This window comes from Trueperella sp. HMSC08H06 (assembly GCF_001808465.1).
In the GTDB taxonomy this organism is placed as follows: domain Bacteria; phylum Actinomycetota; class Actinomycetes; order Actinomycetales; family Actinomycetaceae; genus Trueperella; species Trueperella bernardiae.
In genome coordinates, this window is the sequence record NZ_KV793369.1 from 57,672 (window position 1) to 114,383 (window position 56,712).

At 62.8% G+C, this 56,712-nt stretch carries 50 protein-coding genes, 2 tRNA genes and 1 pseudogene; 34 read left to right on the forward strand and 19 right to left on the reverse strand.

Annotation, left to right across the window (positions count from 1 at the left end):
• Positions 1-161: 161 nt before the first annotated feature.
• From metG to HMPREF3174_RS08070, 7 genes are all read left to right on the forward strand, one after another.
• A complete protein-coding gene (gene metG, locus HMPREF3174_RS08040) occupies positions 162-1,967 on the forward strand; it encodes a methionine--tRNA ligase (protein WP_070445695.1) in 1,806 nt (601 codons plus the stop codon).
• Positions 1,967-2,926: a TatD family hydrolase gene (locus tag HMPREF3174_RS08045; protein ID WP_070448355.1), complete on the forward strand. Its 960-nt coding sequence runs from the start codon at positions 1,967-1,969 to the stop codon at positions 2,924-2,926. Before metG ends, HMPREF3174_RS08045 begins: the two co-directional genes overlap by 1 nt.
• A gap of 233 nt (positions 2,927-3,159) precedes the next feature.
• A complete protein-coding gene (locus tag HMPREF3174_RS08050) occupies positions 3,160-4,275 on the forward strand; it encodes an aggregation-promoting factor C-terminal-like domain-containing protein (RefSeq protein ID WP_062613994.1) in 1,116 nt (371 codons plus the stop codon).
• A complete protein-coding gene (rsmA, locus tag HMPREF3174_RS08055; protein WP_062613995.1) occupies positions 4,276-5,154 on the forward strand; it encodes a 16S rRNA (adenine(1518)-N(6)/adenine(1519)-N(6))-dimethyltransferase RsmA in 879 nt (292 codons plus the stop codon). It begins immediately after the preceding gene.
• A gap of 35 nt (positions 5,155-5,189) precedes the next feature.
• Positions 5,190-6,092 (forward strand): 4-(cytidine 5'-diphospho)-2-C-methyl-D-erythritol kinase, encoded by a 903-nt coding sequence (locus tag HMPREF3174_RS08060; protein ID WP_070445694.1) that lies wholly within the window; start codon positions 5,190-5,192, stop codon positions 6,090-6,092.
• The gene (locus HMPREF3174_RS08065) at positions 6,092-7,966 is read left to right on the forward strand and encodes an ABC-F family ATP-binding cassette domain-containing protein (RefSeq protein ID WP_180947737.1); all 1,875 of its coding nucleotides are present in this window, start codon (positions 6,092-6,094) and stop codon (positions 7,964-7,966) included. The genes HMPREF3174_RS08060 and HMPREF3174_RS08065 overlap by 1 nt, the downstream gene beginning before the upstream one ends.
• A 36-nt stretch (positions 7,967-8,002) precedes the next feature.
• On the forward strand, positions 8,003-8,527 hold the full coding sequence (locus HMPREF3174_RS08070; RefSeq protein WP_062613997.1) for a MarR family winged helix-turn-helix transcriptional regulator: 525 nt from the start codon (positions 8,003-8,005) through the stop codon (positions 8,525-8,527).
• Positions 8,528-8,689: 162 nt separating this feature from the next.
• On the opposite strand, the gene HMPREF3174_RS08075 is transcribed toward HMPREF3174_RS08070, so the two are convergent.
• The 3 genes from HMPREF3174_RS08075 to HMPREF3174_RS08085 all read right to left on the reverse strand — a co-directional run bounded on the left by HMPREF3174_RS08075 (position 8,690) and on the right by HMPREF3174_RS08085 (position 11,553).
• Positions 8,690-9,901: an ABC transporter permease gene (locus HMPREF3174_RS08075; protein ID WP_070448356.1), complete on the reverse strand. Its 1,212-nt coding sequence runs from the start codon at positions 9,899-9,901 to the stop codon at positions 8,690-8,692.
• Positions 9,901-10,860, reverse strand: coding sequence for an ABC transporter ATP-binding protein (locus tag HMPREF3174_RS08080; RefSeq protein ID WP_068538756.1), 960 nt, complete (start codon positions 10,858-10,860; stop codon positions 9,901-9,903). Before HMPREF3174_RS08080 ends, HMPREF3174_RS08075 begins: the two co-directional genes overlap by 1 nt.
• A gap of 87 nt (positions 10,861-10,947) precedes the next feature.
• Positions 10,948-11,553: a TetR/AcrR family transcriptional regulator gene (locus HMPREF3174_RS08085; RefSeq protein WP_068538757.1), complete on the reverse strand. Its 606-nt coding sequence runs from the start codon at positions 11,551-11,553 to the stop codon at positions 10,948-10,950.
• Positions 11,554-11,690: 137 nt separating this feature from the next.
• Here HMPREF3174_RS08085 and HMPREF3174_RS08090 point away from each other — a divergent pair.
• The 6 genes from HMPREF3174_RS08090 (at position 11,691) to mfd (ending at position 19,027) form a co-directional block, all read left to right on the forward strand.
• Positions 11,691-11,761, forward strand: a tRNA-Gln gene (locus tag HMPREF3174_RS08090).
• Between the two features lie 20 nt (positions 11,762-11,781).
• Complete coding sequence (locus tag HMPREF3174_RS08095; protein WP_070448357.1) at positions 11,782-12,807, forward strand: NTP transferase domain-containing protein; 1,026 nt, start codon at positions 11,782-11,784, stop codon at positions 12,805-12,807.
• Between the two features lie 88 nt (positions 12,808-12,895).
• Positions 12,896-13,879, forward strand: a complete 984-nt coding sequence (locus HMPREF3174_RS08100; RefSeq protein WP_062614002.1) for a ribose-phosphate diphosphokinase — start codon at positions 12,896-12,898, stop codon at positions 13,877-13,879.
• A gap of 244 nt (positions 13,880-14,123) precedes the next feature.
• Entirely contained in the window at positions 14,124-14,741 is a 618-nt protein-coding gene (locus HMPREF3174_RS08105) for a 50S ribosomal protein L25/general stress protein Ctc (protein WP_062614003.1), read from the forward strand.
• A gap of 164 nt (positions 14,742-14,905) precedes the next feature.
• A complete protein-coding gene (gene pth, locus HMPREF3174_RS08110; RefSeq protein WP_062614004.1) occupies positions 14,906-15,490 on the forward strand; it encodes an aminoacyl-tRNA hydrolase in 585 nt (194 codons plus the stop codon).
• Positions 15,491-15,511: 21 nt separating this feature from the next.
• A complete protein-coding gene (gene mfd, locus HMPREF3174_RS08115; protein ID WP_070448358.1) occupies positions 15,512-19,027 on the forward strand; it encodes a transcription-repair coupling factor in 3,516 nt (1,171 codons plus the stop codon).
• A gap of 233 nt (positions 19,028-19,260) precedes the next feature.
• Here the strand turns inward: mfd and HMPREF3174_RS08120 are convergent, their stop codons facing one another.
• Positions 19,261-19,542, reverse strand: coding sequence for a type II toxin-antitoxin system Phd/YefM family antitoxin (locus HMPREF3174_RS08120; RefSeq protein WP_062614006.1), 282 nt, complete (start codon positions 19,540-19,542; stop codon positions 19,261-19,263).
• 338 nt (positions 19,543-19,880) lie between these two features.
• Between HMPREF3174_RS08120 and eno the strand changes: the two genes are divergently transcribed.
• Positions 19,881-21,161 (forward strand): phosphopyruvate hydratase, encoded by a 1,281-nt coding sequence (eno, locus tag HMPREF3174_RS08125; RefSeq protein ID WP_062614007.1) that lies wholly within the window; start codon positions 19,881-19,883, stop codon positions 21,159-21,161.
• Between the two features lie 262 nt (positions 21,162-21,423).
• Here the strand turns inward: eno and HMPREF3174_RS09300 are convergent, their stop codons facing one another.
• Positions 21,424-21,708 carry a hypothetical protein gene (locus tag HMPREF3174_RS09300; protein WP_143602027.1) on the reverse strand — a complete coding sequence of 95 codons (285 nt, stop codon included), beginning with the start codon at positions 21,706-21,708 and terminating at the stop codon, positions 21,424-21,426.
• Between HMPREF3174_RS09300 and HMPREF3174_RS09305 the strand changes: the two genes are divergently transcribed.
• The 3 genes from HMPREF3174_RS09305 to HMPREF3174_RS08140 are packed head-to-tail and all read left to right on the forward strand — an operon-like array spanning position 21,707 to position 23,741.
• Positions 21,707-22,207 (forward strand): FtsB family cell division protein, encoded by a 501-nt coding sequence (locus HMPREF3174_RS09305; RefSeq protein WP_143602029.1) that lies wholly within the window; start codon positions 21,707-21,709, stop codon positions 22,205-22,207. The genes HMPREF3174_RS09300 and HMPREF3174_RS09305 overlap by 2 nt on opposite strands.
• Before the next feature lie 17 nt (positions 22,208-22,224).
• On the forward strand, positions 22,225-22,788 hold the full coding sequence (locus HMPREF3174_RS08135) for a DUF501 domain-containing protein (RefSeq protein ID WP_082661218.1): 564 nt from the start codon (positions 22,225-22,227) through the stop codon (positions 22,786-22,788).
• Positions 22,785-23,741, forward strand: a complete 957-nt coding sequence (locus HMPREF3174_RS08140) for a Ppx/GppA phosphatase family protein (RefSeq protein ID WP_068538760.1) — start codon at positions 22,785-22,787, stop codon at positions 23,739-23,741. The genes HMPREF3174_RS08135 and HMPREF3174_RS08140 overlap by 4 nt, the downstream gene beginning before the upstream one ends.
• 78 nt (positions 23,742-23,819) lie before the next feature.
• Here HMPREF3174_RS08140 and nhaA read toward each other — a convergent pair whose 3' ends face one another.
• Positions 23,820-25,148, reverse strand: coding sequence for a Na+/H+ antiporter NhaA (gene nhaA, locus HMPREF3174_RS08145; RefSeq protein WP_068538761.1), 1,329 nt, complete (start codon positions 25,146-25,148; stop codon positions 23,820-23,822).
• Between the two features lie 91 nt (positions 25,149-25,239).
• Here nhaA and HMPREF3174_RS08150 point away from each other — a divergent pair.
• A tRNA-Leu gene (locus HMPREF3174_RS08150) sits at positions 25,240-25,312 on the forward strand.
• Between the two features lie 9 nt (positions 25,313-25,321).
• On the opposite strand, the gene HMPREF3174_RS08155 is transcribed toward HMPREF3174_RS08150, so the two are convergent.
• Positions 25,322-26,083, reverse strand: a complete 762-nt coding sequence (locus HMPREF3174_RS08155; RefSeq protein ID WP_070448359.1) for a hypothetical protein — start codon at positions 26,081-26,083, stop codon at positions 25,322-25,324.
• 1 nt (position 26,084) lies between these two features.
• Positions 26,085-27,104, reverse strand: coding sequence for an ABC transporter ATP-binding protein (locus HMPREF3174_RS08160; protein WP_062614011.1), 1,020 nt, complete (start codon positions 27,102-27,104; stop codon positions 26,085-26,087).
• 288 nt (positions 27,105-27,392) lie between these two features.
• Here HMPREF3174_RS08160 and HMPREF3174_RS08165 point away from each other — a divergent pair, with 288 nt between their 5' ends.
• Entirely contained in the window at positions 27,393-28,247 is an 855-nt protein-coding gene (locus HMPREF3174_RS08165) for a Bax inhibitor-1/YccA family protein (RefSeq protein ID WP_070448360.1), read from the forward strand.
• A gap of 209 nt (positions 28,248-28,456) precedes the next feature.
• On the opposite strand, the gene HMPREF3174_RS08170 is transcribed toward HMPREF3174_RS08165, so the two are convergent.
• Positions 28,457-31,933 (reverse strand): proline dehydrogenase family protein, encoded by a 3,477-nt coding sequence (locus HMPREF3174_RS08170; protein WP_070448361.1) that lies wholly within the window; start codon positions 31,931-31,933, stop codon positions 28,457-28,459.
• Between the two features lie 207 nt (positions 31,934-32,140).
• Between HMPREF3174_RS08170 and putP the strand changes: the two genes are divergently transcribed.
• Entirely contained in the window at positions 32,141-33,739 is a 1,599-nt protein-coding gene (gene putP, locus HMPREF3174_RS08175) for a sodium/proline symporter PutP (RefSeq protein ID WP_070448362.1), read from the forward strand.
• A gap of 110 nt (positions 33,740-33,849) precedes the next feature.
• Here the strand turns inward: putP and HMPREF3174_RS08180 are convergent, their stop codons facing one another.
• The 3 genes from HMPREF3174_RS08180 to greA form a co-directional block, all read right to left on the reverse strand.
• Positions 33,850-34,293, reverse strand: coding sequence for an FKBP-type peptidyl-prolyl cis-trans isomerase (locus HMPREF3174_RS08180; RefSeq protein ID WP_068538766.1), 444 nt, complete (start codon positions 34,291-34,293; stop codon positions 33,850-33,852).
• Between the two features lie 88 nt (positions 34,294-34,381).
• Positions 34,382-35,026: a peptide-methionine (S)-S-oxide reductase MsrA gene (gene msrA, locus HMPREF3174_RS08185; protein WP_068538848.1), complete on the reverse strand. Its 645-nt coding sequence runs from the start codon at positions 35,024-35,026 to the stop codon at positions 34,382-34,384.
• A gap of 26 nt (positions 35,027-35,052) precedes the next feature.
• Positions 35,053-35,526, reverse strand: coding sequence for a transcription elongation factor GreA (gene greA, locus HMPREF3174_RS08190; RefSeq protein WP_062614016.1), 474 nt, complete (start codon positions 35,524-35,526; stop codon positions 35,053-35,055).
• 242 nt (positions 35,527-35,768) lie between these two features.
• Between greA and mca the strand changes: the two genes are divergently transcribed.
• Positions 35,769-36,638, forward strand: a complete 870-nt coding sequence (gene mca, locus HMPREF3174_RS08195) for a mycothiol conjugate amidase Mca (RefSeq protein WP_068538767.1) — start codon at positions 35,769-35,771, stop codon at positions 36,636-36,638.
• A gap of 98 nt (positions 36,639-36,736) precedes the next feature.
• On the opposite strand, the gene HMPREF3174_RS08200 is transcribed toward mca, so the two are convergent.
• Positions 36,737-37,477 carry a PAQR family membrane homeostasis protein TrhA gene (locus tag HMPREF3174_RS08200; RefSeq protein ID WP_082661219.1) on the reverse strand — a complete coding sequence of 247 codons (741 nt, stop codon included), beginning with the start codon at positions 37,475-37,477 and terminating at the stop codon, positions 36,737-36,739.
• A 121-nt stretch (positions 37,478-37,598) separates the two neighbouring features.
• Between HMPREF3174_RS08200 and HMPREF3174_RS08205 the strand changes: the two genes are divergently transcribed.
• A complete protein-coding gene (locus tag HMPREF3174_RS08205; protein ID WP_062614018.1) occupies positions 37,599-38,354 on the forward strand; it encodes an isoprenyl transferase in 756 nt (251 codons plus the stop codon).
• Here the strand turns inward: HMPREF3174_RS08205 and HMPREF3174_RS08210 are convergent, their stop codons facing one another.
• The 3 genes from HMPREF3174_RS08210 to xseA are packed head-to-tail and all read right to left on the reverse strand — an operon-like array spanning position 38,355 to position 40,818.
• On the reverse strand, positions 38,355-39,308 hold the full coding sequence (locus HMPREF3174_RS08210; protein WP_068538768.1) for a carbohydrate kinase family protein: 954 nt from the start codon (positions 39,306-39,308) through the stop codon (positions 38,355-38,357).
• On the reverse strand, positions 39,308-39,574 hold the full coding sequence (locus HMPREF3174_RS08215) for an exodeoxyribonuclease VII small subunit (RefSeq protein ID WP_070445755.1): 267 nt from the start codon (positions 39,572-39,574) through the stop codon (positions 39,308-39,310). Before HMPREF3174_RS08215 ends, HMPREF3174_RS08210 begins: the two co-directional genes overlap by 1 nt.
• Positions 39,575-39,576: 2 nt before the next feature.
• A complete protein-coding gene (xseA, locus tag HMPREF3174_RS08220; RefSeq protein ID WP_070448363.1) occupies positions 39,577-40,818 on the reverse strand; it encodes an exodeoxyribonuclease VII large subunit in 1,242 nt (413 codons plus the stop codon).
• A gap of 215 nt (positions 40,819-41,033) precedes the next feature.
• Between xseA and HMPREF3174_RS08225 the strand changes: the two genes are divergently transcribed.
• Entirely contained in the window at positions 41,034-42,095 is a 1,062-nt protein-coding gene (locus HMPREF3174_RS08225) for a 4-hydroxy-3-methylbut-2-enyl diphosphate reductase (protein ID WP_236698692.1), read from the forward strand.
• Positions 42,096-42,118: 23 nt separating this feature from the next.
• Here the strand turns inward: HMPREF3174_RS08225 and HMPREF3174_RS08230 are convergent, their stop codons facing one another.
• Positions 42,119-43,330 carry a DNA recombination protein RmuC gene (locus HMPREF3174_RS08230; RefSeq protein ID WP_070445662.1) on the reverse strand — a complete coding sequence of 404 codons (1,212 nt, stop codon included), beginning with the start codon at positions 43,328-43,330 and terminating at the stop codon, positions 42,119-42,121.
• Between the two features lie 161 nt (positions 43,331-43,491).
• Here HMPREF3174_RS08230 and ychF point away from each other — a divergent pair, with 161 nt between their 5' ends.
• The 3 genes from ychF (at position 43,492) to HMPREF3174_RS09105 (ending at position 46,911) form a co-directional block, all read left to right on the forward strand.
• Positions 43,492-44,589 (forward strand): redox-regulated ATPase YchF, encoded by a 1,098-nt coding sequence (gene ychF, locus HMPREF3174_RS08235; protein ID WP_062614022.1) that lies wholly within the window; start codon positions 43,492-43,494, stop codon positions 44,587-44,589.
• A gap of 98 nt (positions 44,590-44,687) precedes the next feature.
• Positions 44,688-45,866 (forward strand): DNA methyltransferase, encoded by a 1,179-nt coding sequence (locus tag HMPREF3174_RS09100; RefSeq protein WP_148132208.1) that lies wholly within the window; start codon positions 44,688-44,690, stop codon positions 45,864-45,866.
• Between the two features lie 4 nt (positions 45,867-45,870).
• Positions 45,871-46,911, forward strand: coding sequence for a hypothetical protein (locus tag HMPREF3174_RS09105; RefSeq protein WP_201783172.1), 1,041 nt, complete (start codon positions 45,871-45,873; stop codon positions 46,909-46,911).
• Between the two features lie 274 nt (positions 46,912-47,185).
• Here HMPREF3174_RS09105 and HMPREF3174_RS09680 read toward each other — a convergent pair whose 3' ends face one another.
• Both HMPREF3174_RS09680 and HMPREF3174_RS09685 read right to left on the reverse strand, forming a co-directional pair.
• Positions 47,186-47,434: a DNA methyltransferase gene (locus HMPREF3174_RS09680; RefSeq protein ID WP_371440862.1), complete on the reverse strand. Its 249-nt coding sequence runs from the start codon at positions 47,432-47,434 to the stop codon at positions 47,186-47,188.
• A pseudogene (locus tag HMPREF3174_RS09685) lies at positions 47,413-47,729 on the reverse strand (DNA methyltransferase). Before HMPREF3174_RS09685 ends, HMPREF3174_RS09680 begins: the two are co-directional and overlap by 22 nt.
• Positions 47,730-47,925: 196 nt before the next feature.
• Here HMPREF3174_RS09685 and HMPREF3174_RS08245 point away from each other — a divergent pair.
• The 8 genes from HMPREF3174_RS08245 (at position 47,926) to HMPREF3174_RS09110 (ending at position 56,332) form a co-directional block, all read left to right on the forward strand.
• Positions 47,926-49,560, forward strand: coding sequence for an FTR1 family iron permease (locus HMPREF3174_RS08245; RefSeq protein ID WP_062614283.1), 1,635 nt, complete (start codon positions 47,926-47,928; stop codon positions 49,558-49,560).
• Between the two features lie 72 nt (positions 49,561-49,632).
• The gene (locus HMPREF3174_RS08250) at positions 49,633-50,286 is read left to right on the forward strand and encodes an iron transporter (protein WP_180947739.1); all 654 of its coding nucleotides are present in this window, start codon (positions 49,633-49,635) and stop codon (positions 50,284-50,286) included.
• 122 nt (positions 50,287-50,408) lie between these two features.
• Entirely contained in the window at positions 50,409-51,671 is a 1,263-nt protein-coding gene (locus tag HMPREF3174_RS08255) for a DUF2318 domain-containing protein (protein ID WP_070448364.1), read from the forward strand.
• 1 nt (position 51,672) lies between these two features.
• Positions 51,673-52,947 carry an ABC transporter permease gene (locus HMPREF3174_RS08260; RefSeq protein WP_016444850.1) on the forward strand — a complete coding sequence of 425 codons (1,275 nt, stop codon included), beginning with the start codon at positions 51,673-51,675 and terminating at the stop codon, positions 52,945-52,947.
• Positions 52,948-52,949: 2 nt separating this feature from the next.
• The gene (locus HMPREF3174_RS08265; protein ID WP_016444851.1) at positions 52,950-54,080 is read left to right on the forward strand and encodes an ABC transporter permease; all 1,131 of its coding nucleotides are present in this window, start codon (positions 52,950-52,952) and stop codon (positions 54,078-54,080) included.
• Positions 54,080-54,793, forward strand: coding sequence for an ABC transporter ATP-binding protein (locus HMPREF3174_RS08270; RefSeq protein ID WP_016444852.1), 714 nt, complete (start codon positions 54,080-54,082; stop codon positions 54,791-54,793). The genes HMPREF3174_RS08265 and HMPREF3174_RS08270 overlap by 1 nt, the downstream gene beginning before the upstream one ends.
• Before the next feature lie 60 nt (positions 54,794-54,853).
• The gene (locus tag HMPREF3174_RS08275; RefSeq protein ID WP_062614285.1) at positions 54,854-55,297 is read left to right on the forward strand and encodes an FMN-binding protein; all 444 of its coding nucleotides are present in this window, start codon (positions 54,854-54,856) and stop codon (positions 55,295-55,297) included.
• A 48-nt stretch (positions 55,298-55,345) separates the two neighbouring features.
• Positions 55,346-56,332: an FAD:protein FMN transferase gene (locus HMPREF3174_RS09110; RefSeq protein WP_083297722.1), complete on the forward strand. Its 987-nt coding sequence runs from the start codon at positions 55,346-55,348 to the stop codon at positions 56,330-56,332.
• The last annotated feature ends 380 nt before the right edge of the window (positions 56,333-56,712 follow it).

A 56,712-nucleotide genomic window follows, 5' to 3' on the forward strand; every position in this document is an offset into this window, starting at 1 on the left:
TGCCCGTCGCCCGGCCCTCACCGTGAACGACGACGCCGTCCGCGCCTGTCACGCCCGCGGCTCGGCGTGCGGCCGCACCGAGGCGACGCACGCGGGTCGCTCGCGCCACATCGGCTCGGGGCCGGTTTCGCTGATCCGCGCGCAAAGGTTACCCTTGAAGCATGTCTAGGATCCTTTCAGCTGTTGCTTGGCCGTATGCAAACGGGCCACGCCACATCGGCCATGTTGCCGGGTTTGGTGTGCCCTCGGATGTATTCTCGCGTTACATGCGAATGCGTGGCCATGACGTGCTGATGGTGTCGGGCACGGACGAGCACGGCACCCCGATTCTGGTGGCTGCCGACAAGGAGGGCGTGACCCCGCAGGAGCTGGCGGACAAGAACAACCGCATCATTGTGGAGGACCTGGTCAAGCTGGGCCTGTCCTACGACCTGTTCACGCGCACCACCACCGGCAATCACGAGCACGTGGTGCAGGACCTGTTCCGTGGCTGCCGCGACAACGGTTACATGCTGGTGGAGACAACGCCGGTGGCGATCGACCCGAAGACGGGCAACACCCTGCCGGACCGCTACATTGAGGGTACGTGCCCAATCTGCGGCGCCGCGGGCGCGCGCGGCGACCAGTGCGACAACTGCGGCAACCAGCTCGACCCGCAGGACCTCATCGACCCGATCTCGAAGGTGTCCGGCCTGGCGCCCGAGTTTAAGGAGACCGAGCACTACTTCCTTGACCTGCCCGCGCTGGCCGACTCGCTACGCACGTGGCTCGACGGCGTGGAGGAGGACGGCAAGTGGCGCCCGAACGTCATTGCGTTCTCCAAGCATTTGCTCGACGACGTCCGCCCGCGCGCGATGTCGCGCGACATTTCGTGGGGCATCCCGGTTCCGGGGTGGGAGGATAAGCCGAACAAGCGGTTGTACGTGTGGTTTGACGCCGTCGTCGGCTACCTGTCCGCGTCGATTGAGTGGGCGAGGCGCCGTGAGGCGGCTGGCACGGGCTCGGCGGAGGACTGGAAGCTGTGGTGGACGGACCCGGAGGCTCTGTCCTATTACTTCATGGGTAAGGACAACATTGTTTTCCACTCGCAGATTTGGCCGGCGGAGCTGCTGGCCTACAACGGCGAGGGTGCGAAGGGCGGGGAGCCGGGCGGCATGGGCCGTCTCAACCTGCCCACCCAGGTGGTGGCCTCGGAGTTCCTCACGATGGAGGGTAAGAAGTTCTCCTCGTCGAAGAATGTGGTGATCTACGTGCGTGACGTGCTCGAGCGCTACCAGCCCGACGCTCTGCGCTACTTCATCTCGATCGCCGGGCCGGAGAATCAGGACGCGGACTTCACGTGGTCGGAGTTCCTGCGCCGGAATAATTCGGAGCTGGTGGCCGGCTGGGGCAACCTGGTCAACCGCACGGCGGCGATGATCGCGAAGAACTTCGGCGAGATCCCGGCCCCGGGCGAACTGGAGGACATCGATCGTGAGTTGCTGGACGCCGTCGGCGCCGGCTTTGACACGGTGGGCGATCTGATCGCGAACCATTCGCAGCGCGCGGCCCTGGCCGAGATCATGCGCCTGGTGGGGGAGGCGAACGCCTACGTGGCGCGCACCGAGCCGTTCAAGCTCAAGGCTCCCGAGCAGCGTGAGCGTCTGGCCACCGTGCTCAACACGCTCATCCAGGCCGTTTCGGACCTCAACACGATGATGTGCGTCTTCCTGCCGCACTCGTCGAACACAATCGACGCCGTGCTCGGCGGGGCTGGCGACATCGCGCCGATGCCGCAGATTGTGGAGGCCACGGACCTCGACACCGGCCACCCGTACCCGATCATCACTGGCGACTACGCGGGTGTTCGCGCATGGGAGCACCGCGCCGTGGTGCCGGGCACCCCGATCGCGAAGCCGAAGCCGGCGTTCGTCAAACTCGACGAGTCGATCGTGGCTGAGGAGCTCGAGCGCCTGGGGATCGAGTAGTGGGCGATTCGGCGTCGAAGAAGGACCGGCGGCGGGCGTTCCCGGACATCCCGGCCCCGCTCGCGGTCCCGATTGTCGACAACCACACCCACATCTACCCCGACCCCGCGCCCGACCCCGGCCAGGTTACCCCTCTCCAGCGCCTCAATAACGCCGGGGTATGGAAGCCGCCGATCCTGCTGGAGAACCTGCGGGAGGGCATGGCGCGTGCGGGCGTGCGGGCCGCGATCACGTCGGGGTGCGAGTACCCCGCGCTCGAGTGGACGGTCGAGCTCTCCCGCACCTGCCCCGAGATCTGGGCGGCGCTCGCGATCCACCCCAACGAGGCCGCGATGCACGCGGGCGTGCGCGAGGTGGCACCCGACGGGCTCGAACCGCGCGTCGAGGAACACCATGCGATCTCGCTTGAGGACGCGATCGGGCGGGTCGCCGCACTGTGCGCCGACGACGCCGTGGTGGCAGTCGGCGAGACCGGCCTGGACTACTTCCGCACCGGCGAAGAGGGCAAGACCGCACAGAAGCGCTCGTTCAGGGAGCACATCGCGCTCGCGAAGGAGCTGGGCAAGCCGCTCCAGATCCACGATCGCGACGCGCATGCCGACGTTGTCGACATCTTGAAGCGCGACGGCGCGCCCGAGCGCACGGTGTTCCATTGTTTTTCCGGCGATGCCGACCTCGCGGCCGTGTGCCGCGAGTACGGTTGGTATGCCTCGTTTGCCGGGCCGGTGACGTACCCTGCTAACGCGTACTTGCGCGAGGCCTTCGAGGCGCTGCCGGACGAGCTGGTGCTCGTGGAAACGGACGCTCCCTACTTGACGCCGGCGCCGTACCGCGGGCAGCCGAACGCGGCGTGGGCAGTGGCTTACACCGCCGCCCACCTGGCTGAACTTCGGCTCATGCCGCTGACGGACTTTTGCGCGAAGCTGGATGCGACGACGCGCGAGGTTTACGGGATCTGACACCCAGCCTTCGCCCGCACAGGACTGGTGGTCGAGTAAGATCTCGCACTTTCTGCTTGCGGTTGATAACAATTTGATTACAATCGATTTCGTTGATGTAACTTTCGCTGGGCGCACACCCGTGCGCGTGGACTGGAGACGTTTTGACAGATCACTCGACCAATCGTGGCGTGGCCTTTGATGCCTCACTTCTGGCTACTCCTCCGAAGCCGGGTTCGCGCCGCGCCCGCCGCATGGCCGAACGTGTAGCCGGCCAGGCCGCCCAGCATGGTTCCGCTTTCGCCCAGACACCTGACACGGCGGAGATCCCGGCCGTCACCCGAGTGGTGACCTCCGGCGCGATGCCGTACGCCGAGCACATGAACTTCCACCTGGTCACCTCCCGTGCGGCTCACGCCCCCGCGCGTAAGCCGCGCCGTTACACGAAGGCGATGCACGTGGCCGGTGCTGCCTCCCTGGCCGTTTTCGCGGCCGGGGGCACGGTTGGTTTCCCGGCGCTGACCGCCCCGCAGGTGGAGCAGGCCGTGGCGGCCGTCGTTGACGCTCCGGAGGAGGCCCCGAGTGCGACGGCCGGCACCGTCTCCTTCGATGTCACCGTGGATGGGCAGACCACCCGCGTCGTCGCCTCCGAGGGCGACACGTACGCCGCGGCGCTGGCGAACGCCGACATCTCGATCGCGGCGCGCGACGAGGTCTCCGTCTCCCTGTCCGACACCGTGACCACCGCCCCGATCACGATCGCCCGCGTCACGAACACCACGGTTTCTGAGGAGTACACCATCGCGTTCGAGACCGAGCGCGTGGAGACCGCCGAGCTTCCCAAGGGCGAGGAAGAGGTTGCCACGGCTGGCGTGGAGGGCAAGGGCACGCGCACATACCAGGTCACCTCGCGCGACGGCGCGGAGAGCGCCCGCATGCTCCTCGTCGAGACCGTCACCGCTGAGCCCGTCAACGAAGTCATCAAGGTCGGCACCCGCGAAGAGATCCAGCCGGAGCAGGCCGCGACGTCGGCCGCCGCCTCCGCGCCCGCGTCCGCCCCGGTCCCGGCCGGCTCCTCACGCGAGATCGCTCAGGGCATGCTCGCCTCCTACGGTTGGGGCATGGACCAGTGGGCGTGCCTTGACGCGCTGTGGCAGCGCGAGTCGGGCTGGAACTCCCAGGCAGCGAACCCGTCCTCGGGCGCGTACGGCATCCCGCAGGCGCTGCCCGGTTCGAAGATGGCCTCCGCCGGCGCCGACTGGCAGACCAACCCCGCCACCCAGATCTCCTGGGGCCTGGGCTACATCGCTGGCCGCTACGGCAGCCCGTGCGGGGCGTGGGGCCACTCCCAGGCGCGCGGCTGGTACTAAATGCTGCTCGGGCCCGTTCAGATTCACGAGCTCGTTGACCGCCTCGGCATCCGGCCAACCAAGACCCTCGGGCAGAACTTCGTTCACGACGCCGGCACCGTGCGTCGCATCGTTCGCGACGCCGGCGTGGCGGCTGGCGACCAAGTGCTCGAGGTCGGCCCCGGGCTCGGCTCGCTGACATTGGCAATCCTCGAGGCGGGCGCCTACCTGTCCGCCGTGGAGATCGACCCGCCGCTGGCCGCCGTGCTCCCCGAGACGGTCGCGTCCTTCATGTCCGACGCCGCCGGCCGCTTCGCCGTGCTCCGCGAGGACGCGCTCAAGGTTCGTCGCGGGGATCTGGCTGTGCCGCCCGAATACGCCGAGGCCCACCCGGGCGCTTTCGAGCCCACGCACCTGGTGGCCAACCTGCCTTACAACGTGGCCGTGCCCGTCATCCTCACCCTGCTTGAGGAGCTGCCCTCGCTGCGGTCCGTGACTGTCATGGTCCAGCTCGAGGTGGCCGATCGCCTGGCCGCCGCTCCGGGCTCGCGCGTCTACGGCGTGCCCTCGGCAAAGGCTAGCTGGTATGGGGACGTGCGGCGCGGGGCGAAGATCTCCCGCAACGTCTTCTGGCCGGTCCCGAACGTCGACTCTGCCCTCGTCCACCTCGAACGCCCCGCCGTGCCGCGCTTCCCCGAGGAACTCCGGGCCGGAGCGTTCGCCGTCGTCGACGCCGCCTTCGCCCAGCGCCGCAAGACCCTGCGCTCGGCCCTCGGCACGTGGGCTGGTAGCCCGGCGCAGGCCGAGTCGATCTTGCGCATCGCCGGCGTGGATCCCGCGTTGCGCGGGGAGCGCCTCGCGATCGAGGACTTCGTCAAGATCGCTCGCGCCGCCCGCTAGGCCCGCCGCCGGCGAGAACCGCTAGAATACGACACGTGCAACGAGTCTTAGTTTCCGCCCCCGCAAAAGTGAACCTGGCCCTGCGCGTCGGCGGCCCGCGTCCCGACGGCTTTCACCCCCTCGACACGGTCTTCGAAGCGATCGACATCTTCGACGACGTCGAGGTACGGCCCGCGCCCGAGCTCACCGTGTCCATCTCTGGGCTGGGGGAGGACCTACCGACCGATGAGTCGAACCTGGCTATCCGCGCCGGCCGTGCTCTGCAGTCCCGCGCGCGCGAGGTGGGCTTGGACTGCCCGGCCGGCGCCAACATCCGCATCACCAAGCGCATCCCCGTGGCCGGGGGGATGGCCGGGGGTTCCGCCGACGCCGCCGCCACCCTCGTGGCCCTCAACGAGCTGTGGGGGCTCGGGCTGAGCGCCGAGGAGCTGCGGGCGATTGGCGGGGAACTGGGCTCGGACGTGCCGTTCGCGCTCATGGGTGGCCTGGCCCACGGCGTCGGGCGCGGGGAAGAACTTGCGCCGCTGCGGGCCGGGGCGATGCATGCGTGGGTGCTGCTCACGCGCGAGCACGGCCTGTCCACGCCCGCCGTTTTCCGCCAGTTCGACGCGATGTACCCAGGTGCGGGCGAGCCCGCCGACACCGCCGAATTGCGTGCCGCTCTCGCCGGCCCCGCGATCGACACCGTGGCCGCCCTCCTCGCCAACGACCTCCAGGCCCCCGCCTGCGCGCTTCGCCCCGAGATCGGCGCGGAGATTGAGCTTATCGAAGCCGCCGGCCGCGCTGTCGTCCTCTCCGGGTCCGGACCCACGATCGCCGTGCTTACCTCGCCCGAGCAGGCCGAGGAGCTCGCTGCGCAGATGCGCGCCGACTTCCCCTACGACGTCCACATCGCCTACGGCCCCACCGCCGGCGCACACGTCAGGATGGCCGAGTAGTGGCGCACATCCTGGGCATGGAGGAGGTCGGAGTCTCGCTCGGGTCCCGGCCGATCGTCGGCGGCCTCAACCTCTCCCTCGAAGACGGCAACCGCATCGGCATCGTGGGCCCGAATGGTGGCGGCAAGACTACCGTGCTGCGCCTCCTCACCCGTGCCCTCGAGCCCGACACCGGCCGCGTCACCGTCCGCGGCGGCACCCGCTTCGCCGTGCTTTCTCAGCGTGACGGCCTCGACCCCGACCTCACTGTCCGCGATGCCATTCACGGGGATGCCGCGACCTTCGAGTGGGCCTCGGACGCGCGCGTTCGCGAGCTCCATGCGGGCCTCATTCCGGAGGTCGACCTCGACCGGCCACTCGGCCAACTCTCCGGCGGGCAGCGCCGGCGCGTGGCCCTGGCGGCGACGCTGGTGCGGGATGCCGACGTCGTCGTGCTCGACGAGCCCACCAACCACCTGGACATCGAGGGCGTGACCTACCTGGCCGCCTACCTGAACGAGCGTTTCGCGCGCGGGGAGGGTGCGCTAGTCGTCGTCACGCATGACCGCTGGTTCCTTGACGCCGTCTGCACGCGGCTGTGGGAGGTGGTGCCCGGCAACGACGGCGCCGGCGGGCGCGCGCCCGTGCCCGGACACGTGGAAACCTATGAGGGCGGGTATGGCGCCTACATCCTCCAGCGTGCCGAGCGGCAGCGTCTTGCGGCCCAGGCGGCCGAAAAGCGGGCGAACCTGCTGCGCAAGGAGCTGGCTTGGCTGCGCCGGGGCGCGCCCGCTCGCACGTCCAAGCCCAAGTTCCGCATCGAGGCGGCCAACGAGCTCATCGCGAACGAGCCGCCGCCGCGTGACACCGTGGAGCTGACCAAGATGGCCACCACGCGCCTGGGCAAGAAGGTGGTGGACCTTGAGGACGTGACCTTCGCCTGGCCCGGGCGGGTTGAGCCCGTCTTGCGGGACGTCACGCTGCGGCTCGCGCCCGGCGAGCGCGTGGGGATCCTCGGACGCAACGGCGCCGGAAAGTCCTCTCTGCTCGGACTGATCGCGGGCGCGCTCGAGCCGACCGAGGGCGCGGTCAAGCGCGGCAAGACGGTGGAGCTGGCGGTGCTCAGCCAGGACACGAAAGAGCTCGACGAGGTCGCTCACCGCCGGGTGGTCGAGTCCGTGGCGGACGTGGCCACCCACATGATGGTGGGCGGCAAGGAGGTCTCCGCCTCGCAGCTGGTGGAGCGGCTCGGCTTCACCCGCGAGCGTGCGTGGACTCCCGTGGCCGACCTGTCGGGTGGTGAACGACGCCGCCTGCAGTTCCTCCGCCTGCTCATGCGCGAGCCCAACGTGCTCCTGCTCGACGAACCCACCAACGACCTGGACACCGACACCCTTGCCGCAATTGAGGACCTGCTCGACACGTGGCCAGGCACCCTGGTGGTTGTCTCGCACGACCGCTATCTGCTCGAACGGACCACCGACCACCAGGTCGCCGTGATGGGTGGGCAGGTGCGCGACCTGCCCGGTGGCGTGGATCAGTACCTCCAGCTCTCCGAGGCGGCCGAGGCGGGCGCGGCTAGTGGCTTGGGCGCGGGTGGGGCGACGGCGTCGTCGGACATGGCACCGGCGGGCGCAGCTCCGCTAAAGAACGCGGCCAAGGAGCGCGAGGCGCGCAAGGACATGGAGCGCGCCGAGCGGAAGATGGGGCGCGTGCGGGACAAGATCGAGAAGCTGGGTGTGGCGCAGGGCGAGGTCGCGGCGACCGTGGGGGAGACGGGCGACTACGAGCGCCTGGCCGCCCTCGGCAAGGAAATCGTGGCGCTGAAGGACGAGCTCGAGGGCCTGGAGTTGGAGTGGCTCGAGGCGGGGGAGCGCGCCGAATACTACGGGTGACTTCACGTTTATCTCGATGTGAAGTAAACTCTCGGCATGGACAAGCACGATGAGGTGGACCGCGTTGTAGCGGCCTGGCGCGCCCAACGCCCCGACTTTGATGTCGAGCCCCTGGAGATTTTTTCCCGGCTCTTGCGGGTGAACCGGCACTTTACGAAGGTGCGCAAAGCGGTCTACGCGCGCCACGGGCTCGAGACCTGGGAGTTTGAGATGCTCGCCGCCCTGCGCCGCGACCCCGCCCACGTACTCACGGCCGGTCAGCTCATGAAAGACACGTTCGTCTCCTCCGGCACGATCACCAACCGGATCGACCGCATGCAAGCCCGCGGGCTGGTCAAGCGCAAGTCAGCTCCCGACGACGGGCGCGTGGTCAAGGTGGCCGCCACGAAGAAGGGACTCACGGCTGTCGACGAGGCGATGGCCGACCTGCTTGAGATCGAGCACGATATCCTGGCCCAGTTCGCCGACGAACAAAACGAGCGGGCAGCCGGCTACCTGCGCGACATGCTGCTCACCCTCGTAGACCTGAAGATCAAGCCCGCGGAGCCGGCCGGCAAGTAGGCGCGGCCCCGCGCGGCCTGCCGCCGGGCCACGGCGTGCATCTGCTGCACTAAACCGCAAGATGCTGCACTAAATTACCGTAAATTAGTGCAGCATCTTGCGGTTTTGTATAGCATCTGCGGAAATCCGGGGCTTCCGCCACGGCGGGGCAGGGCCGCCGCCTTACTGGCCGCGGAAGCCCTGGGCCAGGGAGAGTCGCTTGCCCGTGTGCAGGATCGAGTTGGAGTAGATCTTGCCGGCCACCATCGCCACCAGCGGGATCGCCACCAGGCCCAACCCGGCCGCGAGCACCATCTCACCCACCGGCACCGCGCCGTAGGCCTGGCGCACCGGGATCATGAACGGGCTGATGCCGGGAATCATGGACATTACCTTCGTCCACACCGAATCCGGCGCGGAGGGCACCATGAACAGGGCGAGGTAGAACGGGATGAGCATGCCGAGCGTCAGCGGCGTGGTGACCGCGCCCAGGTCCTCCTGGCGCGAGGCCAGTGAGGCGAAGGCGCCCATGAGCATCGCGTAGAAGAAGAAGCCTAGGATCAGCCACACGAGCATCCAGCCCAGGTAACTGCCGATGTTGATCGAGAAGTTGACGCCGGCAATCTGGAGGCCGATGTAGATCGACGCGCCAAGGATAGCGAATTGTACGAGCAAGAACGCGCCAATGCCGAGGATCTTGCCGAGCAGGAGCGTGCGCGGGCGTACCGAGGTCAGCAGGATCTCCACCACGCGCGAGGACTTTTCCTGCACCACGCCGTTGGCGATCGTGGTCATGCCCATCATGATCATCATGAACAGGATCAAGATGCCCGCGAGCGAGGTGAAGTAGCCGACCGGGTCGGTCGCCATGAGGAAGCCCGAGTCGAAGGAGACGAACGTGGGCATCACGGCCACGGAGGCGGCCAGCTCGCCGTAGTCGGCGTCGGTCAGCGTTACGCCCTTCGATTCGACCAGGTAGGCGGTGGCGGCCAGGTTCGTCACGTTCGTGACCACCGGATCCACGCCCTCAGCCGCGTTGCCGGGCACCATCAGGCTGGGATCGCCCGGTGTGCCCGTGAGCACGGCCGCGTTGGGTTCGTCCGCCTCGTGCCGGGCTTCGAGGTAGGACTTGGCGCCACCCGAGTCGATCGGCTCGGTCGCGATCGAGCCCGCCCCTACCTTCTCCAGGTAGGGCGCGTAGTCGCTCATTTGCTCCTCCACGGCGATGGTCACCGTGTCGGGGTCGGCCGGATCGGAGCCGGAGTCGTCGTTCAAAAAGTAGCGGGCGGCAAAGCTACCAAGAAGGATGAGAGCCGCCATGACCGCGATCGAGATAACCATGGCCTTCGAGCGTGCCATCGTGGTGAATTCGCGCTTCATGATGTGAACGAGCATTACTTCTTACCTCCAAACAGGCCAAGGAGGCCCTTCTTCGGTTTCGTCTCTTCGGGCTGCGGTTCGGGCACCTGGACGATGTTGCCAAACAGGTCGGTGAGCGTGGGTCGCACGTGCGTAAACCCGTGGACCGCGCCGGCGCCCATCGCCGCCTGCAGCACCTGCTGGTCGGTGACCGCTCCCGTCAGCCGCACGCGCACGTGGTTCCGCTCCACCTCGGGAGTAAGACCAAGCCCGCGAATGGCGCCAGCCGTGGCGGTGGCGTCGGGAACCTCGAGCTCAAGGAGCGTGTCGGAGCCGGAAGAGCGCAACTCGTCGATCGTGCCCTCGGCGGCGATCTTGCCGAGCGAGGCGATGCCCACGCGGTCGCACAGGCGCTCCACCAGATCGAGCTGGTGGGAGGAGAAGACCACCGTGGCTCCGGCCTCCGCCTTTTCGCGCAACACGGTGCTCATGTCGGCCACGGCGAGCGGGTCGAGGCCGGAGAAGGGCTCGTCGAGCACCAGCACCTCAGGGTTGTGAACGAGGGCCGCCGCGAGCTGCACGCGCTGCTGGTTGCCGAGCGACAGGGCCTGGACCTCATCGCCGCGGCGCATGTGAACGCCGAGCCGCTCCGTCCAGTACTCCATCGCCGTCCTCGCCTCGGATTCTGACAGGCCGTGCAGGCGCGCGAAGTAGATCAGTTGCTCGCCCACCTTCATCTTCGGGTACAGGCCGCGCTCCTCGGGCATGTACCCAAAGCGCTGGCGGTCCTCGAAGGTGAGCGGCTTGCCATCGCGCGAGACCTCGCCCGAATCGGTGCTGAGCACGCCCAGGGCGATGCGCATCGTGGTGGTCTTGCCGGCGCCGTTGGAGCCGACGAAACCATAAAGCTCGCCTGGATGAACGGTGAAGTTCATCCCGTCAAGCGCCTGGGTCTTCCCAAAGCGCTTGTAGAGTTGGTGAATGTCAAGACTCATGATCCTCCTTAGGGTTCGTGCGAGCCTATAGGTCAAGGGTAGCGCGGCGGGGTGCGGGCGGCGGGAACGCGGCTCTGATCGCGCTACTTACTCGCGCCCCGAAAGCTCTAGGGTCGGTTCGTGCTCCAGCCCGCGCAGCCCGTTCCACATGAGGTTGACCAGGTGGGCGGCGAGGACCTCCTTCTCCGGCGCCTTGTCATTGGCCCAGATCTGGCCCATCGTGCCCACCGCGCCAGCCAGCATCTGGGCGTACAGCGGCGCCGTTTCCACGTCGAAGCCCAGGTGGTCGAAGTAGGCGGCCAGCAGCTCCGTGAGGTATTCGCCCATGTCGGACATGATCGTGGAGAACTGCGCGCCCGCAATCGCCTGCGGCGACTGGTGGACCAGCAGCCCGAAGCCATCCGGGTTGACCTCGATGTAGTCGAGCATCGCCAGGATCGAGCCTTCGAGCGCCTCGCGCGGGGCGAGTGCCGGGCGGACCTTTTCTTGTAGCAGCTCGTACAGTGCCGTGGTCTCCCGGTCCACGATCACTTGGTACAGGCCTTCCTTGCCGCCGAAGTGCTCGTAGATGACCGGCTTGGATACGCCGGCCGCGGTGGCAATCTCCTCCACTGACACGGCGTCAAAGCCGTGGGCGGCAAACAGGTGGCGGCCGATGCCGATCAGCTGTTCGCGCCGTTGAATACGCGACATCCGTGAACGCTTTGGCCGAGGATCTGCGGTGGGCTCAGTTGTCATGTTCCCATTATCTCAAATGCCACCGACATTGCTAAGACCACCCCGGCTTGATTGGAAAACACGGGGCGGAAACTGGCACAATGGTAGGGAATTCCGCCATGGTGTAATGGCAGCACACGGGTCTTTGGAACCCTTTGTCTAGGTTCGAATCCTAGTGGCGGAGCGCTGACCCCAGGAGGAATCATGGCCGAACTCACCGCAGCGATCGTCCTTGCAGCTGGCAAGGGCACCCGCATCAAGTCCTCGATCCCCAAGGTGCTTCTACCGATGAACGGCCGCTCTTTGGTGGGGCATGCCAACGACGCCGTCGTCGGGGCTGGTGCCCAGCACATCGTTTTCGTGGTGCGCCACGAGCGCGAGCAGGTTGCCGCCCACATCTCCCAGATCAACCCGGGCGCCACGATTGTCGATCAGGACGACATCAAGGGCACCGGACGCGCCGCGTGGTGTGGACTCCAGGGCCTGCCGGCCAACCTCGAGGGTTCGGTGCTCATCATGGCGGGCGACTCGCCGATGTTCACCGCGGACACGCTCGCCGAGCTCGCCCGTGTTCACCGCGCAGGCTCCAACGCCGTCACCGTGCTTTCCACGGTGGTCGAGGACGCCACCGGCTACGGCCGCATCATGCGCGATGAAGCTGGGGGAGTGATCGGGATCGTCGAGCATAAGGACGCCACGCCCGAACAGCTCAAGATTCGCGAGATCGGCACCTCCACCTACGTCTTCGACATCGCCTTCCTGCGCGAATCCCTCGACACGCTCGACACGAACAACTCCCAGGGGGAGATGTACCTGACCGACGTCGTCGCCCGGGCTCACGAGCTCGGCGCGGGCGTCGGTTCCTTCGTCCTGGAGGATTCCGTCCAGGCCGAGGGCGTCAACGACCTGGTCCAGCTCGCCTCCCTGCGCGCGGAGAAGAACCGCCGCATTCAGGAAGCCTGGATGCGCACCGGCGTCCACATCGTCGACCCGGCCACCACCCACGTCGACGTCGATGTCCGCCTCGAACCCGACTCGATCGTCCAGCCCGGCGCCGTCCTGCGCGGGACCACGCGAGTGGCCGCATTCGCCGTCGTCGGTCCGAACACCGAACTTGACTCGGTGGACGTGGGGGAGAGGGCGGTTGTGGCCCACGCGGTCGTCGTCGGCACAAAGATCGCACCCGGCGAGGTAGTCTCGCCATTCAGCACGCGTAACACCAACAAGTAAGAAGGGCCCACCGGGCCTCACTGACGCGGGGTAGGGTGGGAAGTATCACTCAGGCACCGCGGACGCGGCCGAAGAAAAGGGAAGTGGAATGACGGGAATTCACGCCAGCGGCGCGAAGCATCTGGTTCTGGCGAGCGGGCGCGCTCACCCCGAGCTGGCGAAGGCGGTGGCTGACGAACTCGGAATCGACCTCCTGCCCGTCACCGCCTACGATTTCGCAAACTCCGAAATCTACGTGCGATTCGACGAATCGCTGCGCGGCTCGGACGTGTTCGTCCTCCAGTCCATCACGGTCCCGGTCAACAAGTGGATCATGGAGACCCTCATTATGGTCGACGCCGCAAAGCGAGCCTCGGCCAAGCGCATCACGGTGGTCGTGCCCTCTTACCCCTACGCCCGCCAGGACAAGAAGCACAAGGGCCGCGAGCCGATCTCGGCCCGTCTCATGGCGGACCTGTTCAAGACGGCCGGCGCGGACCGCATCATGTCGGTGGACCTACACGCCGCCCAGTCCCAGGGCTTCTTCGACGGGCCGGTGGACCACCTGTGGGCCATGCCCACGCTGGTGAACTACGTGCGCACCCGCATCGAGCCGCACGAGTCCGTCATCGTCTCTCCTGACGCCGGGCGCATCAAGGTTGCCGAGCAGTGGGGCGAGCGCCTCGGCGGCGTCCCGCTCGCCTTCGTGCACAAGACCCGCGACATCACCCGCCCCAACCAGGCCACCGCGAACCGCGTGGTGGGTGACGTGGTGGGCCGCACCGCCGTCATCGTGGACGACCTCATTGACACCGCCGGCACCATCGCGGGGGCCGTGCGCGTGGTACTCGAGGCCGGCGCTAAGGACGTCATCATCGCCGCCACCCACGGCGTGCTCTCCGACCCGGCCGCCCAGCGCCTGGCGGACTGCGGCGTGCGCGAGGTGATCCTCACCGACACGCTACCCATCCCCGTGGAGAAGCGCTTCCCACAGCTGACCATCCTGCCGATCGCGCCGGTCCTGGCCCGCGCCATCCAGGAGGTCTTCAACGACGGTTCGGTCACCAGTCTGTTTGACGGCGCTCACGCCTAGCGTGGGACGCGGGCGGGTGCTCGGCGCAAGTCTGGTGTTGGGCGCGGGCCCGCGGGCGGCGTCGTGCGCTGTGAAATTCCCCCACCTGTTTCCGGAATCGGCAAGGCGGACGGTAGGATAATGGGGTTGCCTCGGCGAGGGAAGCGCGTGCTTCCGTTATCGACGCGGTGTCTATGCCTGGCGTAGCCTCCGTATCGGGGCCATCCGCTCACAGCGCGTGAGCCTAGTAGAACAGGAGATAGACATGGAAAAGCAGATTCTTCAGATCGCCGAGCGTACTGAGTTCGGTAAGGGCGCGTCGCGCCGCATCCGCCGGGAGGGCGGCCTGCCCGTCGTCGTCTACGGCCACGGCGCTGAGCCCAAGCACTACGTTGTCGACTACCACGACGCGTTCCTCATGGTCCGCGGCAACCCCAACGCGCTGCTCACCCTCAAGTCAGACGACGTCGAGCAACTGGTCATGGTCAAGGACGTGCAGCGCAACCCGCTCACCCGCAACATCGAGCACCTCGATCTGCTGCGCGTGAAGGCCGGCGAGAAGGTGGCCGTTGAAGTTCCGGTCGTCGTTGAGGGCGAGCCCATGGGCGACGCGATCGCAACCATCGAGCTTATGGTCCTGCCGGTCGAGGTCCCGGTCCAGGAGATCCCCGAGGCGATTGTCATTGACGTCGAGGGCGTGGAAGATGGCACCAACATCACCATCGCCGACGTGAAGTTCCCGACCGACGTCACCACCGACCTGCCGGAGGACGAGGTCGTGGTGGTTGTGGCCGTTCCGCAGGTTGAGGCGCTGCCCGAGGCCGAGGAAGGCGACGCCGCCGAGGCTCCGGCTGAGGAGGCTCCGGCCGAGGACGCCGAGTAAGCAAGGCGCACATCAGCCAATCTTGCGCAGGGCTCGCCCGTGGGGCGAGCCCTGCCCCATTTTCTGGCTGCTTTCTGGCAGTGCACAAGCGGCTTTCTGGCAGTGCGCCGGCCGTCCGATAGATCGGGGGCGGGCATCGTTGGTAAAGTTTCGGTGGAGGGAAAATGTTTGCAGTCATTGGCCTAGGCAACCCGGGGCCCAAGTATGAAGCCACGCGCCACAACATCGGCCAGCACGTGATCCACGAGCTGGCTCGCAGGGCGGGTTCGTCGCTGTCGATGCACAAGCAGTCGAACACGCGGGCGGCGTCGGTACGGATCGGCATCGGCCCTGGTCAGCCGGGGGAGCCGGTGGTGCTCGGCGTGTCTAACGGCTACATGAACACCTCGGGCGGGCCGGTCAGCTCGCTGCTCAAGTACTACAAGGTGGCCCCGGAGGACCTGATCGTTGTTCACGACGAGCTTGACCTGCCCTTCGGCCAGCTCAAACTCAAGCGCGGCGGTGGGTCTGGCGGCCACAATGGCCTCAAGTCGATCACGCAGTCGCTCGGCACGCAGGACTACATCCGCCTCCGTTTCGGCGTGGGCCGCCCGCCGGGCCGCCAGGATCCGGCCGACTTCGTGCTCTCCCCCTTCTCCTCGAAGGAGGACAAGGAGGTCGACCTGCTCATTGCGCTCGCGGCCGACGCTGTCGAAGACGTCCTCCTCCTTGGCCTGGACAAGGCCACCATGCGCCTTCACACCAAGTAACCCGGTAGCTTTAAGGACCTCATGGATCTGCGCCCCGTTCTTTCAATCCTCGCCGACCAGGACACGCTGTCCTCGCGCGCGAACTCCCGCTTCGCCGACTTCGGTATGCCGCGTGGCGCCTTCGCCCCAGCGATCGCTGAGCTCCTGGCCTCGGGGGACGGTCGGCTACAGGTGGCGGTGACGGCGTCGGGACGCGAAGCCGAGGACCTGCGCGACGCCCTGCGCGCCTACGTCCCGGCCGAGAAGATGGCGATTTTCCCCGCGTGGGAAACCCTCCCGCACGAGCGCCTTTCGCCCCGCTCGGACACGGTGGCCGAGCGCCTGACCACCCTGCGCCGCCTTGCTCACCCCGAAGACTTCCCCGAGCTGCGCGTGCTACTCGTGCCGATCCGTGCCTTCCTCCAGCCGATCGCGGCTGGGCTGGGCGAACTGGCGCCGGTGCGGCTGGCCGTGGGCGACGTCGTCGACTTCGATGACCTGCAAGAACGCCTGGTCGCTGCCGCCTACGAGCGGGTGGACATGATCGAGGCGCGCGGGCAGTTCGCCGTGCGCGGCGGGATCATCGACGTCTTTCCGCCCACCTCCGACTCCCCGTTGCGAGTCGAATTCTTCGGCGATGAGGTGGAAGAGATCCGCTCCTTCGCCGTAGCCGACCAGCGTTCACTGGACGACGTCGGGCACCTGTACGCCCCGCCGTGCCGGGAATTGCTGCTCAACGACGACGTTCGCTCGCGTGCCGCCCAGGCCCTCACGGAGCTGCCGGGCGCGGTGGACATGCTCGACAGGATCGCGAACGGGATCGCGGTGGAGGGCATGGAGTCGCTACAGCCGGTGCTGGTGGAGCAGATGCACCCGTTCGTCGACGAGCTGCCCGCCACCGCGCGGATCATCATGATTGAGCCGGAGCGGATCGAGGCCCGCGCGCAGTCCCTTCAGGAGACCACGGAGGAGTTCCTGGCGGCGGCGTGGTCCTCGGCGGCGGCCGGCGGCGAGATCCCGATCTCGGTATCGAAGGCATCCTTCCTTGAGATCCCGGACGTGCGCGCCCATGCGCGCGAGCTCGGCCTGGGCTGGTGGAGGCTCGGCGGGTTCGCAGGTGAGGACACCGTTCAGCTGCCCCTGCGCGAGCCACGCAACTTCGCCGGCGACGTCGACGCCGCCCTTCGCGAGCTCGGCCACAAGGCCCGCCAGCAGTGGCGGATCGTTGTGGCGGTCGAGGGCGCGGGTTTGGGGCGCCGCCTGGTCGAACAGCTTTCCGACGCCGACGTGCCCGCCCGCTTCTCCGAGGACCTGGGCGAGGTGCGGCCCGGGGTCGTCGAGATCGTTACCGCGCCCGTCCAGTCCGGGTTCATCGCCGACGCCGAAAAGTTCGCCCTGCTGGGTGCGAGTGAGCTCATCGGGCGCAAGCGCTCGAGGTCGGCCCAACAGCGGCAGATGCCGAAGCGGCGCAAGAACGCTGTCGACCCTCTGCAGCTCAAGCCGGGCGACTACGTGGTGCACGCGCGCCACGGCGTCGCGCAATTCGTCCAGCTCGCCAAGCGCAAACTGGGCGGGCCGAACGGGACACAGCGCGAATACGTGGTGCTTGAATACGCTCCGTCCAAGCGCGGGCAGGCACGCGACCAGCTGTGGGTGCCTACCGACCAGCTCGACCAGATCTCGAAGTACGCCGGCGGCGACGCGCCCACCCTCAACAAGATGGGCGGGGCTGACTGGGAAAAGACGAAGTCAAAGGCGCGGGCCGCGGTCAAGCAGATCGCGAAGGAGCTCGTGCGGCTCTACGCCCAGCGACGGGCCACCAAAGGCCACGCCTTCGCCCCCGACACCCCGTGGCAACACGAGCTGGAGGACGCCTTCGAATTTGTGGAGACGCCGGACCAGCTCTCCACCATCGAAGAGGTCAAGCGCGACATGGAGGCACCCGAGCCGATGGACCGCCTCATCTCCGGCGACGTCGGCTACGGCAAGACCGAGATCGCCGTCCGGGCCGCGTTCAAGGCCGTGCAGGACGGTAAGCAGGTGGCGGTCCTCGCGCCCACCACCCTGCTTGTGCAGCAGCACCTCGAGACCTTCCAGGAGCGCTACGCCGGATTTCCCGTCAAAGTGGCGGGCCTGTCACGTTTCCAGACGGACAAGGAGTCGGAGGACGTCAAGGACGGGGTGCGACGCGGGGAGATCGACGTCGTGATCGGAACCCACCGCCTCATCACCGGCGACGTGCGGTTCAAAGACCTGGGGCTCGTGATCATCGACGAGGAGCAGCGCTTCGGTGTCGAGCACAAGGAGACCCTCAAGCAGATGTACCCCACGGTGGACGTGCTGTCGATGTCGGCCACCCCGATCCCGCGTACGCTCGAAATGGCGGTGACGGGGCTGAGGCAGATGTCCACGCTTGCCACCCCGCCCGAGGAGCGCCACCCCATTCTCACGTATGTGGGCGCGCACGAGGACCAGCAGATCGCGGCGGCCATCAAACGCGAGCTCCTGCGCGACGGGCAGGTCTTCTACGTCCACAACCGTACCGAATCCATCAACCGGGTGGCGACCCACCTGTCCGAACTGGTGCCCGACGCGCGGATCGGCGTCGCGCACGGAAAAATGAGCGAGAACCAACTCGAGGCCGTGATCCAAGAGTTTTGGGACAAGGACATCGACGTGCTCGTGTGTACCACGATCGTGGAAACCGGGCTCGACATCTCGAACGCCAACACGCTGATCGTGGAAAATGCCCACAAGCTCGGGCTTTCGCAGCTCCACCAGTTGCGCGGGCGTGTGGGGCGCGGGCGCGAGCGCGCATACGCCTACTTCCTCTACCCGCGAGACGGGTCCATGACCGAGACCGCGATCGAGCGGCTGCGCACCATCGCCGCTCACACCGAGCTCGGCGCCGGCTTCCAGGTGGCGCTCAAGGACCTGGAGATCCGCGGCGCCGGCAACCTGCTGGGCGGGGAGCAGTCCGGACACATCGCCGGGGTTGGCTTTGACCTGTACATCCGCATGGTTTCCGAGGCCGTGGCGGGGATGACCGGGCGCGACACCCGCACCGAGGCAGAGAAGGCCGCCGAAACCCGCATCGAGTTGCCGGTGGACGCCTACGTGCCCGAATCGTGGGTGACGTCCGAGCGGCTGCGGCTGGAGATCTACACGAAGATCGCCGCGTCGACGACCGAGGCGCAACGGGCCGACATCCACCAGGAACTCGTGGACCGGTACGGCTCCGTGCCCGTGGAGGTGGAGCGGCTCTTCACGCTGGCCCAGCTGAGGGAGAAGGTGCGGTCCGTGGGGATCGAGGAGATCGTCATGCAGGGCAATAACGTGCGCTTCGCGCCCGTGGTGCTACCCGATTCGCGCCACGCGCGGCTGCGCCGTCTCTACCCGAAGGCGATCGCCAAGCCCGCCATCCGGACGCTACTTGTGCCCCTGCCCGTGGAGAACGAGCGGCGGCTTGGCGCGGCAAAGGTCATCGAGGGCGACGCCGTGGTGCAATTCGTGGAGCAGGTGGTCGACTCGGTGATGCTGGCGAGCATCGGCAGTTAGGCCGGGCGCGGGGCGGCAGTGGGGCCGGCTGGCGTGGGGTGCGGGGCCTGGCTGCATGGGGCCGGGTTGTCAGGCGCCGCCACCGGAAACCCTGCGAGGGTTCTTGTCTGGCTGTCAGCTTGTAGGGTGCTCTTCCTCAATGGTGTGGTCGAGCAACCACCGGGTGATGTATTGGAGGTCGGCTCACTTCGCGACCGTCAGGCCGAACTCGATGAGCTCGTCATTTGTTGCCGTCAGGGTGATGCCCTCCAGAGTTCTGTCAGAGCACGGTTGTACCGGTCGGCAAACTGCTTTGCCATGTGCATGACGAGCTCATCCGGGACATCCTCGGCAACCTCAGGTTGAGCCTGGTCTGCCTGGTAGGCCTCGGCGTCGTCGAACTTCATCAAGATGAAATGGGGTTTGTTGTTCTTGAGGATCACCACTTGCCCCTTGATGTCGGTCAGTCTGGCGACCTTGGAAAAGTTCTGGTTCGCGTCGCGCATGGAGACTAGAGCGTCGCTATCGATCAGCATCGTGCACCACCTCGGTCCTATTGTTTGTAGCTATAGTATGTCCTACTTGCCTGATCTGGGACAAGGGCCTGAGTGGTGGCGGGTCCGTAGGCGGGAGCGGGTGTGAGAAGGGTGCCGGGAGAGCGTGGGTGATCTCGGGGCGGGGCGAGTCCGCGCGGAGTCGGGACGAAAGACGCCCGCGCGTGCGTCGCGTCACAGCAAGGGATTGCCCCAGGAGATGAAAAGTTGGGAGATCTGGGCGGGGCGGTGTCTTTTGTCGGTGATTCGTAGGACAATAGTGGGTGGAGGTAGTGCAGTCCCGCTGCGGTACCGAAAGTAACCCTATAGAAGGAGTTCTTGTGGCAAACATTGAAGCCGTTCACGCTCGTGAGATTCTTGATTCGCGCGGCAACCCCACCGTTGAGGTTGAGGTCCTGCTGGATGACGGCCACTACGGCCGCGCTGGCGTTCCGTCCGGCGCATCGACCGGCGCCTTCGAGGCGGTTGAGCTTCGTGATGGCGACAAGGCCCGCTACGGCGGCAAGGGCACCTTGAAGGCTGTTGCCAACGTGATCGAGGAGATGGAAGAGGAGCTCATCGGCCTCGACGCCTCCGAGCAGCGCTACATTGACCAGATCCTGCGTGACCTCGATGGCACCCCGAACAAGGGCAAGCTGGGTGCCAACGGCATCCTCGGCGTTTCGCTCGCTGTGGCGAAGGCTTCCGCTGAGTCCGCTGGCCTCTCGCTCTTCTCCTACCTTGGTGGCCCGAACGCCCACGTTCTGCCCGTCCCGATGATGAACATCCTCAACGGTGGCTCGCACGCCGATTCCAACGTTGACATCCAGGAGTTCATGATCGCCCCGATCGGTGCTCCGACCTTCAAGGAAGCCCTGCGCATGGGCGCCGAGGTCTACCACGAGCTGAAGGCGGTGCTCAAGGAGCGCGGCCTGTCCACCGGCCTGGGTGACGAGGGCGGCTTCGCCCCGAACCTTGAGACCAACGCTGCGGCCCTCGATCTGATCGTTGAGGCCATCGAGCGCGCTGGCTACAAGCCGGGCGCCGACGTCGCTCTCGCACTTGACGTTGCCTCCACCGAGTTCTTCAAGGATGGCAAGTACATGTTCGAGGGTGGCGAGAAGGATACCGCTTACATGGTGGACTACTACGAGAAGCTCATCACCGACTACCCGATCGTCTCCATTGAGGATCCGCTCTCGGAGGACGAGTGGGAGGATTGGAAGGCCCTCACCGAGCGTATCGGTGACCGCGTCCAGCTCGTCGGCGATGACCTCTTCGTCACCAACCCGGAGCGCCTCGCCAAGGGCATCGAGATGGATGTGGCGAACGCCCTGCTCGTGAAGGTGAACCAGATTGGTACCCTCACCGAGACCCTCGAGGCCGTGGAGATGGCCCACCGCGCCGGCTACAAGTCGATGACCTCGCACCGCTCCGGTGAGACCGAGGACACCACGATTGCCGACCTCGCCGTTGCCACCAACTCCGGCCAGATCAAGACCGGTGCTCCGGCTCGTGGCGAGCGCGTCAACAAGTACAACCAGCTCCTGCGCATCGAGGAGGAGCTCGACGACGCGGCCGTCTACGCCGGCCGTTCCGCGTTCCCGCGCTTCAAGGCTTAAGTTCATAGCCTGAAAAAGGGGTCCGGGGTTGGGAAACCGACCCCGGACCCCTTTTGTTGCGCCGGCGTGCTGAGACGCGCCTGACTGTGGCGCGCCCATCGGCCTTTCCCGGTTGACGACGGACGGGCCTTAGACTGGGAGCCATGAGTTCGCGGCGTCCACCATCGTCCGCCCGGGGCCAGGGCGGCCGCCGGCCTACCCGGAATTCCGCGGCATCTGCGGCTCGCCGCCGCCATAGCGAGGACCTGCGAAACCAGGACCCTCAGCGCCGCCAGAGTGCGTCGTCGGGGCCGGAGACGCGCAAGCCGACGTCGTCGGGAAAGGGTGCCCGGCGGGCGGGGAAGAACGAGGCAGGCACTTCGACTCGGGCCGACGGTACTCGCGCCAACAGCACGCGAACCGGCACCCGAACCACGAACACGCGAACCAGCTCCCGGTCCGGCAGCAACCGCCCCGGCGGCTCCCGCGGATCCCAGGATCGTTTCGCGAAGAAGTTCAACGTGCGGTTTTCGTCGGGGGAACGCACCCGCCAGTTTTCGGTACGCATGCTCGCGGTGGCACTGTTCGCGCTGGTGGGGATCATTATTGTGGCGAGTCCGCTCAACCAGTACCTGAATCAGCAGCAGGAGAAGCGCGAGCTGCTGAGCCAGCTGCAGGAGACCACGGCCCGCGTAGAGGTGCTCGAGCAGGAGCTGGCGCGGTGGCAGGATGACGACTTCGTGCGCTCCCAGGCCCGCGAGCGGCTCGGCTACGTGATGCCAGGGGAGACTCTCTACCTCGTCTCGGACCCGGAGAAGGGCACCCCGGAGGAGATCCGGGCGGAGCGGACGAAGGAAGTCAACGATCGGCGCCGGCAGGCCACGCCGTTCTACCAGACGATGTGGGATTCGATCCAGATCGCGGGCGCGGCGGGCGAGGTGGTCAACCCGTCGAACATTCCGCTCATTGGAACGACGCCGGAGCAGGACACCACCCCCACCGACACGGCTCCGGTCGAGGATGAGACATCCACGACCCCGCCCGCCGATGAGGAGGGCGAAGGCTAGCAGGTAGGCTTAGGGCTATGAATGAAACGCCCCAGGTTACCCCTGAGATTCTGCGCCAGATTGCCGCGAATGCGAGCCCGATCCGTGATACCGACGTCGAGGTGTTGACCGAGCAGCTCGGCCGGCACCCGCGTGGGCTGGTGGGGATCGGGGCGCGGTGCGCATGCGGTAATCCCGCGGTGACGATCACGTATCCGCGCCTGCCCGACGGGACCCCGTTCCCCACGCTCTTCTACCTCTCGCTGCCGGCGTTGGTGAAGCGTATTTCGCGCGCCGAGTCGTCGGGGCAGATGGAGGCGTTCAACGAGCGCCTCGCGAACGACCCCGATTACCGCGCCGCCCACGAGCGCGCCCACGTCTCCTACATTGAGCGGCGCAACCTGCTGGAGGACGTGGAACACCTGGCGGACCGTTCGGCTGGCGGCATGCCGGACCGCGTCAAGTGCCTGCACGCGCTGGCGGGCTACGCGCTCGCGGTGGGCCCCGGGGTGTGCCCTGCTGGCGACGACGCCCTGGCCCTCGTCGGTTGGGACACCGCCGTGTGCCACTGCCAGGATCCGGCTGAGGAGGGCGCGGAATGAGGGTTGCCGGAATTGATTGCGGCACGAACTCGATCCGGCTGTTGATCGCCGACGTCGATGCCGCGGCTGGCGAGCTGATCGACGTCGTGCGCCGGATGGAGGTCTCGCGTCTGGGGCAGGGCGTGGATCGGACCGGGCGCTTTGACCCGGAGGCCCTGGCCCGCACGCTCACGTTCGTGGATGACTACGCGGCACAGTGCCGCGAGCACGGGGTGGAGTCGATCCGGTTCGCGGCCACGTCCGCCACGCGCGATGCTGCCAACCGGCAGTTGTTCGTCGACGGCGTCCGGGAGCGTCTCGGCATTGACCTCCAGGTGCTGACGGGCGAGGAGGAGGCGCGGGCGTCCTTTACGGGGGCGATCTCGGCGCTGGCCTCGGCCGATGACCCGCTCCTCACCGTTGACCTGGGCGGCGGGTCCACCGAGTTCGTGCTCGGCCGGAGCGACGGCATCGTGCTGGGCGCAGCCTCGATGGACGTGGGGTGCGTGCGGATTTACGAGCGCCACCTCAAGGATTCGGGGGAGGCGGGCATCGAGGCTGCGCGGGCCGACGTGCGCGCGGCAATGGACGCCACTGGCATCGACTTCTCTGCGGCCCGCACGCTCATCGGGCTGGCTGGCACGATTACGACCGTGACGGCGAAGGCGCTCGACCTCGACGTCTACGACCCCGAGCGCATCCACGCCACCCGCCTGCCCTTTGCGGAGATCGACGAGGCGTGCGAGTGGTTCATCCACGCCAGCGTCGAGGAGCGCGCGGCCCGCGGATTCATGCACCCGGGGCGCGTGGATGTGATCGGCGCCGGATCGCTCGTGTGGCAGGAGATCATCCGCCGCCTCGAGCGCGAAACGGAGAACACGACGGCGCTGACGAGTGCGGTGACCTCCGAGCACGACATCCTTGACGGGATGGCGCTCTGGGCCGCACGCGAACCCAACCCTCCACACTTGTAACGCGAGCGGCCCGGGCACCGTAGCACCCGGGCCGCTGGATGAGCGGTCGTAGCCGGCCCAGCGGCCGGACTGGCCGGACTAGCGGTCGTAGTGGCCGGGCCCGACCTCGGGTTCGCCGCCGGGGACCTCGCCCCAGGACTCTTCGATCGTGTCGTCGGCGAGCACCTCGTGGCGCTCCAGGGTGGCGCGGTTTTCGGTCATGTGCTCGTAGTCGTAGACCGGGGCGTGGTGGCGGTGCCACTTGGCACGCCCGCGCAGGAAGAACGCGCCGACCACGAGCGAGATGAGGGTGCCGAGCAGCACGGCCACGCGGGCGTGCGGGCCGGCCGGGTCGTGATCGGGGAAGGACAGGGTGGCGATCAGCAGCGACACGGTGAAGCCGATGCCGGCGATGAACGCCATCGCGTTCACGTCGCCCATGTAGAGGTTCTTGCCCAGCTGGAGTTTGAATACGTACACCATGAGTGCCACGCCGCCGGTGATGCCGATCATCTTGCCCAGCGGCAGGCCGAGGTAGATGCCCATGGCCGCCGGGTCGGTCAGCATCGCCATGACGCCACCGGAATCCACCACGTTCACGCCCGCCGCGAAGAACGCGAACACGGGCAGGATGATGCCGGCGGAGTAGAACTCGAGCTTCTCGGTGAGCTCCTCGGTGAGCGGCAGCTTCTCTGTGGCGAGCTTCTTGGCGGGGATGGTCATGCCCATGAGCACGCCGGCGATCGTGGCGTGGATGCCGGAGGAGAACATGAAGTACCAGGCCACCAGCCCGATCGGCCACAGCAGGTACCACTTGATGATGCGCTTCTGGGCGAGCGTGCCGAAGGCGGCCACCACCAGGATCGACAGCCCGAGGTAAATGAAGTTGAGGTTGTCGGAGAAGAAGACCGCGATGATGAGGATGCCGAGCAGGTCGTCCACCACCGCGAGGGTCATGAGGAAGGTGCGTAGCGCGATGGGCAGGCCCTTGCCAAACAGGCCGAGCACGCCGAGCGCGAAGGCGATGTCGGTGGCAACCGGCACGGCCCAGCCGTTCCAGTTCGGATCGGCGGAGAGCAGCTGGATGGTCACGTACACGAGCACCGGCCCGATCATGCCGAACACCGCGGCGAGGATCGGCACCAGCGCCTTACGGATGTCGCGCAGCGAGCCGACCACAAACTCCTGCTTGAGCTCCATGCCCACGATGAAGAAGAACAGGGCGAGCAGGAAGTCGGCCGAGATGAGCGAGAGGCTCATCCCGTGCCCGTGCAACTCAAACAGGGAGGTGTTCGCGAGGGAATCGTACGCGTTCCGCGCACCCTGGACCGGGAAATTCGCCCAGATCAGGGCGAGCACCGCCCCGATAATGAGGACGACTCCGGCGGTCGTTTCGTTTTTCAGGGCCTGGTGGTAACGCGCGATCATATAAGTCCAATCCTCGTGTCGTTGACCTCCCCAGTCTAAAACGTTCCGCCTATTTTGGCGGCATCGATCGCACAGGTAGTGTTACTTGCAGGCCCCCATAGCCCAACGGCAGAGGCAGTCGACTTAAAATCGATTCAGTGTCGGTTCGAATCCGACTGGGGGTACTGCCGCGTCTAGATGTCCCGTTTCTTGAAGGCGGTGAGCGCGCCGACGACACCGACCACCGCGTATCCCACAAAAATGGCGAGCGCCACCCAGCGGCCCGTGATGAGGTCCCCAAGCGGCTGGTCGCTGATGGCCACCGAGCCGAGCGCGCTCGGGATCAGCTGGGAGACGGTCTTGCGGAAGAACTCCTGCGGGATGATCTGGACCAGGTCAATGAGGTACATGAAGCCGATCATGATGGAGATCGCGCCGGCCGTGGAGCGCACGAGGTAGCCCATCGCGGTAGAGAGCACGCCGATCGAGACCATGATGATGCAGAAGATCGAGTAGGCCGCGATGGCCTCCCCGCCCGGATTGAACCCGTCCTTGAGGATCCTGGTGAGCGTGTACCCGATGGCGATGAGGGTGGCGCTCAGCAGGAGAGAGACGATCGTGACCGCCGTCAGCTTGGCCGTGAACGAGCGCCCCCGGCGCGGGTCCGCAAGCACGGTGGTCCGCATCGTGTTGTGCGAGTACTCGCTGGTGACGGCAACGGTGCCAATGACGATGAAAAAGATGGTCATCGACGGCCAGCCGGCCGTTACAACCAGCGGATCGGCCTCCACGTACTCGGAGCTGGCCAGCATCCACATGATGAGCCCATAGAGGATGATGCCGATCGCGGTGGTCACCTGAATCGAGCGAGTGTTGAGCTTCATCAGCTCCGAGTGCAGGGAGCGCCCAAACGTGGGACGGTAGGAATCGGCGAAACGGCCAAAAAACATGGTCATCTTAGGCCTCCCAGGTGGTGTGCGCGGGCGGGGCGGGCGGCGTCGGCGGAACTGGGCCAGGCGGCGTCGGGGACATCGGCGCGAAACCGGAGGAGGGACCGCGCGCGGAGCTGAACTGCACCTGGTCGGAGGTCAGCTCCATGAAGACGTCTTCGAGGGTGGAGTGGATCTCGGTCAGCTCGTGGATCTCCACGTTGTGCTGATAGAGGTAGTGGCCCACCTGCTCGCGCCGGAGCCCGGGGAGTTCGAAGGAGCCGCGGGGGCTGGAGTGGCTCGGGGCGACGTCGTAAACCTGCCACCCCGCCTGGGTAAGCAGGCCGCGGATCGTGGCCATGTCCGGGCCGGAGACCCGCACGCGCGCGCCCCGATCCGACTCGGTGAACTTGGAGATCGGGCCGGAGTCGATGAGGCGGCCGCGGCCGATAATGACCAGATCGTCCGCCGTGAGCGCCATTTCGCTCATAAGGTGGGAGGAGACGAGGACGCTGCGGCCCTCCGCGGCAAGCGACCGCATGGTGGAGCGGACCCAGCGCACGCCGTCGGGGTCAAGACCGTTGACCGGTTCGTCGAGGATAAGCACCTGCGGGTCGCCAAGCAGGGCTGTTGCGATGCCGAGGCGCTGGCCCATGCCGAGCGAGAAACCCTTGATTTTCTTGCCCGCCACGGATTCGAGGCCGGTGAAGCCAATGACCTCGTCGACGCGCTCGTGGGGGAATCCATGCGTTTTCGCCACGACCCGCAGATGCTGCCTGGCCGTTCGTCCGGGGTGAAACGCCTTCCCGTCCAAGAGCGCGCCGACCGCGGTGAGCGGGGAGGCGAGGTTGCGATACTCGGTGCCCCCGATCATTGCCCGGCCCGACGTGGGGCGGTCAAGTCCGACAATGCAGCGCATCGTGGTGGATTTACCCGAGCCATTCGGCCCGAGGAACCCGGTCACGGCGCCGGGGCGCACGGAGAACGACAGGTTGTCAACCGCGCGCGTCTTGCCGTAGTCCTTCGTCAGGTTCTCGACGGTGATCATCTGGTCCTCCCTGCGGCCCGCCTGCGGTGCCGACTCCTTTAGCGTATGAGTCCACTATCCCCGATTTCGTCATACCGCGGACGGATCATCCACAGTTTTTCACGACGCGCGGCGGGGCGGGCGTCGTCGTGCGCGCGTTCTACAGCGCGGACTCGCGCTATGGACGGCAGCGGGCCGGGGCGTTTCTCTTTGGGGAGAAAAGAGCGCGGGAGTATTGCCCTTAGTTACGCCATGGTTAGTATGGGATGTGGATGGCCGTAGCGACGGCCCTAATAAAAGGAGGCTCCCGTGAGCAATCCGATTACGACACGTAATCCCTACTTCTCGACCCAGCAGGTCCGGCCGAACCAGTTCGACCAGACCGCCTACGGCGACCAGTACGCCTACGGCACTCCGAACGCCCAGCAGGCGGCCTACGGCCAGGCGCAAGGCGAGGTCGCCGGGAACGGCGCGTTTGCCACCGAGCGCATGACGTACAACGACGCGCTGAACAAGGTGGCCGTGCTCCTCGGCATCGCCGTTATTTCGGGTGTGGCGACCGCCGTGCTCCTCCCGCCGGCCATGTGGATGTCGGTGGCGGTGGTTTCGGTGATCGGCGCGTTCGTGGTCGGCCTGATCTTAGCGTTCCAGAAGATGGTCAAGCCCGGCCTGGCGATCGCGTACGCGGTGCTCGAGGGCGTGGCGCTCGGCGCGCTGACCGCCGCCTTCGAAATCTTCGTGCCGGGCATCGCGATCCAGACCATCCTGGCCACCGCGATCATCGTCGGTGTGACGCTGGCATTGCACTACTCGGGCGCGGTGCGCACCACCCCGAAGGGCCGAAAGATCGTCATCACGGTGGCGCTCGGCTACCTCATCTTCTCGCTGGTCAACCTGGTACTGATGTGGACGGGCGTGCTGGATCAGGCGTGGGGCGTGCGCGGGTACGAGGTTGCGGGTATTCCGCTGGGTGTGATCCTGGGCGCCGGCATGATCCTCGTCGCCGCTTACATGCTGATCGGCGACTTCGAGGACATCAACACCGCGATCGTCAACGGTGCGCCCCGCGAGTTCTCGTGGACGGTGGGCATCGCGATCGTCATGACGATCCTGTGGATCTACATCGAGGTTCTCCGCCTCATCGCGATCCTCTCGGACCGCTAAAGCCAACAGATTAGGGGCCGGCCTTCGGGTCGGCCCCAGCGGGGCGCCGATGTTGGCACTCGCCGCGGCCGCCGCGCTGTGGGGAATGACCTGGCTGCTCTATCGCCGGTTGCCGATGAGCCGGGGTTAGGACACCGAAAGCAAGCCTGGCGCCAAGAAACAAGTGGGCCGGCCCCGCGTCGGGGCCGGCCCACCTCAGTTCACGGCGTCTAAATCACTCCATCGAGCAACTTGGTGTGATCGCCGAACCGGTGATTTGTGGCGGCAACCGCCTGCTCAAGGAAGAACGGGCGCAGTTCCACCCGACCATTGCCCGTGACGGGCTCAGCGTAAATCGCCACGTCCACCGAGCCACCCACGGCTTCGGCCACCGCGCGGGCGTCGTCGCCGACGTAGCGGATCTTGTGCGCGCCAGACTTGGGCAGGTCGGAGAGCCACTGGGCGGGCGATGCCACGCTGACCGTGGCGCCCGCGGCGCGGAAGGCCTGGGCCACGGTGTCGCGCAGGTCGTCGCCCACGCTCAGCTCCACCGACGTCTTGCCCGTGAGCGCGCCGGCCACCATCGGGGCGACCTTCCACCACTGCTCCGGATCCTCCAGGCGCACCATCACCGACGTGGGCCGGTAGCGGAACACGTTCTTCTCAACGCCCAGCGCCGACACGTCGCGCGCCGACAGGTAGTGTTCCTTGAGTGCCGCCTCCACGCTACGCAGCGCGGCACGGTACTGGCCGGCGTCGTCCTTCGGCAGCTTGTCGGCCAGGGCGTCGAACTCGCCCAGGGTGGGGTAGGACAGCGTCGCGAACGACTCCGGCACCGCCACCTCCACCGGCTCCGCGTGTGACATGCCGATGAGGTGGTTGGGGCCGCCCGCCTTCGAACCAGTGCCCACCTGCGAGCGCTTCCAGCCGCCGAACGGCTGACGACGCACGATCGCGCCCGTCGTGCCACGGTTAACGTAGACGTTGCCCGCCTCCACCTTCGACAGCCACAGCTTGATCTCGTCCGGGTCGAGCGAGTGCAGGCCGGCCGTGAGACCGAACTCCACCGCGTTCTGCAGCCGGATCGCTTCCTCCAGGGTCTCGGCGCGCATGATGCCCAACACCGGGCCGAAATACTCGGTCATGTGAGCGTCCTGGCCGGGGGTGACGCCGTCGCGAATACCGGGCGACCAGAGGCGGCCCGAATCGTCCAGTTGGCGCGGCTTAAGCAGCCACGTCTGGCCCGGCTCCAGCTCGGTCAGGCCGCGCTTGAGCTTGCCGGCCGCCGGCTCAATGATCGGGCCCATCTCCGCCGACGGGTTGGTCGGCCAGTCCACCACTAGCGACTCTGCCGCGTCGACCACCTGGTTAATGAAGCGCTCCGACTTGCCCATCGCCCCCACAAGGATCGCAATCGACGCCGCCGAACACTTCTGGCCCGCGTGCCCGAACGCGGACTGGACCAGGTCCTTCGCCGCGAGGTCGATGTCGGCCTGCGAGGTGACGATAATGGCGTTCTTGCCCGAGGTCTCGGCAAAGACCGCCAGGTCCGGCTCCCAGGAGCGGAACAGCTTCGCAGTCTCGATCGAGCCGGTCAAAATCACCTGGTCCGAGCCGGTGACGAGCGCCTCGCCCACCTCGGCCATCTCATCCGGGTGGATATCGACCAGACGCAGGGCTTCCTTCGACACCCCGGCATCCCACAGGGCTTGGGCGATGACGGCGCCACAGCGGCGAGCTTGCTCGGCCGGCTTGAAGACGACGACCGAGCCGGTGGCCAAAGGCGCCAGCGCCGAGCCAGCCGGGATCGCCAGCGGGAAATTCCACGGCGGGATCGCGGCGGTGACGGGCGCGGGGGAGAAGCGCACGCCCTCCAGCTCGTCCAGCTCCTCGGCCAGATCCGCGTAGTAGTTAGCAAAGTCGATCGCCTCGGAGACCTCGACGTCAGCCTCGCCCACGATCTTCCCACACTCCGAGGCGGCCACCTCGATCAGCTCCGCGCGGCGCTCGCCGAGCACCTGCCCAGCCCGGCGCAAGATCTTTGCGCGCTCGGCTCCGCTGAGCCCGGCCCACTCCGGAGCGGCCTTACGTGCCTCGGCCACGATCTGTTCCATCTCGGCAACCGTGCGCACCCGCGCGTCGTCGGCGCCCTGCACGCCCAGCTCCGAATCGCCCATCTTCGCAAAAATCTGGTTCGCCCACTCGATATTGGCGGGAAGCGACGGGTCCGAATCCGGGGTGTTACGGAATGAAGTGAGCAGATCGACGTCGTCGGTCAGCCTGTTCTGGTGCCGGTTCGGCCCGAAGGAAAGCGTGGGCACCTCGTTGAGCGGGCCCATGGCCTCCGCCAGGTCCGCCTCCGGGAACGCGGCCACGACGCCGGTGGCGAAGCGATTGCGCTCGCGGGCGAAGACGGAGTCGTTATCAGCGATCTCGAAAACGCCGGACATGAAGTTTTCGTGTGCCGCGGACTCCTCGAGGCGGCGGACGAGGTAGGAGATGGCGACGTCGTAGTTCGCCGGATCCACCACGGGCACGTAGTACAGGATCCGGCCCACGTCCTCGCGGATGGCTAGCGCCTGGTTGGTGGCCATGCCCTTGAGCATCTCCACCTCGAAGCCTTCCGTGACTCCGCGCGCCTTGGCGAGGTTGAGGCCAAAGCCGAGGGTGAAGAGGTTCTGGCCGGCGATGCCCAGGTTAACGTTCGAAATGTGCTCCGGGCGCAACGCGTACTCGAGGATGCGCATGTAGTTCGCGTCCGTGGCGGCCTTCGACGGCTGGACGGCAAGCGGCCAGCCGTGCATGAGCGCGTCCACCTGCTCCATCGGCAGGTTCGCGCCCTTGACCAGGCGCACCTTCACCGGCGCGCCCCCGTCCGCCACGCGCTGGGCGGCCCACTCCTGCAAACGCTCCATCGCGGGCAGGGCGTCGGGCAGGTAGGCCTGCAACACGATGCCGGCGCGCAGGCTATTAAACTCCTCGCGGTCGAGGATACCGGTGAAGACGTCGATGGTGAGGTGGAGGTCGTGGTACTCCTCCATGTCCAAATTGACGAACTTGCCACCTTTGTTCGCCACCCGGTACAGCGGTAGCAACGCCTCAATCGCCTGGTCCACCGCCTTCTGGTAGCCCCACGGGTTGTGAACGCCGAGCACCGAGGAGACCTTGATCGACACGTAGTCCACGAAGTCGTACTCGAGCAGCTCCGTGACCGCCGCCAGGCGACGCGCCGCCTCCTTGCGCCCCAGCACGGCCTCGCCCAGCAGGTTGAGGTTGAGGCGCGAACCGTCGGCCCGCAGCTTCTTCACCGCCGGGCCGAGCTTCTTCGGCGTCGTGTCCAGCACAAGGTTACCCACCAGCATGCGGAACACGCGGAAAGCCGCTTCCGTGATGAACGTGGGGGAGGCCGGGGCCAGCACGCCACCCACCTTTGCGGGAAGTGACAGGTAGGCGGGCAGGAAGCTGGCCGGCTTCTTCGCCAGCTTGTTGAGGTTGGCTGCCCGGGTCTTCGGATCCTCGGGGCGGATCACGCCGTCGACGAATTGCACCGTGAAGTCGAGCCCGCCCTCACCCTTGAGGACCTGGGACAGCAACTTGCCCGCGCGATCCTCGGGGAAGGAGGCCGAACGCTTGGCCCAAGTCTTCGCCTGGTCAATAGCTGCGTGTGCCACCTGAGAAAAATCGACGTCATTCTTGACTGTTGCCACTGATTATCTCCATCTTTGCAGTCGTGGGGCCGACGAGGGCCAGGTGCCCTCATTGTAAATCGGCAACGTGATCCTAGCTACCGAAATAGTGGTCATTTTTCGGAATTCTCTTTACATCGAAATTTTTTCGGGTATTGTCACTTTCAATCGCCCGTGTTGCATGGCGCACATGCAACCGGCACACCTACCAGCACAAGGGAGAAATTGATGAGCGATACCGCATGGCAGATCCTCACGATGATCTTGTACTTCCTCCTCATGATCGGTATCGGACTGTGGGCCTACCGCAAGACCTCCGATGTCGACGACTACATGCTCGGCGGACGCCAGCTCAACCCAGCGGTTGCTGCCCTGTCCGCCGGCGCCTCCGACATGTCCGGCTGGCTCCTCATGGGCCTGCCCGGCGCGCTCTACCTGTCCGGAGTTTTCGAATTCTGGATCGCGATTGGCCTGACGGCCGGCGCCTGGCTGAACTGGAAGTTCGTGGCCCCGCGCCTGCGCTCCTACACCGAGGTATCGAACAACTCGATCACCGTCCCGTCCTTCCTTGACTCGCGCCTGCGCGATTCCACGCACAGCCTGCGCATCGTGTCGGGCTTCATCATCCTGTTCTACTTCACGTTCTACGTCTCCTCCGGCATGGTGGCCGGTGGCACTTTCTTCGAGGGCGCGTTCGGCGTGGACTACAAGCTGGGCATGGTTATCATCGCCGCCATCACGGTGTTCTACACGCTGGTGGGCGGCTTCCTAGCGGTGTCCTACACCGACGCCGTCCAGGGCACCATCATGCTCCTCGCCCTCGTGCTGGTCCCCGTGGCCGGCGTCATCTATGTGGGCGGCTTCGACATCGTCCTCGACACCACGCGCTCGATCGACCCGGAACTGCTCAACCCGCTGAAGAACGTGACCGCGATCGGCCTCATCTCGGCCGTCGCCTGGGGTTTGGGATATGTGGGTCAGCCCCACATCATCGTCCGCTTCATGGCGCTGCGTAGCCCGAAGGAGGCCCCCGCGGCCCGCCGCATCGGCATCGGCTGGATGTTGCTCGCCGTGTTCGGCGCGCTCTTCACGGCGCTCGTGGGCGTGGCCATCTTCAAGCACGACGAGTCGCTGCTCGCCAACCCTGAGCAGGTCTTCATCGTGCTCGGCCAGCTCCTCTTCCACCCGATGATCGCCGGCTTCATGCTCGCCGCCATCCTCGCGGCCATCATGTCCACGATCTCCTCCCAGCTGCTGGTCAGCTCCTCCGCCCTCATCGAGGACGTCTACATGACGTTCACCAACCACAAGCTTTCGGCCAAGAAGGGCGTCATGCTCTCCCGCATCGCGGTGGCCGGCATCGCGGTGCTCGCCGGCGGCCTCGCCCTCAACCCGAACGGCACGATCCTCAAGCTTGTGGCCTTCGCCTGGGCCGGCTTCGGCGCCTCCTTCGGCCCCACCATCATCCTCAGCCTCTACTGGCGTAAGCTCACCGGCTTCGGCGCGCTGGCCGGCATGATCATGGGCGCCGTAACTGTGGCGGTGTGGGGCAACCTCGACGGCGGCCTGCTCGACCTGTACGAGATCGTGCCCGGCTTCATCGTCAACCTGGTTGTCACCTACATCATATCGTCGCTGACCTACCGTCCGAACACCATCATCGACAAGGAATTCGACACGGCGGTCCAGCTGTCGAAGGACTGGTCGAACCACGAGGCGCTCGCGGCCGAGGTCCGCCAGACCGTGGCGAACAACCCCGACGGCTACAAGCCGCGCTCGGCCACCCTCGTGGCCGACGACGGCAGCGAGGTCGAACTGCCCAAGTAAGCGCACACGCGCGTTAGCTCAAGGGGTGTGGCCCCGGCGAAACCGCCAGGGCCACACCCCTTTGTCCAAAAGTTTTCAAAAGCGGCGGGGGCGCGCTCGCCCCGCGCCGATCAGTTGTCGTGAAGTGTGTTGAAGTTGAACGCCGAATCCTGGATGCCTTTGATGTCCACCACGAATACCAGGACATCATCACCTTTGATGCCGGCGCGCGCGTTGCCCTGCGGACCGTAGCCCTTGAACGGGGGCACGCAGATGAGCAGACGCGATCCGACCTGCTTGCCCACGATCGCCTCGTCCCAGCCCTCGATCACCATGCCCACGCCGATCGGGAAAACGGCCTCGCCCTCACGGTAATACGAGGAGTCAAAAATCGGGCCGTCCCAGATCTGGCCGTGGTAGTCGACCTCGATCTCGTCACCCGCATGCACGACGCGGCCGGTGCCCTCCTCCAAGACCTTGACGCGCAGGCCCTTCGGCGCCTGCGCGCCCTCGGGGAACGTGAGCTCGGGGATCTGGCCGAACGAGCCCGACACTTCAGGGTAGATGATGTCCATGACAGCCTTTCAACAGTAAACAGAGCCGAGCCCAGTCTACCGTGTCGGTGCCCCGGGCAAGGCCCACAGCCCCTCGTGCCCCGAGCCCCTAGAGCCCGGCCAGCGGCCCGGCGCCCGGCATCGGGCAGGCCATCCCCGTCTTGGCGTGGCAACGGTAGCCGTTCGGCACCTTGATGAGGTATTGCTGGTGGTCTTCCTCGGCGGAGAAGTAGCCCGTGGTATCCGCGGCGTCCACAATCTCCGTCACGATCGGGCTTTGGCCCGCATCACCCAGCACGCGGTCGTAAGCGGCACGCGAGTCGAGGGCGAGGCGCGACTGCTCGGGCGTCGTCGTGAAAATCGCCGAACGATACTGGGTGCCCACGTCGTTACCTTGGGCGTTGAGCGAGGTCGGGTCGTGGCACTCCCAGAACGTCTTGAGAATGAGCGGCAGCGCCTCCGCGCCAGAATAGACCACGCGGACGGTTTCGGTATGCCCGGTGAGCCCGGTGCAGACCTCACCGTACGTGGGGTTGGGCGTGAAGCCGCCCATGAAGCCCACCGATGTGGTGACCACGCCGGGCAGGTCCCACATGATCTCCTCCACGCCCCAGTAGCAGCCGGCGGCGAGGAAGATTTCGAACTGGCCGTGGGCCGCGGGCGCGAGGATATCCGTGCCTAGCTTCAGGTGCCGGGCGGGGTTGACCAGGATCGGCTCGGCCCGCCCGGGCAGCGCGGCCTCGGGCGACACCATCGTGGGGGTGGGGCGGCGAATGAACACTAGTTGGCCTCGATCGACAGGATATCGACAGTGAATTCCTTGCCGTTCGGTGCGATGTAGGAGGTGGAATCGCCCACCTTCAGGCCCATGATCGCCTCGCCCAGCGGCGCGGATTCGGGATAGACGTCCACGTCCACCCAGTCCTGCGCCTGGCGGGCACCGAGCAGGAAGCGCTTCTCCTTGCCGTTGACAGTGGCCGTGATGATGAGGCCCGGGGCGACCACGCCGGTATCCTTCGAGCCCTCGCCCACCTCAGCATGCTCGAGGAGGTAGGTCAGCTCCTGGATGCGGCCCTCCATTTTGGACTGCTCCTCGCGCGCGGCATGGTAGCCGCCGTTCTCGCGCAGGTCGCCCTCCGAGCGGGCCGCCTCGATGCGCTGGGCGATTTCGGCGCGGCCGGTGGTCTTCATTTCCTCCAGCTCAGCGGACAGGCGATCGAACGACTCCTTCGACAGCCACGTGGTCTCAGCCATGAGGTTCCTCCTTATAGTGCGAGCGCTCCTGCGCGCCCCACGGCAACAAAAACATGCCCGCCATTTCGGGCATGTATCTGGCGAGAATAACACCAAGAACGTGCCCGCTTCAAGGGGCCGCGGACGTGTTTCCTCAGGGCGGAGAACCCCGCGCGCGGGCGTGTGAGAAAGTGGTTTGCGCTCGGCCCTGCTCTTGACGTTGCTCTATACTCTGCCGTGGTAACTATTGACGAGGAGGAACTGTGGCAGAACGCAGACTGATGGCAGTCCACGCCCACCCGGACGACGAATCGTCCAAGGGGGCCGGCACGATGGCCAAGTACGCCAAGCATGGCAGGGTCCGCGTCGTCACGTGTACTGGCGGCGAGCGCGGCGACATCCTCAACCCGCGCCTTTTCAACGACGCCGACCTGGCGGCCAACCTCCCGGCCGCGCGTCGCGAGGAGATGGCCCGCGCTGCCGAGGCGCTCGGGATCGAGCACGTGTGGCTGGGCTTCATCGACTCCGGCCTGCCCGAAGGTGATCCGCTCCCGGCCTTGGACCCGGGGTGCTTTGCGATGGCGCCGCTCGACGTCGTCGTTGGCGCGCTCGTCCGGCAGATCCGCGAGTTCAAACCGCAGGTGCTGCTGACCTACAACGAGAACGGCGGCTACCCGCACCCGGACCATATCCGCACGCACGTCGCCTCGATCATGGCGGTTGCCGCCGCCCACGATCCCCAGGCCTACCCTGAGGCAGGCGAGCCGTGGCAGGTGTCGAAGGTGTATTACGACGTCATGTTTAACAGGCCGCGCATCGAGGCCTTCGATTCGGCCCTGCGCGCCGCGGGTCAGGACAGCCCGTTCGAGGGGTGGCTCGCGCGCGACACGGTGGCGATCCAGCCCTCCGCCCGCGTCGACGTGGCCGACTTCTTCCCCCAGCGCGACGCCGCCCTGCTGGCCCACGCCAGCCAGATCGACCCCGACGGCTTCTTCTTCGCGATGCCCCGCGAGCTGGAGGCCAAGATCTGGCCGTGGGAAGAGTACGTGCTGGCGCTCACGACGGTCGGGCACGCGGCCGGCGTCGAGACCGACCTGTTCGAGCGGGTGCCGGGCGTGGAGCTGGTCGAGTAACGGCCCGGCGGAATTTAAGAAAACTGGACGATTCTGGGGCGATCTTCGTATATGAGCGGATGACCCCAAAATCGTCCAGTTTGTTTCAATCGGCGCCCCTACACGAAGAGCGCCAGCCACACGGCCACCGAGTGGCACGTGTAGCCGATCACGGTGCCCGTGTGGAAGAACTCGTGGAAGCCGAACCACTTGGGCCACGGGTTCGGCCAGCGTAGCGCGTACATCACGGCGCCGATCGTGTAGGCCACGCCGCCGGCGATGAGGAGGACCACGATCGCCGCACCGCCCGTGCGCCAGAAGCTGGGCAGGAACCAGATCGCCACCCAGCCGAGGGCCACGTAGAGCGCCACAAGGAACCAGCGCGGAGCGTGCAACTTGAACACGTGGATGAGCGTGCCGACGATCGCTCCGCTCCACACGATCCCGAGCACGAGCGCGGCAGTCTTGGTGGGAAGCAGCACCACGGATAGCGGGGTGTAGGTGCCGGCGATGAGGAGGAAGATGTTGGCGTGATCGATGCGCCGCAGGATGGCGTGGACCTTCTCGCCCCAGTTTCCCAGGTGGTACAGGCCCGAATTGCCGAAGAGGAGGACGGCCGACAGGGCGAAGACCACGCACGCGAGGGTTGCGGCCGTGCCGGAGGCGAAGATGATGAGGAGGATGCCGTTGGCAAGAGCCAGGGGAGCGGTGATGGCGTGAATCCACCCGCGCACCTTCGGCTTGGGCAGGGCCGAATAGTAGGCCTTGCGCTCGGCGCGCGAGGAGGGCGCCTGTTCGACCGGGGGCACCGGAGTGGCGGGCCCGATGTCGCTGCCCGCGGGATTTGCTTGATCGATCATATCTTTACCCTAATCCTCGCACCGGGCGGAACAAAGGGTGAAGGGAATGCAGTGGCAGACCCTCGCGGCGGGAGTGCGGCTAAACTGGGAAATGTATACCGGTGGAAGGAAAGGTTGGCCCATGCGCGTCCCCGATTTTCTTTACTCGCTCTACGAGCGCCGCCTCGCGCGCGAAATCGACCCGGAGCGCCGGCCCTGCCACGTGGGCATCATCCTGGATGGCAACAGGCGCTGGGCCAAGCAGCTGGGCTCGTCGGCGTCGGCGGGGCACCGCAAGGGCGCCGACCACGTGAGCGAGGTGCTGGACTGGTGCGCGGAGGCCGGAATCCAGATCGTCACCCTGTGGATGCTGTCCACCGATAATCTCAAGCGCTCGCCCGACGAGCTCGCCCCGCTCATGGCGATCATCGCCGAGACCGTGGAAACCCTCGGCGGGCGCTGGAAGATCCGCATCATCGGCGACCTGAAGCTGGTGCCCGAGGAGTTTGCTGCCCGCCTGCGCGCCACCGAGGAACGCACCGCGGGCTCGTCGGGGATGACAGTCAACATCGCCGTCGGCTATGGCGGGCGTCACGAGATCACCGACGCCGTGCGCACCTACCTGCGTGAACGTGCCAAGGAAGGCGCCACGCTCGAGCAGGTGGCCGACGAGATCAACATCAGCACCTTCACCGAGCACATGTACACCAAGGGCCAGCCAGACCCGGACCTCATTATTCGCACCTCCGGCGAACAGCGCATGAGTGGCTTCATGCTGTGGCAAACCGTCCACACCGAGCTCTACTTCTGCGAGGCCTACTGGCCCGAATTCCGCCGCACAGACCTCCTGCGCGCTCTGCGCGACTATGCCGCCCGCGAGCGGCGCATGGGCAAGTAGCTATAGGAGGTTTGCCACGACGTCGTTGAGCTCGGCCCGCGTAGGCGGGTTGGCCCCCGCACGCGACACCGTGATGCCGGCCGCGCGCGAGGCGTACTCGCCCACGGACTGCAGCATCTGGGAGGAGATCGAGGTCAGACGCGCACGGTCCTCGCCGAGTACGGAGATCCGGGCGAGGGAGTCGATGAGCGCGGCCATCATGGCATCCCCGGCGCCCACCGTGTCCACCACCTCTACCTGCGGGGCCGGGATGTGGACCGAGGTGGTGGGGGTGAAGAAGCGCGAGCCGTTCGGCCCGTCGGTGATCGCCACAAACTTCACCCCACGCTCGAACAGGTGGCTGACGAACGCCGCCGGGTCGACGTCGGGACCATAAAGCATCGCCAGGTCGTCGGTGGAGGCCTTGACGATGTCGATGTAGGGCAGCATCGCCTCCATGTCCGCCACGATCGACGCCGACGAGCCGAGGATCGACAGGCGCACGTTCGGGTCATAGGAGACGGTCGAATACGAGCTCAATAGCTCGATCCAGCGGCGCACCGTGTCCGAGCCCGGGCGCAGGTGGGCGCCGATCGAGCCGATGTGAACGTGGAGCGGCGGGTGAGCGAGCAAGGCGGCGCGCTTTTCGCCGGCCGCCGGCGGGTCCACGTACGCCGAGTGCACGTCAAAGCGGTAGGTGGCATGCCCGTGCTCGTCAAGGGACGCCATCGCGATCGACGTCGCGTCCGTGTCCACCGCCCCCGGCATGAGCGTGACGCCGGCGCTTTCCACGTAGTCGCGGATCGTATCGCCATCAAAATCATCACCAAAACGGGTGAGGAGCGTGACCCGGCGTCCCAGGCGCGCCAGGCCCACGGCCACGTTCATCGGGGAACCGCCCGGGTGGCGCGTGGTCTCAGTCGGGCCGCGCTTGACGACGTCGATGAGGGACTCACCGATCACAAGGCAGCTCATCACTCCTCCTCTTCCGGGACGGAGCTGGCAGGGGAAGAAGCGGCGGCGGTCTGGGCGGCGCGGAGGCGCTCGCGGGCGCCGTCGAGCCACGACTCGCAACGCCGGGCCAGCGCCTCACCCAGCTCCCACATCGTGAGGGCCTCCTCGAGGGGGATGTTGCCCTGTTCGAGGCGCGTGACGATCTCGACCAGCCGCGAACGGGCATCTTCGTAACTGAGCTCGGCTACCTTCTCATCGAGCTCCTGCGGGCGCGGGGCCTTTGCCATGATCATCCCTTCGTGACGTGGTCGATCGTCATGTCGAGGGTGCCGTCATGGAGCGTTGCGCGAGCCGCGGCACCTACGGCGACGCCGGCCACGCTGCCCACGAGTCCATCCTCGGTTCTAATGACAGCGTAGCCCCTCTTCAGCGTCGACAGTGGGGACAAGGTCCGCAGTCTGCCGAGCTCGGCCTCGAGCGCGGTGACGTGAGAGTCGAGGATCCGGCGGATGTGGACGTGGGACCATTCGCGCAGGTTGGCAAGGTCTTCGGCACGGTTGTCCACCATCGCCTCGGGGTGGGTGAGGGAGGGGCGGGCGCGGAGCGTGGCCAGTTCGCTCAAGGCCAAGTCAAGCAGGTGGTCCACCGCGATCCGGCCCCGGCGGACGGTGGTCGTCAGCCCCTGGCGCTCCTCACCCACATCGGGCACGATATTCTTCGCCGCATCCGTGGGAGTGGAGGCGCGGAAGTCAGCCACGAAGTCGAGCACAGGAGAGTCCGGCTCATGCCCGATTGCGGAGACGATCGGAGTGGTGGCGGAGAAAGCTGCCCGGACCAGCCGCTCGTCGGAAAACGGGAACAGATCCTCCACGGAGCCGCCTCCGCGGGCGAGGACGATGACGTCGACGTCGTCGATCGCGTCCAACTCCTGGAGCGCGGGGATCATCGCATCGACGGCGCCCGCGCCCTGCACTTGCACCTCGCGGATCTCGAAGCGCGCCGCAGCCCAGCGGCGCTGGACGTTCTCGACGACGTCGTGCATCGCCTGCGTGTTACGCCCGCAGATGAGGCCAATCTTGCGCGGAAGGAAGGGCAGGAGCTTCTTCTTCGCCGGGTCGAATAGGCCTTCGGCCGCGAGCTTGACTTTAAGCTGCTCGATGCGGGCCAGGAGGTCGCCGACGCCGACCGTGCGGATCTCGTCCACCTGCAACGACAGGGAACCGTTGCCCGTCCAAAAGTCAGGCTTGGCGGCAATGATGACGCGCGAGCCCTCGCTGATCGTGGGCGGTAAATTGTGCGACCAGATCTTGCACGTGATCGTCATCTTCTCTTCGAGGTCGGCAAGCGTAAAGAACTGGACCCGGGCGTTCGCGCGGCGATTGAGCTGGATGACTTCACCCTCCACCCATAGACGCGACATCTTCGCCACGTACTCACCAATCTTCGCTGACAGCAGGCGCAACGGCCATGGGTGCTCGGGGCTGGTGAGATGGGCCAGCTGGGGCAGGTCGTCCGGGACTTTGATGCTCACGTGAACAGCCTACCGGTTGGGCGAGCGCGATTGCCGGGACTGGGCGCACGGTGAGGGGCGGCGGCCTGGCGGGGGCCGCGCGTCGTGGGGAAAGTGGGCGGCGTCGTCGTGCGCGCGGGCGGGCGGAACGGCGGCAATGCCGATAGGATTGCGGCGTGAATGAGATCAAGGAGCTTCCCGTCACCCTGGCCGGCGCGTCGGCCTTCCCGCAGGACATCCCGTCCGAGCCGAGCCCGGAGGGCAAGCGGATCCTGGTGGCGAGCCCGCGCGGCTATTGCGCCGGCGTGGATCGGGCGGTGGACGCGGTGGAGAAGGCGCTCGAGCTGTACGGGGCGCCGGTGTACGTGCGCAAGGAGATCGTGCACAACAAGTTCGTGGTGGAGACGCTCACGGCGCGCGGCGCGATCTTTGTGGATGAGACCGACGAGGTGCCAGAAGGCGCGCGCGTTGTCTTTTCTGCGCACGGCGTCTCGCCCGAGGTGCACAGGCAGGCCGAGAGCCGCCAGCTGCAGACCATCGACGCCACCTGCCCGCTCGTGACCAAAGTGCACAAGCAGGCTGTCCGTTTTGCCGACGACGACTACGACATCCTCCTCATCGGCCACACCGGGCATGAGGAAGTGGAGGGCACGTACGGCGAGGCGCCCTCCCACATCCAGATCGTCAACGGGATCGAAGACGTGGCGGGGGTGGAGGTGCGCGACCCGGACCGGGTGGCGTGGATCTCGCAGACCACGCTATCGGTGGACGAGACGATGGAGATCGTGCGCGCCCTGCGCGAGCGTTTCCCCAACCTCATCGACCCGCCGAGTGACAACATTTGCTACGCCACGCAGAACCGCCAGGTGGCGGTGAAGAAGATGGCGCCCGAATCTGACGTGGTCATCACCGTGGGCTCGGCGAACTCCTCGAACTCGGTGCGCCTCATGGAGGTGGCGCTCGAGGCCGGGGCCGGCGCTTCTTACCGGGTGGACAAGGCCGACGAGCTCCAGCCCGAGTGGTTCGAGGGCGCGATGACCGTGGGCGTCACCTCGGGTGCGTCCGTGCCGGAGATCCTGGTGCGCGACGTGGTCGAGGCGCTCAAGGCGCGCGGGTACACCGAGGTCATCCCCGTTACCACCGTGCAGGAGGACGTGCAGTTCTCCCTGCCGAAGAACCTGCGCGCCGACCTCAAGGCCGTGGGCGTGGAGCCCGACCGACCGCACCGGGCCCGCAGCGCCGGGGAACGCGGCCGCGTGTCGAACGCGCGGGGGACTGGCAACATCGCCGGCGCCTAGTTCATCTCACGCTCACTCTGGTATCACCCCTCCCTGTGCGACAGCTCGGGGGAGCGGAACTCCACCACCTGAGCGCTCGCATCTCGCACGGGCGGCGGCCCGTCCAGGGCGTGTGGCGCGCTCGGCTGGAGAGAGGACAGCGAGCGCGCCGAGACCAGAAGCCGCGATTCGATGGAACTCACGGCGGCGTTGTAGTGGTTGACCGACTGGCCAATGCTCTTGCCCAGCCGCTCAAGGTGGCTCACCACCACGGAGATACGTTCGACCAACGTGCGCCCGAGTTCCACGATGTCCCGCGCCTCGGCGGATGCCGCCGCCGACGTCCACACCGACGCCACCGTGCGCAGGATCGCCAGCAGTGAGGAGGGCGATGCGAGTACCACGCCCCTGCCCAGGGCGTACTCGAGCAGGGTGGGGTCGGCCTGAGTTGCCTCCGCGAGCAATGCCTCCGAGGGCAGGAACAAGATGGTGACCTGTGGGGACTCCGGGAAGTCACCCGGGTAGTTGCGCTTGATGAGCTCACCAACGTGGGCGCGCAGAGCTTTAGCGTGCTTCTGCAGCAACTCCGCCCGTTCCGGGGCGGCGGCCGGATCGTCGGCCGGGATCTCCATCGCGAGCAGGTAGGAATCCATGGGTGCCTTCGAATCGATGGCCAGGTGCCCATCGCCAGGCAGGTGGATGATCGCGTCCGGCCTGAGCGTGGAGTCCTTGCCCTTCCCGCCCGCGAAGCGCTTGGAGGCAACCTGGATGTCCACGTCCACGTGCTCGAGCATCCCGGCAGCCTCCACGATCCGCCGTAACTGGACCTCGCCCCACTGACCGCGGGCCGTGGTGGAGCGCAACGCCGCGTTGAGGGAGGCCGTGGCCGAGGACAGCTCGGCGCCGATCTGCGCCTCGCGGCGCATGTGCGTAACCATCTCCGAATGCTGGGTGACCGCCGTCGTCTCCAAGCTACGTACGTGCGCACTCACCCTGTCGAGTTGCTGAGTGATGGGGGAGAGCGCTTGGAGGATATTGGCGTCGTCGCGTGAGCGCTGGATGAGGCCCTCATTCTCCTCCAGGAGCCGCTCTGCGCGGGCGTCGGCCTGCGCCACCCGCGCCCGCAACGCCGCCACTTCTTCGGCGCACTCCGCTGTGGCATTGCCCGCCCGCGCGGATGCCGCCAGCCACCCGAGCGCCGCGCCCAGCGCCGCGGCGAGTGCCACGAATACAACAAATAGAGGTGTCGAGATCATGCCTCCACACTATCGCCGCCCTCCGACAAGTTTTTCTGCCGGGCGTCGTCTTTCTGCCGGGCGTCGTCGCGACGGGAGCTCGTGCCGCGACCGGCCGCCCGTCGTCGTCGGAGAAAGCCTGCCACTTTGGGAAAGAAACGCGCGGCAACTAGACTGGGGCCGTGAGCTTAACAATTGGTATTGCTGGACTGCCCAACGTCGGTAAGTCGACCCTCTTTAACGCCCTGACGCGCGCCAACGTGCTGGCCGCGAACTACCCGTTCGCCACGATTGAGCCGAACGTGGGCGTGGTGCCGCTGCCGGACCCGCGCCTGGAGAAGCTGGCCGAGATCTTCGGCTCGCAGAAGGTCCTGCCGGCTACGGTGTCGTTTGTGGATATCGCGGGGATCGTGCGCGGTGCGTCCGAGGGGGAGGGCCTTGGCAACCAGTTCCTCGCCAACATCCGCGAGGCCGACGCGATCTGCCAGGTCACGCGCGCGTTCGCGGACCCGGACGTCACGCACGTGGACGGCAAGGTGGACCCGAAGTCCGATATCGACACGATCACCACCGAGCTCGTCCTCGCCGACATCCAGACCCTCGAAAAGCAACTCCCGCGCCTACAGAAGGAACTGACCGGCAAGAAAATCGGCCCCGAGCACGTGCAAACCGCCAAGGACGCGCTCGAGATCCTCTACGACGGCAAAACCCTGTCCTCCGCAGGCATCCACCTCGACCAGGACATCCTCAAGTCCTTCCAGCTCATGACCACCAAGCCCTTCATCTACGTCTTCAACACCGACGACGACGGGCTGGCCAACGCCGCTATGCAGGAAGAGCTACGTCAGCTGGTGGCGCCCGCCGAGGCGATCTTCCTCGACGCCAAGTTCGAAGCCGAGCTCATCGAGCTCGAACCGGACGAGGCCCGGGAGTTGCTCGAATCCACCGGCCAGGATGAGTCCGGCCTGGACAAGCTGGCCCGGGTCGGCTTCGACACCCTTGGCCTGCAAACCTACCTCACCGCCGGCCCGAAAGAAGCCCGTGCCTGGACCATCCACAAGGGCTGGACTGCACCGCAGGCCGCCGGCGTCATCCACACCGACTTCGAGCGCGGCTTCATCAAGGCGCAGGTGGTCTCCTACGACGAGCTGGTGGAGTTCGGCTCCATGGCCGAGGCCAGGGCGCATGGGCGCGTGCGCATGGAGGGCAAGGACTACGTGATGGCCGACGGCGACGTCGTGGAGTTCAAGTCAGGACTAACGTCTGGGGGTAAGAAGTGACTTCCCAGCCGTTACTGTTCGACGTTGCAGGCAGCGGTGTCGCCCCGCACAAGCTGCCGACCAACCTCACCACTCGAAATCACGCTGTGCACCGGTGGATGAACTTCACCGCGGGGTACTCCCCGGAGTTTGTGCTTCAGTGCCTGGAGCGGGACGGAGTTTCCGGTGGTTCTGTGTTGGATCCGTTCTCGGGTATGGGGACGACGCTAGTAGCGGCGAACTCGGCAGGGCTAAACGCCGTCGGGTATGACCCCAATCCGCACGCGGCGATGATGTGTCGAGCCAAAACACAGTCGCGATCTCTACGTACCGTCGATCGGATTGAGGAGGTTCTGCGGTCCCTTGAGCCTGTGACTTCGGTCGACGCGCAGTGGAATGAGAGTCAGCTGAAGTTCCTTAGGAAACTGATCGAGCCGGATCAGCTAGGCTACTTGGCCTCAGCTCGCACCTTGGAAGCGGAGCTGGAACCCGACGATCGCCCCCTGTATCGGTTGGTGGTTACTCGGTTACTTGAGAGTGCTAGCGGATCCGCAACGGACGGAATCTACAAGGCTCCAACGTCCAAGAAGCGCGCACGGCCGGTGAAAGAATCCTACCCTCGGGTGCTCCGTGAGCTGCGCGAGGACATTGGAACAATTGACGACGACTGGGGAATCTCAGAAGTGTACGAGTCCTCATCTGAGGTAATGGCAGACATTCCCGCCGATGAGATTTGTCAGGTAATTACGAGTCCACCATATCTAAACAACTTCGACTTCGCGGAAATGACGCGAATGGAAATCTATTTCTGGGGCTACGCCACATCCTGGGGAGATATCACCGCGAAGGTACGAAGCAAGCTTGTCGTGAATACGACAACTGCGCCTACGGAACTTAAGAAAACGCAAGATGTTTGGCGTAATCAGCTGTCGGCCGAAATTGCGGGCGAGTGTTCGAACTACGTCGACGCTTTGGCTGAGGCGAGGGCGGAGAAGGCGAGGAGTAAGGACTACGACCGTCTCGTCTATCCCTACTTCGCTCAGATGCAAAACGTAATAAGGGAGAGTTGCCGAGTCCTCAAACCTGGCGGTGCGATGGACTTGGTTGTTTCAGATGCAGCTCTATACGGCGTGCACATCCACACCGAAGATGTTCTTCGCAGAATCATGCTGGAATCAGGATTCACGGCGGTAGATGTTGTCCGACTTCGCACCAGGGGTGATCGATGGGTTCTTTCAAAAAGAACCGGCTCGAAAGATCCACTCGGTGAATTTCATTTGACCGCCAGGAAGGGCTGACAGCGTGCCAACTGCAAAGGCTGCGAGCCTCTACTCAGTCGCCCGCGAGGAAATGAATCGTCTCATCGAGGTGTATCTCGAAATGGCAGAGATAACCTCGGGCTTTGTAGTGCCCGCGATCGAGGTGCTAGCAACCGAGGATCAGCGACGGATAGTACTCGGTGGTCTAGGCAGCCCACTCAGTGCTGATGAGGAACCTGCCCGCGTCTTGGCTGAGTGGAGTCGGATGCAGGCGGTGCCATTCAGTGCGGAAGAGGCCGTAACGCGTGGAGTCTATGTCGCCTTGGAGGAGGCAGTGGAGGGTCTCCTTACTGATCTCAGTTCAAGGTCTAAGGGGTTTACTGAGTTCTCGGCAGAACTGATCGCCGAAAGCCCCTCGTTTCTGCCTGTATTCCAACGGCTTCTAAATGTTTCGAGTAAGTCTAAATTGAAGGAGTTGGTGGGAAGCGTCAGTGACAGATCGATTTCGAAGCCGGCGTCCCAGCGGATCGCTGACCAATTGAAGATCCGAGCGAGCGCCACCCCTCCTACGGTTAAGCAGTTAAAGGCATCGATGGCGCCCACGCTTGAGGGTATTGTCCGAGACCTTGTCGGTCGGGTTCTTCTAGAGAGCGTTGTTGCCAGAGCATTGGACGGTGCTGGAGTTCCATATAAGCGTGAAGATGAGTACGCGGGTATTGAAGGCGTCGTATACAAGTTTAGAGCGGACTTCGTCATTCCGGATGCGGACTCACCACTGGTTTTTATTGAAGTCCGTAAATCGTCGAGCCGGCATGCCTCGCTGTATGCGAAGGACAAGATGTTCTCCGCAATCAACTGGAAGGGCTATAACAAGAAGCTTATGGCTGTGTTGATCACCGAAGGCCCATGGACAGCGCAGACGCTTCAGGTCATGGCCCGGGTCTTTGACTATGTGGTCCCACTTAACAAGTCGACTGAGGTCGCGGATGTGATTGCCAAGTACTTAGCGGGAGATCAGTCGCAACTGAAGACTCTGATCAACTTCTCCATCCTTCCTGCGGGTGGTTCAGACAGTGATGGCTGAGAGGTGGAGTTCAAGTTCAACGTTTAGGACTCAATCCGGTTTTTCGCCTAGGGCGGCTTCGGGTTTCCGAGGCCGCCTTTTGCGTCCTGCGCTCGCTCAAGGTCTGCATCCGGAACGCGAAGACAGTATCGTTGTGAACCGTTAATAAACTCGTCGATCCCACATAATTACGGATCCAAGACGAGGCTAGCGATGAAATGCCGTTAAGGTGCTCTTTCTCCGGCACCGTGAGTAGGTGATTTTTTCCCCCCCCCATACGTAGTCTGAGAGCCTTTTATTTTTTTGGTAGCTCTGAGCTCAACGGGCGCGGTCGAGGCCCAACGTATACACACGGTGCATCTAATAAGTATCCATTTGTTTGGGATACGTTTGTGCGAATATCCTCATGGAAATATATGGGCGCATTTGAGATGGGACGCAGGCTTACAACCACAACCGTGACGCCGGCGTTGAACTTGGCATTATTCCCCCATTTAAATGAGGTATAGGCGTACCCGATCTCTACGTCTTGTTCGTGAAGCAGGGGGGGGACAGAAGACCGACGTGTTCGCCCTGGGTAATGGAGTTGGTAGAAACAAAGGCCAGCTCGGCACGGGTGCCGGAGATGTAGCGGCGCCCTTGATAAACCAGAGAGAAATGTAGTCGAGCTTCTTCGGGTACTTGGAGCTACCGAAAACCACCGGGTAATCCGCCTTCTGCTCTGTGGTCTGCATGCTCGATCCCACATATGGTGGGTTGCCGATCAGGTAGATCTCGTCTTCGCCGTTGTTCGGGCAGGCCTCGTCCCAGTCTAGGCGCGTGGCGTTACCAGCGTGGATCTAACCTGTTTCTTTCAAGGGGATGAGGGGGATGGAGATGCCGAACTGCTTCTTGAACTCGCGGTTCATTTGGAGTATCCCTTGAGAACTTGTTCTCAAAGATCCTATTTTCAACATGCCGGCCTTGCGCAATTAAAGTGGTAGCGCGTATGCTCATACTGGTTATTAGGTTAGGCTAACAAAAGCTGGAGGGCGAATGATGGCGTTTTCGCCTAGCAGTGCATCGGGCGCGCGAATATCGAAGATTTTAGCGATTTTCCTCTTTGTGGGAGTGTTCTTCGCTCTTTCTTCGTCTCTTACGGCGAATGCACAAGAAGAAGAGGATTGGCAGCCGGTAGTAACAAAAATGGAAGAGTACCTGGAGGGTATTCCTGCCGAGTATGCTTCGGGAGATTCTAAGGCAGTTCAACACTCCATCAGAAAAGCTTACTATGATATTTACCAGGTTTCCGGCCTTGAAGATCAAATTCGCCACAGGCTCGGGCGGGATAGGCAAGAAGACTTTGTTGCAGTTTTGCTAAACGTGCGCACGCTTTCCAATGAGGGGGCACCTCAAGACGAGGTCGAACAAGCGGTAAAAACTGCCATTGACCATCTAAATAAAGACGTTGCCGAACTTGCCACCACTAAGACTATTTCAGATCAGTGGACTAGGGTAGCCCAAGCAATCGTGGAAAATATTGACACCTCTGTTAAAGAGTACGGCGCGGGTGATGTGGATAAGGGCTACAAGCACGCTACCGCTGCCTACTTACAACACTATGAAGCCGAGGGGCTAGAGAAGGCAACAATCTCCTACATAGGGCAGGGGCGAGTTTCTGAAGTTGAAAACGGATTCCGAGATCTGCGTCAGGGAATTCGTGGCGGATTGGCACACGATGAAGTTGTCAAGATAGCTGAAAACTTAAAGTCAATGGTGAATGAGGACGCCACTGAGCTGGACAAGCTGGCTGGTTCCAATGAGGGACTTGGGTGGAAGGGATTCTTTGCCTCGTTCCTAATTCTGCTGCGTGAGGGTGCTGAAGCCCTCCTGGTTGTGGCTGCTGTTATTACCTATGCTATGAAGGCAAAGCGTAAGGATCAGGTAGCTGGAATCATAGTCGGCGTGGTCGCAGCCATCGTTTTGTCGGTAATGATCGCTATAGTGCTGGCTCGCCTCACATCAAACGTTTCAGGGTTGGCACAAGAGTTGATCGAGGGCTTTACCGGTATTGCTGCGGTGCTGATGCTCATATACGTTTCCAACTGGATCTTCTCCAAGTCTCATGGGGCCAAATGGAATGAGTACATGCAATCTGTTGCCGGATCTAAGACTCAGTCGGGTGGCGTATTCGGACTAGCCTTGGTTGCGTTCCTGGCGGTGTTGCGTGAGGGCGCGGAAACCATATTGTTCTTCTCTCCTATACTCACCGCGGCGCGTTCCGGTTCGGATTACGCATTCATTTGGCTTGGGGTGGGAGTTGCACTAGTCATTTTGATAATCCTATTCCTACTGGTGTGGGTATTTGGAGTTCGTCTACCAATCAGGAAGTTCTTCCGGTGGACTTCGGTTCTGTTGGGCATGTTGGCAGTTACCATTGCGGGTGGCGCTGCTAAAGAGTTCCAGGATGCAACTTGGCTGCATACAACTGATGTTCCGGGCGTACCGGAAATAGCTGTGCTTGGTCTTTACCCAACGGTTCAGACTTTGGTGGCACAGGCAATTGTGGTTGTAATTCTCATAATTTTGGCTGTTGTGCAATATCGCATCAGCAAAAACACAAAACGGGAGAGCTGTGCTAGCGCAGCAAATAACGAACAAAGATCGGTGAAAGATACAACTTCTGTTTAGTCAGTAACGTTACATCAGTTCTAACATCTCCAATTTTGGCCGGGAAATCCCGAAACACGAAAGGAAAATTAAATGAAGATCAAGAAAGCAATGGTTGCTCTTGGAGCGGCATTCGCGCTTACCTTGAGTCTTGCTGGTTGCTCGAATGATTCTGGTGACAAGCCCAAGGATGAAAAGGGTACTTCTGTGCAGAATACCGCCGACGAAAAGACGAGCTCTGCTGAAAAAGGGCAGGCAGTAGGAATTAACGAAATTCCGGTTGGCGATTCAGGCCCGCAGACCAGTGGTCCGTTAACTGTTGATTTGGTTTACTTCCAGGCAATCGACATGGAGCAAGGCTCGGTGCTAGTACCGCCGGCTTCCGAATCTGACATGCACTTCGAAGTTGACGTTGCTACCAATGAGAAGGCTGCTGAAATCGGTTATGAAGCCGATCAGTTCATGCCTTACTTGGAGATAAACGTGAAAATTTATGATCAGGCCACGGGTGGCTTGGTCAAGGATTTAGGGACGATGATGCCCATGGTGGCTTCTGACGGCCCGCACTACGGAAATAACATCAAGCTGGAACCGGGCGAGTACCGTGTTGAAGTTGAGATTCCTTCACCTGCTGACAAGTTCATGCTGCACACTGGAAAAGATACCTCCGCTGTTGACGGGCGTTTCTGGACCGAGCCACTGAAGTTCACTTTCGAAAACTGGAAGTGGGACGGCCAGCTGCTTTAAGCTAACCGCGTGTGAGAGCTCGGGGCATTGCCGCCGAGCTCTCACACTTATGTACAGTTTCATGATCGGTTATTTGAACTAAATAATTTAGTAGCTATTTTTAACTTTTTGCAGGGATTTACATGTTGGAATTGTTCATTGTTTCAATTCAAACGGCGCTTCCTTTGTGTCTAGCGGTGAGTATTTTGGTAGCCAGCCGAGCTCATGCACCTATGGAGCGACAAACGGTTGCCAAACTAACTTTTGCTTCAACCGCTATTGGCCTTTTGGGCGCGGGTGTTTTCACATGGTTGCGGTTGAACACCCCGCACGTTGATATTCCTGTTTTTACCGCCTGGGCGGGAATCGCGCTGTTTATTACCATGTTCGCGTTTTTGGTAATGCTTTGGTTGTTTGGCGATAGGGATTTGCATGATATAAACCAGGGAATGCGCCACCGGGGGCTGACCATAACCGCGATATTGGCTATATGTACCTCTGCTCTTTACTATGCGGTTCCATATTTTTATTCCACCGATTCGATTGTGCACACGGGTGGATCAGTTTTTGAAACCGCCTCCCTTTTACGTTTGGCCGGGTTTTCTTTAGGAACAATTTTGGCGGTGGTTGCCTGTTGGGGATATGTCCAATGTGCGAAAAAAGTTCCTTGGTGGGTGCGCACCCTAGTCACTTCGGTAGTTTTCATGGCGATGATACTGCCCCGCATGATTTTGCTGTATCAACAGTTCGCTACGAGGCGGATAGTGCCGTCTTTCCCCGGCCTATTTGACATAGTTTTGTGGATTCAACGCAATGAGGCGATGACTCAGCTGATACTAGTGTTTCTAATTGCTTTCCCTGGTTTTATAGCGCTGTGGACGCAGGTTAAAAAACCTCCACATAATCCTGCAGAGCGCCGTTTACAAAAAGCAGACACCATAAGCCGCCGTCAATTTTTTGGTTTATCTTCGGTCCTTGCAATTGCGTTTGCCTGGTCGTTGACGGATGGAAAGAGACGCTCAGAGTATGTTCCTGAACTAACAGATTTGGAAGCCGCGACCTTGGAAGGCGATTTTGTATACGTGGATCGTCTGCTGGTTTCTGATGGTCACCTACATCGTTTTGGGTACAAAACAGGAAACGGAGTGGAAGTTAGATTTTTGGTGGTGCGTAAAAATGAGGTCGCTTTTGGCGTAGGTTTAGATGCCTGTGAAATTTGTGGAGATTCGGGATATTACGAAGATAAGGGAAAAATAATTTGTTCTAAGTGTGACGTGATGATGAACGTGCAAACCATTGGATTCCCCGGCGGTTGCAACCCGATCCCAATCAAATATGAGGTGGAAGATACTCGCTTAAAGTTTTTCGCTGAAGAGTTAGAAAGCCACGAGAAGGTGTTTAGCTGATATGTTTTTCTGGATTATGATAGCCCGCGCATTGCGTAGGCAGGCAGTTAAACGCCTGATGATAGCTGTGACAGTAATGTTGGGTGCTTCCCTTACAACATCGATGCTGGCGGTGATGTTTGATGTTGGAGATAAAGTACAAGAAGAACTCAGCTCTTATGGTTCTAATTTGCAGGTTCTTCCCCAAGGTAGGGCAATGGCCGCGGATTTGTACAATATTGACTCTTCCGAGCAGGGTGGCGGCGCGTTGCGGGAAGATGAATTACCGAATATGAAAACCATATTTTGGACGTACAATATTGAAAACTTCACTCCCTATTTGGAAACAAAGCTTGAAGTAGACGGTAAAGAAGAGCAGGTGCGGGGTACCTGGTTTGATAAAGAACTCGCCATTCCAACCGGAGAAAAGGTTATGACGGGTATGGACGGCATGCGGGAATGGTGGAAATGGGAGGGAACTTGGGGAAAGACGCCTAAAGAGGTAATAGTGGGTTCCCGTATTGCTACAAAGAATGATTGGAAAGTTGACGATACTTTACAAATTCGTGATAAAAACGGTGATGTTGTCGATGTGGTTATTTCCGGAATTTTTACGGGCGGAGATGCAGAAGATTCGCAAATATATGCAGATCTTGATCTGGTTCAACAGCTTACCGGGCGGGATAATGAGGTTGATCGGGTAGAGGTACGCGCAATTACTACGCCGGATAATGATCTGTCTCGTAAAGCTGCTGAAGATCCTACATTGCTCACTTTGGACGAGTGGGAAACATGGTATTGCACGGCCTATGTTTCCTCTATTGCCTATCAGATAGAGGAAGTTATGACCAACGCAGTGGCTAAGCCCGTACGTCAAGTTGCAGATACTGAGGGGGAGATCCTTAATAAAACTGAGCTTATTATGGCTTTTGTTGCCCTATTTGCAGTGATTGGATCGTCTTTAGGGATTGCGAATTTGGTGTTCGCTTCGGTTATGGAGCGTTCACGTGAAATTGGTTTAATGAAGGCTATAGGTGCACGAAACCGAGAAATTATTCGACTCATGTTGGCAGAGGTTCTTATCGTTGGGTTGTTTGGCGGAGTTGTTGGATTTGCTTTAGGTTTCGGATTGGCTCAACTAATCGGACACATTGTTTTTGGATCCGCTATAGCTATGCGGCCAATTGTGGCCCCTCTAATGGCGTTAATTGTGTTTGTAACCGTACTTTTGGGATCTTTGCCTGCCATCCGTTCACTGGTACGTGTGCAGCCGGCCCAAGTGTTGCACGGGAGGTAACCGTGAAGAATAAGCATACTGCGATGTATTTGCGCATGATCTGGAAGGCGTTTTTAAATCGGATTACCCGTGTTTTCATTGCCTCCCTGTCAATAGCGGTGGGGGGTACAACTTTGGCCGCATTGGGTTTGGTGGCCTTCACTGTTCCGGCCCAAATGAGTAAGGAGTTGCGTGCGTTTGGTGCCAATATGGTTATATTGCCTGATTCTTCAGAAAACCTTACGGATGGCACATTGCAGGAAACTGATTCCATAGTTGGCAACAGCGTACTTAAACGCGCCGGATACCAGTATGGAAACCTACTATACAATCAGCAGCCATTGCAGGTAATGGCAACGGATTTGGACGCTGTGCAAGGTGTCCGCCCATATTGGAACTTAGATGGGAAAATGCCTGCTAATGATGATGAATTCTTGGTGGGCGCAGATGTGGCTACGCGTTATCGTTTCTCAATTGGGGATGAGGTTGGTCTGATGCAACCCACGTCTGAAAATGCGGTCTCTAAACAGATGAAGGTTTCTGGAATTATTCACACCGGAGGGCCGGAAGACGAGCAGATAGTAATGAGCACTAAAACACTAAGTGAATTTTTAGGAGATCGTGGTTATGACATCATCGAGTACTCAATAGATGCAGACTCTAAAGTAATTGCGCAATACGCCAAACAAATAAACACTAAAGTAAAAAATGCTGACGCTCAAGTAGTGCGCCGTATTTCAGAGGCGGAAACCGGAATCGCCACTACTTTGCGTACCTTAATTTGGATAGTTTCGGCAATAATATCGCTGCTCACCTTGATAGCGGTTTCCACAACTCTTAATTCGATAATTTCAGAACGCTCCAAGGAAATCGGATTGAAGAAGGCTCTTGGTGCACTGCCTGGTGATGTTATGCGCGAATTCGTAGGAGAATCGCTTATGCTGGGAGTATTCGGGGGGACGTTAGGTGCAGCTACAGGGGTGTGGATCGCAGCGGAAATATCACGCCGTGTGTTTGCCATAAACCTGAATATAAATTGGTGGGTCGTGCCAATAACACTCATATTTTCAATAGTCATAGCGATGCTGGGCTGTTTGATGCCAGCACGCAGAATCACCAAAATAGATCCTTCACAAGTTCTAGGGGGAGAATAATGCCCGCAGATTCTATATATTCAGTACGCTCGGCTAGTCGGCACTACGGCGATCTTGCGGCACTCGACAACGTGAGCTTGGAAATTCCGCGTGGTCAATGGCTTTCCATAGTGGGCCCATCTGGTTCGGGGAAATCGACCCTGATGAATATTTTGGGTTGTTTGGATTCACCCACTTCGGGTGAGGTTCTTTTAGAAGGCGACCGTCTAGATAAAATGGGCGAGGTGGAGCTGGCAGATGTACGCCGTCATAAAATCGGCCTAGTGTTCCAACAGTTCCATCTTGTTAAACACCTAACCGCTGTGGAAAACGTGATGTTGGCGCAGTACTATCATTCGGTTCCTGATGAGCAGGAAGCGCTTGAAGCACTGGAACAGGTGGGGATGAAAGACAGAGCTACGCATCTACCTCATGAACTTTCTGGAGGGGAGCAACAGCGTGTCTGTGTGGCCAGAGCTTTAATAAATCGTCCGGCCGTGATACTCGCTGATGAACCCACCGGAAATTTAGATGAGACTAATGAAAAAATAGTTATAGATTTCTTTCATCGCCTGCATGAAGAGGGAACAACTTTGGTAGTGGTAACGCATGATGCCGAAGTGGCTGCACAAGGGCAGCGGCAAATAATTTTAGAGCACGGGCGAATTGCCCAAGAGGTCACCGATCTGGCCGATTCTCCTATAAAAGAATTACGTTTCGGTGAAACTTATTAACAGGAGCCGAATAATCGCAAAATGCCAAATATTTAAAAGTTAGAAAACTTGGAGGGCCTTATGGGAAGTTCCCGATTGTTAGCTATAGCAGCGATTGTGGGAGTTGCAGTACTTGGCGGGTGCTCGGCCGATGTGCCGGCTGCAAACACTTTGCCAGATGGGGAATATGAAGGAGTTTCACAAAAAGAAGCTGATGGTTCTTACGGCACAGTGAATTTCACAATTAGTGGAGGAAAAGTCACTAAGGCAAACTTTTTAGTAAAGGATGCTGATGGTACGCCCCATGATGAAGATTATGGTTTGGGAACCGATGGCAAAGCACATGATCCGATTTTTTATCAAAGAGCGCAAGACGCGATAAAGCACGAAAAAAGCTATGTGCAAAAGTTCCAGGAGACGTCGGATCAAAATCAGGTTGAGCGCATCGCTGGTGGATCTCTTTCACACAGATTATTCATGCAGGCGGTTGAAGACGCCGTGCTTAACGCTGGCGCCGAAAAGTAAGACTCGGTAATCTGAGTGATCGGGCATGGTTCATATAGCTTTCCCGCTATGGGTACGCTGGTGTGCGCCACTTGGGAACCGGCGGGGAATGTTGAAGAAATTCAGCGTCTTATTCGTCAACGAGTTAGAGAACTAGAAAATAGGCTTAGCATATTTAAGCAAACTTCGCAGGTGGTCGCACTTAGCCGTATTTTAAATGCTGGTTCGGAAGATATTTTGAAAAAATTCAGAAGCTCCCTCTTGCATTCTTCCAACGTTTACAGCCTGGCAGGGAGCGCGGAAGTTGGTTTGGAAAATCATGATGCTGGAGCTGAATTACTTTTCCGATTGGAAGATATATTGCAGGCAAATCGGTTTTCTTCCGATCTGGCACGAGTCATGGAAGCATCCGTAAAATTCGCGAATTTGACTCAAGGCGCATTTTACCCGTTTTTGGGCCGTCAAATGCGTGATTGGAAAAAATTGGTGGCTGAAAGGGCGAATAGAGAATTTGAGCTTAGTGATTCCATAATTGATTTTGGAGGTATCGCCAAGGGGTATGCGGCAGATCAGGTGCGTGATTTGGTAGTTTCTAAGGGAGGGGAAAACGTGGTGGTGTCATTTGGTTCCTCCTCTATTTCGATTGCGGGTGACCCAGTATGCGTTGGCCTGCAAAGCCCTTGGGAGGGATTGGAAGAGTTTGGGCACTTGTTGCTTACTCATCCGGCGCTTTCTGTTAGTGCTGATACAGCTACACGAATAGGTTCGGGTAAGCGCGTTAGCCATGTTTTAGATCCAAGTACTGGAAAGCCGGCATTTACGGACCTTGTTGCCGTTTTAGTTTGTGCGGCTGATGGTATGGAGTGTGAGGCTTGGGCAACCGCTTTCTTAGTGTTGGGTTTGGAAAGAGCTATGGATTTGGATGCGACTCAACAGCACATAGACACGGTTTTTTTCACGGCAGATGGTCGGGTGTTAGCTAGTCCTAATTTGCAGATTACTGCTCATCCGGGAGTGCAGCAGTGGCTGGAAGCACAGCGAGTTAGGACTCAATAAAAAGCTTTTAGTTTCGGGTGTAATGCTGATTTAAAACACTGTTAAATACAGCGGTATTAGATAGGCTGGCATATTCCGAATTTGCACCGCACAAGAAGATTGAAGTCTGAGCTGTCGTCGATCCTGATTCCCTCAACTCCCGCGCTTTGTCGAGCTTGCGAACAATCTGTTCGGGCGCGTGTTTACTGAACTTTTTCACCATTGCTCCATTCTCCCCACCTAGTGGCGGGGCATCAATGGACCACACTCAAGTCACCTGGACCTAAAAACCTAGGACACTCCAGGGTGGGCCAGATTAAAAGCACCCGCAAGCCGATCGTGAAAACCCTTTTGCATAAACTTGACGACCAGGCATCCCTAAAATCATCCTACAATACGAG

What these genes read in the sequence shown, in the direction of transcription:
- metG (WP_070445695.1), top strand. Translation starts at nt 162, where the DNA reads ATGTCTAGGATCCTTTCAGCTGTTGCTTGGCCGTATGCAAACGGGCCA.
- HMPREF3174_RS08050 (WP_062613994.1), top strand. Translation starts at nt 3,160, where the DNA reads ATGGCCGAACGTGTAGCCGGCCAGGCCGCCCAGCATGGTTCCGCTTTC.
- rsmA (WP_062613995.1), top strand. Translation starts at nt 4,276, where the DNA reads ATGCTGCTCGGGCCCGTTCAGATTCACGAGCTCGTTGACCGCCTCGGC.
- HMPREF3174_RS08070 (WP_062613997.1), top strand. Translation starts at nt 8,003, where the DNA reads ATGGACAAGCACGATGAGGTGGACCGCGTTGTAGCGGCCTGGCGCGCC.
- HMPREF3174_RS08075 (WP_070448356.1), bottom strand. Translation starts at nt 9,901, where the DNA reads ATGCTCGTTCACATCATGAAGCGCGAATTCACCACGATGGCACGCTCG.
- HMPREF3174_RS08080 (WP_068538756.1), bottom strand. Translation starts at nt 10,860, where the DNA reads ATGAGTCTTGACATTCACCAACTCTACAAGCGCTTTGGGAAGACCCAG.
- HMPREF3174_RS08085 (WP_068538757.1), bottom strand. Translation starts at nt 11,553, where the DNA reads ATGTCGCGTATTCAACGGCGCGAACAGCTGATCGGCATCGGCCGCCAC.
- HMPREF3174_RS08095 (WP_070448357.1), top strand. Translation starts at nt 11,782, where the DNA reads ATGGCCGAACTCACCGCAGCGATCGTCCTTGCAGCTGGCAAGGGCACC.
- HMPREF3174_RS08100 (WP_062614002.1), top strand. Translation starts at nt 12,896, where the DNA reads ATGACGGGAATTCACGCCAGCGGCGCGAAGCATCTGGTTCTGGCGAGC.
- HMPREF3174_RS08105 (WP_062614003.1), top strand. Translation starts at nt 14,124, where the DNA reads ATGGAAAAGCAGATTCTTCAGATCGCCGAGCGTACTGAGTTCGGTAAG.
- pth (WP_062614004.1), top strand. Translation starts at nt 14,906, where the DNA reads ATGTTTGCAGTCATTGGCCTAGGCAACCCGGGGCCCAAGTATGAAGCC.
- mfd (WP_070448358.1), top strand. Translation starts at nt 15,512, where the DNA reads ATGGATCTGCGCCCCGTTCTTTCAATCCTCGCCGACCAGGACACGCTG.
- HMPREF3174_RS08120 (WP_062614006.1), bottom strand. Translation starts at nt 19,542, where the DNA reads ATGCTGATCGATAGCGACGCTCTAGTCTCCATGCGCGACGCGAACCAG.
- HMPREF3174_RS09305 (WP_143602029.1), top strand. Translation starts at nt 21,707, where the DNA reads ATGCTCGCGGTGGCACTGTTCGCGCTGGTGGGGATCATTATTGTGGCG.
- HMPREF3174_RS09300 (WP_143602027.1), bottom strand. Translation starts at nt 21,708, where the DNA reads ATGCGTACCGAAAACTGGCGGGTGCGTTCCCCCGACGAAAACCGCACG.
- HMPREF3174_RS08135 (WP_082661218.1), top strand. Translation starts at nt 22,225, where the DNA reads ATGAATGAAACGCCCCAGGTTACCCCTGAGATTCTGCGCCAGATTGCC.
- HMPREF3174_RS08140 (WP_068538760.1), top strand. Translation starts at nt 22,785, where the DNA reads ATGAGGGTTGCCGGAATTGATTGCGGCACGAACTCGATCCGGCTGTTG.
- nhaA (WP_068538761.1), bottom strand. Translation starts at nt 25,148, where the DNA reads ATGATCGCGCGTTACCACCAGGCCCTGAAAAACGAAACGACCGCCGGA.
- HMPREF3174_RS08155 (WP_070448359.1), bottom strand. Translation starts at nt 26,083, where the DNA reads ATGACCATGTTTTTTGGCCGTTTCGCCGATTCCTACCGTCCCACGTTT.
- HMPREF3174_RS08160 (WP_062614011.1), bottom strand. Translation starts at nt 27,104, where the DNA reads ATGATCACCGTCGAGAACCTGACGAAGGACTACGGCAAGACGCGCGCG.
- putP (WP_070448362.1), top strand. Translation starts at nt 32,141, where the DNA reads ATGAGCGATACCGCATGGCAGATCCTCACGATGATCTTGTACTTCCTC.
- HMPREF3174_RS08180 (WP_068538766.1), bottom strand. Translation starts at nt 34,293, where the DNA reads ATGGACATCATCTACCCTGAAGTGTCGGGCTCGTTCGGCCAGATCCCC.
- msrA (WP_068538848.1), bottom strand. Translation starts at nt 35,026, where the DNA reads ATGGTGTCGCCCGAGGCCGCGCTGCCCGGGCGGGCCGAGCCGATCCTG.
- greA (WP_062614016.1), bottom strand. Translation starts at nt 35,526, where the DNA reads ATGGCTGAGACCACGTGGCTGTCGAAGGAGTCGTTCGATCGCCTGTCC.
- HMPREF3174_RS08200 (WP_082661219.1), bottom strand. Translation starts at nt 37,477, where the DNA reads ATGATCGATCAAGCAAATCCCGCGGGCAGCGACATCGGGCCCGCCACT.
- HMPREF3174_RS08205 (WP_062614018.1), top strand. Translation starts at nt 37,599, where the DNA reads ATGCGCGTCCCCGATTTTCTTTACTCGCTCTACGAGCGCCGCCTCGCG.
- HMPREF3174_RS08210 (WP_068538768.1), bottom strand. Translation starts at nt 39,308, where the DNA reads ATGAGCTGCCTTGTGATCGGTGAGTCCCTCATCGACGTCGTCAAGCGC.
- HMPREF3174_RS08215 (WP_070445755.1), bottom strand. Translation starts at nt 39,574, where the DNA reads ATGGCAAAGGCCCCGCGCCCGCAGGAGCTCGATGAGAAGGTAGCCGAG.
- HMPREF3174_RS08230 (WP_070445662.1), bottom strand. Translation starts at nt 43,330, where the DNA reads ATGATCTCGACACCTCTATTTGTTGTATTCGTGGCACTCGCCGCGGCG.
- HMPREF3174_RS09100 (WP_148132208.1), top strand. Translation starts at nt 44,688, where the DNA reads ATGAACTTCACCGCGGGGTACTCCCCGGAGTTTGTGCTTCAGTGCCTG.
- HMPREF3174_RS08245 (WP_062614283.1), top strand. Translation starts at nt 47,926, where the DNA reads ATGATGGCGTTTTCGCCTAGCAGTGCATCGGGCGCGCGAATATCGAAG.
- HMPREF3174_RS08250 (WP_180947739.1), top strand. Translation starts at nt 49,633, where the DNA reads ATGAAGATCAAGAAAGCAATGGTTGCTCTTGGAGCGGCATTCGCGCTT.
- HMPREF3174_RS08255 (WP_070448364.1), top strand. Translation starts at nt 50,409, where the DNA reads ATGTTGGAATTGTTCATTGTTTCAATTCAAACGGCGCTTCCTTTGTGT.
- HMPREF3174_RS08260 (WP_016444850.1), top strand. Translation starts at nt 51,673, where the DNA reads ATGTTTTTCTGGATTATGATAGCCCGCGCATTGCGTAGGCAGGCAGTT.
- HMPREF3174_RS08270 (WP_016444852.1), top strand. Translation starts at nt 54,080, where the DNA reads ATGCCCGCAGATTCTATATATTCAGTACGCTCGGCTAGTCGGCACTAC.
- HMPREF3174_RS08275 (WP_062614285.1), top strand. Translation starts at nt 54,854, where the DNA reads ATGGGAAGTTCCCGATTGTTAGCTATAGCAGCGATTGTGGGAGTTGCA.
- HMPREF3174_RS09110 (WP_083297722.1), top strand. Translation starts at nt 55,346, where the DNA reads ATGGGTACGCTGGTGTGCGCCACTTGGGAACCGGCGGGGAATGTTGAA.